At 73.1% G+C, this 56,070-nt stretch carries 58 protein-coding genes and 1 pseudogene (2 of these 59 cut by a window edge); 26 read left to right on the plus strand and 33 right to left on the minus strand.

Annotated elements, in window-relative coordinates:
* Positions 1-846 carry the final stretch of an arabinofuranosyltransferase gene (locus tag EV378_RS16145; protein ID WP_132426037.1) on the plus strand. 1,086 nt of this gene lie to the left of the window's left edge, so only the last 846 of its 1,932 coding nucleotides appear in the window; its start codon lies beyond the left edge, outside the window; it ends in the stop codon at positions 844-846.
* A 3-nt stretch (positions 847-849) separates the two neighbouring features.
* On the opposite strand, the gene EV378_RS16150 is transcribed toward EV378_RS16145, so the two are convergent.
* Entirely contained in the window at positions 850-1,248 is a 399-nt protein-coding gene (locus tag EV378_RS16150) for a VOC family protein (RefSeq protein ID WP_132426040.1), read from the minus strand.
* Between the two features lie 29 nt (positions 1,249-1,277).
* Positions 1,278-2,159 carry a glycosyltransferase family 2 protein gene (locus EV378_RS16155; RefSeq protein ID WP_243653490.1) on the minus strand — a complete coding sequence of 294 codons (882 nt, stop codon included), beginning with the start codon at positions 2,157-2,159 and terminating at the stop codon, positions 1,278-1,280.
* Between the two features lie 72 nt (positions 2,160-2,231).
* Here EV378_RS16155 and EV378_RS16160 point away from each other — a divergent pair, with 72 nt between their 5' ends.
* Positions 2,232-3,302, plus strand: a complete 1,071-nt coding sequence (locus EV378_RS16160; RefSeq protein WP_132426043.1) for a hypothetical protein — start codon at positions 2,232-2,234, stop codon at positions 3,300-3,302.
* Positions 3,303-3,974: 672 nt separating this feature from the next.
* On the opposite strand, the gene EV378_RS16165 is transcribed toward EV378_RS16160, so the two are convergent.
* The 3 genes from EV378_RS16165 to pseB are packed head-to-tail and all read right to left on the minus strand — an operon-like array spanning position 3,975 to position 7,544.
* The gene (locus EV378_RS16165) at positions 3,975-5,399 is read right to left on the minus strand and encodes a lipopolysaccharide biosynthesis protein (protein ID WP_165922306.1); all 1,425 of its coding nucleotides are present in this window, start codon (positions 5,397-5,399) and stop codon (positions 3,975-3,977) included.
* A gap of 34 nt (positions 5,400-5,433) precedes the next feature.
* Positions 5,434-6,564 (minus strand): DegT/DnrJ/EryC1/StrS family aminotransferase, encoded by a 1,131-nt coding sequence (locus EV378_RS16170; protein ID WP_132426048.1) that lies wholly within the window; start codon positions 6,562-6,564, stop codon positions 5,434-5,436.
* Positions 6,564-7,544, minus strand: a complete 981-nt coding sequence (pseB, locus tag EV378_RS16175) for a UDP-N-acetylglucosamine 4,6-dehydratase (inverting) (RefSeq protein ID WP_132426051.1) — start codon at positions 7,542-7,544, stop codon at positions 6,564-6,566. Before pseB ends, EV378_RS16170 begins: the two co-directional genes overlap by 1 nt.
* 39 nt (positions 7,545-7,583) lie before the next feature.
* Between pseB and EV378_RS16180 the strand changes: the two genes are divergently transcribed.
* Both EV378_RS16180 and EV378_RS36350 read left to right on the plus strand, forming a co-directional pair.
* On the plus strand, positions 7,584-8,342 hold the full coding sequence (locus EV378_RS16180) for a cytidylyltransferase domain-containing protein (RefSeq protein ID WP_207908786.1): 759 nt from the start codon (positions 7,584-7,586) through the stop codon (positions 8,340-8,342).
* Positions 8,342-9,904, plus strand: coding sequence for a bifunctional UDP-2,4-diacetamido-2,4,6-trideoxy-beta-L-altropyranose hydrolase/GNAT family N-acetyltransferase (locus EV378_RS36350; RefSeq protein ID WP_165922307.1), 1,563 nt, complete (start codon positions 8,342-8,344; stop codon positions 9,902-9,904). The genes EV378_RS16180 and EV378_RS36350 overlap by 1 nt, the downstream gene beginning before the upstream one ends.
* Positions 9,905-9,908: 4 nt before the next feature.
* On the opposite strand, the gene EV378_RS16190 is transcribed toward EV378_RS36350, so the two are convergent.
* Positions 9,909-10,331 carry an SRPBCC family protein gene (locus EV378_RS16190; protein ID WP_132426057.1) on the minus strand — a complete coding sequence of 141 codons (423 nt, stop codon included), beginning with the start codon at positions 10,329-10,331 and terminating at the stop codon, positions 9,909-9,911.
* A gap of 46 nt (positions 10,332-10,377) precedes the next feature.
* Between EV378_RS16190 and EV378_RS16195 the strand changes: the two genes are divergently transcribed.
* From EV378_RS16195 to EV378_RS16220, 6 genes are read left to right on the plus strand one after another with little or no spacing between them, the layout of a single operon-like run.
* Positions 10,378-10,974 carry a TetR/AcrR family transcriptional regulator gene (locus EV378_RS16195; RefSeq protein WP_132426060.1) on the plus strand — a complete coding sequence of 199 codons (597 nt, stop codon included), beginning with the start codon at positions 10,378-10,380 and terminating at the stop codon, positions 10,972-10,974.
* Positions 10,975-10,983: 9 nt separating this feature from the next.
* Positions 10,984-11,547, plus strand: a complete 564-nt coding sequence (locus EV378_RS16200; RefSeq protein WP_132426063.1) for a biotin transporter BioY — start codon at positions 10,984-10,986, stop codon at positions 11,545-11,547.
* Entirely contained in the window at positions 11,544-13,079 is a 1,536-nt protein-coding gene (locus EV378_RS16205; protein WP_243653491.1) for a class I adenylate-forming enzyme family protein, read from the plus strand. The genes EV378_RS16200 and EV378_RS16205 overlap by 4 nt, the downstream gene beginning before the upstream one ends.
* Positions 13,076-14,188, plus strand: coding sequence for a thiolase family protein (locus EV378_RS16210; protein WP_132426066.1), 1,113 nt, complete (start codon positions 13,076-13,078; stop codon positions 14,186-14,188). Before EV378_RS16205 ends, EV378_RS16210 begins: the two co-directional genes overlap by 4 nt.
* Positions 14,185-14,859: an energy-coupling factor ABC transporter ATP-binding protein gene (locus EV378_RS16215; RefSeq protein WP_132426069.1), complete on the plus strand. Its 675-nt coding sequence runs from the start codon at positions 14,185-14,187 to the stop codon at positions 14,857-14,859. The genes EV378_RS16210 and EV378_RS16215 overlap by 4 nt, the downstream gene beginning before the upstream one ends.
* Positions 14,856-15,473 (plus strand): energy-coupling factor transporter transmembrane component T family protein, encoded by a 618-nt coding sequence (locus tag EV378_RS16220; protein ID WP_132426072.1) that lies wholly within the window; start codon positions 14,856-14,858, stop codon positions 15,471-15,473. Before EV378_RS16215 ends, EV378_RS16220 begins: the two co-directional genes overlap by 4 nt.
* A gap of 7 nt (positions 15,474-15,480) precedes the next feature.
* On the opposite strand, the gene EV378_RS16225 is transcribed toward EV378_RS16220, so the two are convergent.
* Genes EV378_RS16225 through EV378_RS16240 form a run of 4 tightly spaced genes read right to left on the minus strand, consistent with a single transcriptional unit; the run spans position 15,481 to position 19,620 of the window.
* Positions 15,481-16,056 carry a dihydrofolate reductase family protein gene (locus EV378_RS16225; protein WP_132426075.1) on the minus strand — a complete coding sequence of 192 codons (576 nt, stop codon included), beginning with the start codon at positions 16,054-16,056 and terminating at the stop codon, positions 15,481-15,483.
* Between the two features lie 55 nt (positions 16,057-16,111).
* Complete coding sequence (locus EV378_RS16230) at positions 16,112-17,512, minus strand: hypothetical protein (protein ID WP_132426078.1); 1,401 nt, start codon at positions 17,510-17,512, stop codon at positions 16,112-16,114.
* A gap of 44 nt (positions 17,513-17,556) precedes the next feature.
* On the minus strand, positions 17,557-18,615 hold the full coding sequence (gene pseI / locus EV378_RS16235; RefSeq protein ID WP_132426081.1) for a pseudaminic acid synthase: 1,059 nt from the start codon (positions 18,613-18,615) through the stop codon (positions 17,557-17,559).
* A 9-nt stretch (positions 18,616-18,624) separates the two neighbouring features.
* Positions 18,625-19,620: a putative sugar O-methyltransferase gene (locus EV378_RS16240; RefSeq protein WP_243653627.1), complete on the minus strand. Its 996-nt coding sequence runs from the start codon at positions 19,618-19,620 to the stop codon at positions 18,625-18,627.
* Positions 19,621-19,714: 94 nt separating this feature from the next.
* Between EV378_RS16240 and EV378_RS16245 the strand changes: the two genes are divergently transcribed.
* The 6 genes from EV378_RS16245 (at position 19,715) to EV378_RS16270 (ending at position 27,229) form a co-directional block, all read left to right on the plus strand.
* Positions 19,715-20,398, plus strand: a complete 684-nt coding sequence (locus tag EV378_RS16245; protein ID WP_243653492.1) for a glycosyltransferase family 2 protein — start codon at positions 19,715-19,717, stop codon at positions 20,396-20,398.
* Positions 20,395-20,913, plus strand: coding sequence for a DUF2304 domain-containing protein (locus EV378_RS16250; RefSeq protein WP_243653493.1), 519 nt, complete (start codon positions 20,395-20,397; stop codon positions 20,911-20,913). Before EV378_RS16245 ends, EV378_RS16250 begins: the two co-directional genes overlap by 4 nt.
* 250 nt (positions 20,914-21,163) lie before the next feature.
* Positions 21,164-23,191, plus strand: coding sequence for a DUF6541 family protein (locus tag EV378_RS16255; RefSeq protein WP_132426090.1), 2,028 nt, complete (start codon positions 21,164-21,166; stop codon positions 23,189-23,191).
* Between the two features lie 39 nt (positions 23,192-23,230).
* Positions 23,231-24,229, plus strand: coding sequence for an NAD-dependent epimerase/dehydratase family protein (locus EV378_RS16260; protein WP_132426093.1), 999 nt, complete (start codon positions 23,231-23,233; stop codon positions 24,227-24,229).
* An 85-nt stretch (positions 24,230-24,314) separates the two neighbouring features.
* Positions 24,315-25,127 carry an SAM-dependent methyltransferase gene (locus tag EV378_RS16265; protein WP_132426096.1) on the plus strand — a complete coding sequence of 271 codons (813 nt, stop codon included), beginning with the start codon at positions 24,315-24,317 and terminating at the stop codon, positions 25,125-25,127.
* Positions 25,124-27,229 carry a putative bifunctional diguanylate cyclase/phosphodiesterase gene (locus EV378_RS16270; protein ID WP_132426099.1) on the plus strand — a complete coding sequence of 702 codons (2,106 nt, stop codon included), beginning with the start codon at positions 25,124-25,126 and terminating at the stop codon, positions 27,227-27,229. Before EV378_RS16265 ends, EV378_RS16270 begins: the two co-directional genes overlap by 4 nt.
* A 21-nt stretch (positions 27,230-27,250) precedes the next feature.
* Here the strand turns inward: EV378_RS16270 and EV378_RS16275 are convergent, their stop codons facing one another.
* From EV378_RS16275 to EV378_RS16290, 4 genes are all read right to left on the minus strand, one after another.
* Positions 27,251-28,582, minus strand: a complete 1,332-nt coding sequence (locus tag EV378_RS16275) for an aspartate aminotransferase family protein (protein ID WP_132426102.1) — start codon at positions 28,580-28,582, stop codon at positions 27,251-27,253.
* Complete coding sequence (locus tag EV378_RS16280; protein WP_132426105.1) at positions 28,546-29,610, minus strand: decaprenyl-phosphate phosphoribosyltransferase; 1,065 nt, start codon at positions 29,608-29,610, stop codon at positions 28,546-28,548. Before EV378_RS16280 ends, EV378_RS16275 begins: the two co-directional genes overlap by 37 nt.
* Positions 29,607-30,236, minus strand: a complete 630-nt coding sequence (locus EV378_RS16285; RefSeq protein WP_207908686.1) for a phosphatase PAP2 family protein — start codon at positions 30,234-30,236, stop codon at positions 29,607-29,609. The genes EV378_RS16280 and EV378_RS16285 overlap by 4 nt, the downstream gene beginning before the upstream one ends.
* 148 nt (positions 30,237-30,384) lie before the next feature.
* Positions 30,385-31,239: an HAD family hydrolase gene (locus EV378_RS16290; RefSeq protein WP_243653494.1), complete on the minus strand. Its 855-nt coding sequence runs from the start codon at positions 31,237-31,239 to the stop codon at positions 30,385-30,387.
* Between the two features lie 53 nt (positions 31,240-31,292).
* On the opposite strand from EV378_RS16290, the gene EV378_RS16295 reads away from it, so the two are divergent.
* Positions 31,293-32,408: a nucleotide disphospho-sugar-binding domain-containing protein gene (locus EV378_RS16295; protein ID WP_132426108.1), complete on the plus strand. Its 1,116-nt coding sequence runs from the start codon at positions 31,293-31,295 to the stop codon at positions 32,406-32,408.
* Between the two features lie 73 nt (positions 32,409-32,481).
* Here the strand turns inward: EV378_RS16295 and EV378_RS35375 are convergent, their stop codons facing one another.
* From EV378_RS35375 to EV378_RS16320, 6 genes are all read right to left on the minus strand, one after another.
* Positions 32,482-32,640 carry a hypothetical protein gene (locus tag EV378_RS35375; RefSeq protein ID WP_165922308.1) on the minus strand — a complete coding sequence of 53 codons (159 nt, stop codon included), beginning with the start codon at positions 32,638-32,640 and terminating at the stop codon, positions 32,482-32,484.
* 21 nt (positions 32,641-32,661) lie between these two features.
* Positions 32,662-33,318 carry a hypothetical protein gene (locus EV378_RS16300; RefSeq protein WP_132426111.1) on the minus strand — a complete coding sequence of 219 codons (657 nt, stop codon included), beginning with the start codon at positions 33,316-33,318 and terminating at the stop codon, positions 32,662-32,664.
* Between the two features lie 50 nt (positions 33,319-33,368).
* A complete protein-coding gene (locus EV378_RS16305; RefSeq protein ID WP_132426114.1) occupies positions 33,369-34,202 on the minus strand; it encodes a response regulator transcription factor in 834 nt (277 codons plus the stop codon).
* Between the two features lie 79 nt (positions 34,203-34,281).
* Entirely contained in the window at positions 34,282-34,737 is a 456-nt protein-coding gene (locus EV378_RS16310) for a DUF350 domain-containing protein (RefSeq protein WP_132426116.1), read from the minus strand.
* Between the two features lie 86 nt (positions 34,738-34,823).
* Entirely contained in the window at positions 34,824-35,987 is a 1,164-nt protein-coding gene (locus tag EV378_RS16315) for a glutathionylspermidine synthase family protein (RefSeq protein ID WP_132426119.1), read from the minus strand.
* 10 nt (positions 35,988-35,997) lie between these two features.
* Positions 35,998-36,846: a hypothetical protein gene (locus EV378_RS16320; RefSeq protein WP_132426122.1), complete on the minus strand. Its 849-nt coding sequence runs from the start codon at positions 36,844-36,846 to the stop codon at positions 35,998-36,000.
* A 285-nt stretch (positions 36,847-37,131) separates the two neighbouring features.
* Here EV378_RS16320 and EV378_RS16325 point away from each other — a divergent pair, with 285 nt between their 5' ends.
* Both EV378_RS16325 and EV378_RS16330 read left to right on the plus strand, forming a co-directional pair.
* A complete protein-coding gene (locus EV378_RS16325; protein ID WP_165922309.1) occupies positions 37,132-38,424 on the plus strand; it encodes a septum formation family protein in 1,293 nt (430 codons plus the stop codon).
* Between the two features lie 20 nt (positions 38,425-38,444).
* A complete protein-coding gene (locus EV378_RS16330; RefSeq protein ID WP_424511243.1) occupies positions 38,445-38,783 on the plus strand; it encodes a metallopeptidase family protein in 339 nt (112 codons plus the stop codon).
* A 9-nt stretch (positions 38,784-38,792) separates the two neighbouring features.
* On the opposite strand, the gene EV378_RS16335 is transcribed toward EV378_RS16330, so the two are convergent.
* Genes EV378_RS16335 through EV378_RS16345 form a run of 3 tightly spaced genes read right to left on the minus strand, consistent with a single transcriptional unit; the run spans position 38,793 to position 41,380 of the window.
* The gene (locus tag EV378_RS16335; RefSeq protein ID WP_132428003.1) at positions 38,793-39,494 is read right to left on the minus strand and encodes a histidine phosphatase family protein; all 702 of its coding nucleotides are present in this window, start codon (positions 39,492-39,494) and stop codon (positions 38,793-38,795) included.
* Between the two features lie 16 nt (positions 39,495-39,510).
* Complete coding sequence (gene pheA, locus EV378_RS16340) at positions 39,511-40,467, minus strand: prephenate dehydratase (protein WP_132426128.1); 957 nt, start codon at positions 40,465-40,467, stop codon at positions 39,511-39,513.
* A 4-nt stretch (positions 40,468-40,471) separates the two neighbouring features.
* Positions 40,472-41,380, minus strand: a complete 909-nt coding sequence (locus EV378_RS16345) for a hypothetical protein (protein ID WP_132428005.1) — start codon at positions 41,378-41,380, stop codon at positions 40,472-40,474.
* 130 nt (positions 41,381-41,510) lie between these two features.
* On the opposite strand from EV378_RS16345, the gene EV378_RS16350 reads away from it, so the two are divergent.
* A complete protein-coding gene (locus tag EV378_RS16350; protein WP_132426131.1) occupies positions 41,511-42,305 on the plus strand; it encodes a DUF2470 domain-containing protein in 795 nt (264 codons plus the stop codon).
* 40 nt (positions 42,306-42,345) lie between these two features.
* Here EV378_RS16350 and EV378_RS16355 read toward each other — a convergent pair whose 3' ends face one another.
* Positions 42,346-42,666 (minus strand): DUF3817 domain-containing protein, encoded by a 321-nt coding sequence (locus EV378_RS16355; protein WP_132426134.1) that lies wholly within the window; start codon positions 42,664-42,666, stop codon positions 42,346-42,348.
* 2 nt (positions 42,667-42,668) lie between these two features.
* Positions 42,669-43,103, minus strand: a complete 435-nt coding sequence (locus tag EV378_RS16360) for a hypothetical protein (protein WP_132426137.1) — start codon at positions 43,101-43,103, stop codon at positions 42,669-42,671.
* Positions 43,104-43,140: 37 nt separating this feature from the next.
* Here EV378_RS16360 and EV378_RS16365 point away from each other — a divergent pair, with 37 nt between their 5' ends.
* Complete coding sequence (locus EV378_RS16365; protein ID WP_243653495.1) at positions 43,141-43,935, plus strand: CPBP family intramembrane glutamic endopeptidase; 795 nt, start codon at positions 43,141-43,143, stop codon at positions 43,933-43,935.
* A gap of 102 nt (positions 43,936-44,037) precedes the next feature.
* Here the strand turns inward: EV378_RS16365 and EV378_RS16370 are convergent, their stop codons facing one another.
* Positions 44,038-44,955: an SDR family NAD(P)-dependent oxidoreductase gene (locus tag EV378_RS16370; RefSeq protein ID WP_132426143.1), complete on the minus strand. Its 918-nt coding sequence runs from the start codon at positions 44,953-44,955 to the stop codon at positions 44,038-44,040.
* A gap of 55 nt (positions 44,956-45,010) precedes the next feature.
* Here EV378_RS16370 and EV378_RS16375 point away from each other — a divergent pair, with 55 nt between their 5' ends.
* The gene (locus tag EV378_RS16375) at positions 45,011-45,565 is read left to right on the plus strand and encodes a ferritin (protein ID WP_481404374.1); all 555 of its coding nucleotides are present in this window, start codon (positions 45,011-45,013) and stop codon (positions 45,563-45,565) included.
* On the opposite strand, the gene EV378_RS16380 is transcribed toward EV378_RS16375, so the two are convergent.
* Entirely contained in the window at positions 45,552-46,490 is a 939-nt protein-coding gene (locus EV378_RS16380) for a DUF5926 family protein (RefSeq protein ID WP_132426146.1), read from the minus strand. The genes EV378_RS16375 and EV378_RS16380 overlap by 14 nt on opposite strands.
* A 21-nt stretch (positions 46,491-46,511) precedes the next feature.
* Here EV378_RS16380 and EV378_RS16385 point away from each other — a divergent pair, with 21 nt between their 5' ends.
* The 4 genes from EV378_RS16385 to EV378_RS16400 all read left to right on the plus strand — a co-directional run bounded on the left by EV378_RS16385 (position 46,512) and on the right by EV378_RS16400 (position 50,036).
* Positions 46,512-47,681 (plus strand): cytochrome P450, encoded by a 1,170-nt coding sequence (locus tag EV378_RS16385; protein WP_243653496.1) that lies wholly within the window; start codon positions 46,512-46,514, stop codon positions 47,679-47,681.
* 181 nt (positions 47,682-47,862) lie between these two features.
* Complete coding sequence (locus EV378_RS16390) at positions 47,863-48,483, plus strand: hypothetical protein (protein WP_132426149.1); 621 nt, start codon at positions 47,863-47,865, stop codon at positions 48,481-48,483.
* A 116-nt stretch (positions 48,484-48,599) separates the two neighbouring features.
* Complete coding sequence (locus EV378_RS16395) at positions 48,600-49,028, plus strand: hypothetical protein (RefSeq protein WP_132426152.1); 429 nt, start codon at positions 48,600-48,602, stop codon at positions 49,026-49,028.
* 57 nt (positions 49,029-49,085) lie between these two features.
* Positions 49,086-50,036 carry a hypothetical protein gene (locus tag EV378_RS16400; RefSeq protein WP_132426155.1) on the plus strand — a complete coding sequence of 317 codons (951 nt, stop codon included), beginning with the start codon at positions 49,086-49,088 and terminating at the stop codon, positions 50,034-50,036.
* A gap of 364 nt (positions 50,037-50,400) precedes the next feature.
* On the opposite strand, the gene EV378_RS16405 is transcribed toward EV378_RS16400, so the two are convergent.
* The 6 genes and pseudogenes from EV378_RS16405 to EV378_RS16430 form a co-directional block, all read right to left on the minus strand.
* On the minus strand, positions 50,401-51,387 hold the full coding sequence (locus EV378_RS16405) for a DUF4328 domain-containing protein (RefSeq protein WP_165922310.1): 987 nt from the start codon (positions 51,385-51,387) through the stop codon (positions 50,401-50,403).
* 18 nt (positions 51,388-51,405) lie between these two features.
* Entirely contained in the window at positions 51,406-51,732 is a 327-nt protein-coding gene (locus tag EV378_RS16410) for a rhodanese-like domain-containing protein (RefSeq protein ID WP_132426160.1), read from the minus strand.
* Positions 51,733-52,219: 487 nt separating this feature from the next.
* Positions 52,220-53,812, minus strand: a pseudogene (locus EV378_RS16415) (solute symporter family protein); the annotation flags it as partial.
* Positions 53,809-54,144 (minus strand): DUF485 domain-containing protein, encoded by a 336-nt coding sequence (locus EV378_RS16420; RefSeq protein WP_132426166.1) that lies wholly within the window; start codon positions 54,142-54,144, stop codon positions 53,809-53,811. The pseudogene EV378_RS16415 and the gene EV378_RS16420, both read right to left, overlap by 4 nt.
* A 155-nt stretch (positions 54,145-54,299) precedes the next feature.
* Positions 54,300-56,048: a sodium/solute symporter gene (locus EV378_RS16425; protein ID WP_207908687.1), complete on the minus strand. Its 1,749-nt coding sequence runs from the start codon at positions 56,046-56,048 to the stop codon at positions 54,300-54,302.
* Positions 56,049-56,064: 16 nt separating this feature from the next.
* On the minus strand, positions 56,065-56,070 hold the end of the coding sequence (locus EV378_RS16430; protein ID WP_132426169.1) for a hypothetical protein. The gene runs 1,329 nt beyond the window's last position; the window shows 6 of its 1,335 coding nt (coding positions 1,330-1,335); its start codon lies beyond the right edge, outside the window — the gene reads right to left on this strand; the stop codon is at positions 56,065-56,067.

The following is a 56,070-nucleotide window of genomic DNA, read 5'->3' on the forward strand; positions in this document are numbered from 1 at the left end:
GCCGGGACGGTCTGGATCGTGCTGCGGTGGCGTACCGACCCGGTCGCCCGCGGGCTCGGGATCACGGCGGCCTGCGGCTACGCCTGGTACCTGCTCTCCACGCTGGCTCTGGTCGCGGACACGACGCTGCTGTCGTTCCGTCTCGAGCCGATCGTCACGGCGGCGCTGGCGTGCGGCTCGGTGGGTGCGGCCGCGGACGTGGTCCGGCTGGTCCGCGACCGCCTGCCGGTCGCCCCGGGGCTCGCGCCGCAGCTGCCGGTGCTGGCCGTCGTGCTCGCCGTCGCCGTCGTCGTCGGGCAGGTGCAGGCGACGCCGAAGGACTACGACTGGAGCCGCTCCGCGCAGGCGTCGGACCGCTACCCGGACGGCACCTCGCCCACCGGTGCCGCACCGACGCCCGGCTCGGTGGCCGAGCTGGCGGGCGCGATCGACGGCATGACCGGTCGGCCGCGCGACCAGGTCGTCGTGCTCAGCAGCACCTACTCGCTGCTCACCTACGAGCCGTACCGCACGTACCTGACGACGATCGCGCAGTACTCGAACCCGATCGCCGACTTCGCCGGGCGCCGCGACCGCGTGCTGGCCTGGTCCGCGTCGCGCACGCCCGCCGAGCTGCTGGCCGCGCTGGACGCGGCGCCGGAGCGGCCGCCGTCGGTGTTCGTGCTGCAGCGTGGCGACGACGGCCTGCTCCGGATGGGACTGACCTACGACCCGTTCCCGGCGCAGTCCCAGCGCTCGGTCACGGCGACGTTCGACCCGCGGGTGTTCGACGACCCTGCGTTCGTCCGCCGCGACGTCGGCCCGTACGCCGTCATCGTCCGGACGGACGCGCCGCCGGTCGGGTAGCCGTCAGACCTGGACGACCGTGACGACGTTGCCGTCCGGGTCCCGCACGAAGAACAGCGTCGGCGCGCCCGGCGTGTCCTCCTCCGGCAGCGCGTCCAGGTCGAGGCCGCCGATCGCGGACAGCCGCGCGTGCTCGGCGCGCACGTCCGGCGTCTCGACGCCGATCGCGCCGCCACCGGGGTGAGAGAACATCGGCGGGTTCAGCGCGAGCCTGGCCGTCGACCCGGGCGGAGCGACCTCCAGCCACCGGGACTCGCCGTTCTCACCGAAGCGCTGGTCGCCGCGGACCTCCCAGCCGAGCGTGTCGATGTAGAACGCCAGCGCGGCGTCCTGGTCGGAGACGGTGAACATGGCGACGCCGATGTTGGTCACGGTGGTCGAGGTCTGCGTGTCGTTGCCCATGCACCCCAGACTCCCCATGTCCGCGGAACTCATCGGGACACGAGGTGCCTGCCCAGGACCCGCGCCACGCCGGTGTCCCGCCGGGCGACGGCGCCGGGGAGCTGGACGGCCGCGTTCAGCCGCGACGTGAGGTGCCCACGGGCCGCCGCGGCGGCCTTCGGCCAGCCGCGGGCGTCCATTCGTTCGGCCGCGGCGGCGAAGAACCGCTTCTCCTCCGGGAACCGGTTCCCGGCCGTCGCGCCGGAGCCGGAGTCGCTGGTGCGGTGACGGCGGTAGCGGAAGCACACCTCGTCGTCGACGAGGAGCGTGCCGCCTGCCGCGATCACGCCCAGCGGGAGCGCGAGGTCGAACACGTCGGCGGACTCCGGGATCGTCCCGAGCGCCGCGGTGCGCCAGCACAACGACGGGTTGTACAGCCAGTTCCCGCGCAGCAGGCTCGCCGCGAGCGCCTCGCCGCCGACCTCGCGCGGCCCGGAGCCGCGCGGCGCGAGCCAGCCCTTCACGACGTCCGCGAGCGGGCGGACCGGGCGGTCGGAGTCGTCGATCACCTGGACGCCGGGCTGCACGACGGCCGTGTCCGGGAACCGGGTGTGCAGCGCCCGGACGGTGTCCAGGTAGTGCGGCAGCATCAGGTCGTCCGCGCCCATCATCACGAACAGCTCGGCGTCGACGAGCTCGAGGCAGTACCGGTTGTTCGGCTGCGCCCCGAGGTTCACGGCGTTGCGGCGGTAGCGGACGCGCTCGTCGCCCAGCCCGGCGAACCATGGCTCGATCGTCTCGTCCGGATAGCCGTCGTCGACGACGGTCAGCCGCCAGTCCGGGTCGCGCTGCTCCAGGACGCTGCGCACGGCCCGTCGGAGCAGTCCGGGATCGCCGTAGAACGGCAGCATGATGTCGACGGGCCCGGTCACGCACCGACGGTAGCGATCGGGCCGCTCGCTACGATCGACCGGCCCGTCCGTCGACCCGATCTGCGAGTTCGCGTGGACATCCAGAACCACTACTACGGCCACTCGGCCGTGCTGGCCGCCTACGCGGGGCTGTCCCGTCCCCGGCACGTCGCCGGTTTGCTGCAGCACGGGTGGACGGCGACGTCTCCGGTGGCGGCGCACTTCGCGGACTTCCCTTCGGTGGGCTCGTCCCCGCGACGGAGGCTGCTGGTCTGGTCGCACCGGTCGCGGGCCTGGTCGCCGGGCAACTCCGGCGACGGCCGTCCGACGACCGCCGTCGGCGCCCCGATCCTGTACCTGGAGCGGCTCCTGCACGCGCAGGGGTGGACCCGGTCGGACTCGCTCGGCCCGGTGTTCGTCCCGTTCCACGGCACCCGTCTGGTCCGGGTCACCGGCGCGCACGCCGACCTCGCCCGCCAGGTCGCGAAGGTCGACGGCCCGTCCACGGTCTGCCTGCACCACGAGGACATGACCGACCCGGAGATCACGTCGGCGTGGGCGGACGCCGGGCATCGGCTCGTCACGGCCGGTCGCCGGGACGACCCGCACTTCCTGCTGCGGATCATGCACCTGGCCGGGAACGCGAGCAGGCTGTCGTCGAACCGGCTGTCGACGGCCGTCGTCTACGCGGCCGCGCTGGGCACCCCCGCCGCCGTGTGGGGCGACCCGCTGACGTTCGGCAACCAGGGCGACGACGCGCTGGCGATGCTGCGCTCGACGTGGCCGGAGTTCCACACCGCGGATCCCGACGACGGCACGCGCCCCTCGTCCGGCGCCGCAGCCCAGGACGCGGCCGCGACGATGCTGGCCCGCGCCGAGCTGGGAGCCGATGCGCTCCTGGAGCCGGGTCCGCTGCGCGCGGCGCTCGGGTGGTCGCACCGCACGCCAGGACCGCTCGTGCAGTACTACGCCGCGTCGCCGCTGGCCAAGGCCGCGATGGTGCTGGGGCTGACGAAGCGCTCGGAGGCGAGCACGGCGGCGATGTCGGCAGGGGGCTTCAGCCCATGGCTGTGGCTGCGCCACCCCCTGGCCGCGCTCCCCCGGCCGCTTCCTCCCGGCCTGGACACCCCGGTCACGACCCTGGAACCGCCCTCGGCCGCCTGACCGGCGATCGTCCCGGAGCACGCTTTGCTCTGCTTACCCGGGCGCACCACCGGGTGGACCAGCGCGGACACGATCGGCCGCACGCCGTCGTGCGCGCGGTAGAGCAGAGCAGGCGGCGGCTTGAGCCGAGGCCGGGCGAACGCGCACTGGTCCGGCGAATGCGCGCCTGGCCGGTGGATGCGCGCGCCCGGACGCGTGCGTTTACCGGCCAGGCGCGCGTTCTCGGTGAGGGTGCGAGTACGCGAATCCGCCCGGTGATCCGCCGTGGGTGCGTGTCCTCGAGCGGCCGGTCCTGCGGGTGGTCCGCTCTCCACGCACGCTGATCCGAAGTACGCACGCTGATCCGTCGGACGCCCGCGACCGGGCGGGTGCGTTCTCCGCCGGGGCACGCGTTCTTCGCGGGACTGCGCGTCCCGGATCCGCCCGGTGATCCACAGGGCAGTCGCTGCGGGGGCGCGTCCTCGCGCGACCGGGCCACCTGGACGGTTCGCTCCGTTCGCGCGCTGATCCACCGAACGCGTGCCGATCCGGCGGACGCCCGCGACAGGACGCGCGCGTTCTCCGCCGGAGCGCGCGGACCGGGGATCACCGCCGTTCGCGCGGGCGCACGGCCCGGTGGCGGCGCGCCACGTCCGATGATCGACTCAGCGCCGACCGGCGATCACAGCCGGCTCAGCGCGTGAAGATCCGCCGCACGAGGAGCAGGAACAGCACGCCGAGCGCGACGGCCAGCGCCAGCCGGACGGTGATCCAGAGTGCACCGGTGAACGGCAGCACCGTCCCGATCGCACAGATCACGATCCCCCCGGCCAGCGGGAGCGCGAGGACGGACTCGCGCCAGCTCGTCGGGGACACCCGGCGGCGCAGGATCGACGTGCCGATCGCCAGCGCCAGGTACGTCACCGGGAAACCGACGGCGACGGCAGTCAGGCCGCCGAGCTGCGCGAGCGCGACGGCGGCCAGCACACCGACGACGAGGCTCACCGGGCTGGCGACCGCGAGCCCGCCGCTGCGCGAGGACGCGAACACCAGGTGCACGTTGCCGAGGTAGGCCACGCTGATCACGGACCCGACGGCGGCGATCCCGACCGAGGCCACCAGCTCGCCCGGCGCGAACGACGCGGGCGCCAGGATCTGCAGCGCCCACGGCGAGAGCAGCGCCACGCCGCCCGCCAGCACCGTGGTGATCGCTCCGACGTCGCGCGCCGTCCGCTCCAGCGCCGCACCCCGCTGCTCCGGCGCCGTCCGGTAGACGACGGGCGCCCACGCGTTGTTCAGCGCCGCGACGATCATGGCCGGGGAGGCGCCGACGAGCAGCGCGATCTGCAGGCGGCCGCCGTCGGCCTGGGACAGGTTCTGGGTGGCGACGATGATCAGCGCGTTCTGCGCCAGGAACAGCGCCACCAGGTGCGGGACGGCCGGGAGCCCGACCTTCAACGCATGCCGGAAGTCGCCCGGTTCGCCGCGCGGGCGACCGTCGCGCAGCGCGAGCCCGATCCCCGCCAGCCCGGAGAGCAGGTAGCCGAGCATCAGGCCGAACAGGTAGTCGTCGGCGTCGGTGCCGCGGACCGTCACCAGGACCAGCCCGATCAGCGGGCCGCCCAGCGTGGCCAGTGCGGACAGCGCGATGAACGGGACCGGACGGTCCAGGACCCGCAGGAACGACTGGGCGTTGAGCATCGTGCCGAACCCGGCGGCGCCGATCACGGCGAAGGCCAGGCCCGCCCGCCACGGCGTGCCGAGCACCGGTTCGCCCCAGAACGGACCGAGCGCCATCGCGACCAGGATCAGCGCGGTCGAGGCCGCGCTGCCGCGCAGCACCAGCGACCGTGCGCCCGCCGGGCCGGAGCGCTCCATGATCCCGTGCCGGGTGATCGCGGCGGCCATGCCCAGCCCGCCGATCATGGCCCCCACCTGGACGACGGTCAGCGCGATCGCCACGACGCCGTACTCGGTCGCGCCGAGCAGACGGGTCACGAACGGCGTGACCACGACGGCGGCCAGGATCGGGGCGGCCGTGGCGATCGTGTAGAGCGAGCCGCGGCCCAGCACGTCCTTGCTGGCACCCGCGGCGGCGTCGCCGTCCGGAACGACCATGACCGGCTCCGAAGGGTCGGACGGGCGCGTCATTTCAGCTCCCGTACCCGAAGTACGCGCGGACCACGGACGCGACGCGGTCGACGTCGGCGTCGGTGAGGTCGGGGAACAGCGGCAGGGAGATCTCCTGCCGGTAGTACTCCTCGGCGACCGGGCACATCCCGCGCCGGTAGCCCAGGTCCTCGAACACCGGGTGCCAGTAGGCGGGCACGTAGTTCACCTGCACCCCGACCCCGGACGCCCGCAGGTGCTCGAACAGCTCGCGCCTGCGACCGTCGAGCACGCGCAGCGGGTAGAGGTGCCAGGCCGGGTCCGCGCCGTCGCGGCGCGACGGAGTCCGGACCTCGGGGACGTCCGCGAGCGCGGCGTCGTAGCGGGCGTGGATCTCCGCGCGGCGGGCGACGAACGCGTCCAGCCTCGTGAGCTGCGACGAGCCGAGCGCGGCCAGCAGGTCCGGCAGCCGGTAGTTCAGGCCGAACGCGTGCACCTCCTGGTGCCACGGCCCCTCGTCCGGGAAACGCTGCGCGTCGCGGTCGCGCACCAGGCCGTGGTTCCGGAAGCCCCTGGCCCCGGCGATCAGCGACGGCGACGGGGACACGACCGCGCCGCCCTCGGCCGTCGTGAGGTTCTTCGTCGGGAAGAACGACAACGTCGTCAGGTCGGCCAGCTCACCGACCCGGTGCCCGTGCCAGCGCCCGCCCACCGAGTGCGCCGCGTCCTCGAGCAGCAGCGCACCCGCGTCGTGCGCGATGTCCGAGAGCACCGACGCGTCGATCGGGTGGCCGGCGTAGTCGACGCCCGCGATGACGGAGGTGGAGGCCGTCACCGCCGCCTTCGCCGCATCCGGGTCCAGGTTGCCGGTGTCATCGCAGACGTCGGCGAAGATCACGTTCGCGCCGAGCAGTGCCGCCGTCGCCGCCGTCGCGACGAACGTCAGCGGCGCGACCACCACGTCCTGTCCCGGCCCCACCCCGGCCGCCGCGTACGCCACGTGCAGCGCGGCGGTGCCGCTGGTGACCGCGACGGCCGCGTTCCCGGTGACGGCGGCGAGGTCCTCCTCGAACCGCGTCACCGCCGGGCCGGTGGTGAGCCAGTCCGTGCCGAGCACAGCGGTGACGGCCGCGACGTCCTCGTCGGAGATCGACTGCCGGCCGTAGGGGAGCACTAGTCGAGCGCCTCCACCATCTCGCGCAGCTGCTCCGGCGAGAGCCACAGGTCGTTGGTGTCGCTGCGGTAGGCCTGACCGTCGGGCATCGGCTCCCCGTCCGGCGAGGTGTAACCCCACCCGGCGATGTAGGGCTCGACGACGTAGCGGTCGTCCAGGCGCAGCGTCCGCCGCGAGTCGTCCGCGGCGATCATCTCCTCGTGCAGCTTCTCCCCCGGCCGGATCCCGATGTCGTGGGTCGACGCACCCGGCGCGATCGCCTCGGCCAGATCCGTCATCCGCATCGACGGGATCCGCGGCACGTACAGCTCGCCGCCCTGCATCCGGTCGAACGAGTCGATCACGAACTGCACCGCCTGCGGCAGCGTGATCCAGAACCGGGTCATCCGCTTGTCCGTGATCGGCAGCGACTGCCCCTCCGCCGCGAGCCGCTTGAACAGCGGCACCACACTTCCCCGCGACCCGAGGACGTTGCCATAACGGACCACGGCGAACCGGGTCTCGTAGGCGGCCGCGTAGTGGTTCGCCGAGACGAACAGCCGGTCCGCGCACAGCTTCGTCGCACCGTAGAGGTTGATCGGCGACGACGCCTTGTCCGTGGACAGCGCCACGACCTTGCGCACGCCCGAGTCGATCGCCGCCTCGACGACGTTCTGCGAGCCCTCGACGTTGGTCCGGATGAACTCGAACGGGTTGTACTCGGCCGTGTCCACCTGCTTCAACGCGGCGGCGTGCACGACGTAGTCCACCCCGTGCATCGCGCGACGCAGGCGGGCCTGGTCGCGCACGTCACCGAGGAACCAGCGCAGCCGCGGGTCGTCGCCGAACAGCGACCGGCACTCGTACTGCTTGAGCTCGTCGCGGGACAGGATGACCAGCCGACGCGGGGAGTAGCGGTCCAGCAGGGCACGGACGAATGCCTTGCCGAAGGATCCCGTCCCGCCCGTGACCAGGACCGACGAGCCTTCGAGAACCGACATCACGCCTCCGTATCCACCCGATCCGAACCTCCCGGCATGATGGCACGCGATACACCGGGGGAAGGGACGCAGGTGCGGGTACACGCGGTCATCCAGGCGCGGACGGGGTCCACCCGGCTTCCCGGCAAGGTGCTGCGCCCGCTCGGCGGGCGACCGGTGCTCGAGCGCGTGGTGGCCGCCGCGCAGAAGGCCCCCGGCGTCGACGAGGTGCTGGTCGCGACGTCGACGGAGCCAGGGGACGACCCGGTCGCCGATCTCGCGGCGCGGCTCGGCACGCGCGTCGTGCGCGGACCGGAGGACGACGTGCTGGCCCGGTTCGTGCTCGCCGCCGACGAGCACCCGTGCGACGCCGTGGTGCGACTCACGGCGGACTGCCCGATGCTCGACCCGGAACTCGTCGGGCTCGTCGTCGCCGCATGGGGCCAGGCCCCCGAGCACGACTACGTCGCCACCACGCTCGTCCGCACCCTGCCCCGCGGCCTGGACGTCGAGCTCGCCCGCACCGACGCCCTGCGCTCCCTGGCCGCCACCGCGACCGGCTACGACCGCGTACACGTCACCTCCGGTCTCTACGGCGACCCGCAGCGCTTCCGCTGCCTCGGCCTGGTCGTCTCCCCACCCGCCGACGACCTGCGGGTCACGCTCGACACGACCGAGGACGCCGACCTGCTCGACGGGCTGGTGTCCGAGCTCGGAGACCGCACCGGCTGGCGCGATCTGGTCGCCGTGCTGCGCGACCGCCCGGACCTGGTCGCCCGCAACGCGGGGGTGCGGCAGAAGCCGCTGGACGCGGGCTGATGCGGCTGCTGCTGCGCTGCGACGCCGGTCCGGCCACCGGGGTCGGGCACGCCGTCCGCTGCGCCGCCCTGGCCGAGGCCGCGATCGAGGCCGGGCACGACGTGTTCTGGTCCGGACGGCTCGACGGGCTCGACTGGCTGTGGACCGGACTGTCCCGCACCGACCGGGACACCGGCACGCCGCCGCACCCGGGAGCCGGGGAGGCGGACCGGCCCGGCACCCTGCTCCCGCCCGCCGACTCCGCGGACGAGCTGGTCGCCCTGTGCCGCGAGCACCGGATCGACGCCGCGCACGTCGACCACTACCTGCTCGGCCCGGAACTGCGGGACGCGCTCAACCCGCACGGCGTCGTCCTGTCCACCGTGGAGGACTTCCACACCGGACGGCGGCCGGCCGACGTCGTGGTGGACCCGAACCTGGGCGCGGATGCCGTGCCCCGCCCCGACGACGGGTCGCCCGTGCTGCTGCGCGGCCCCCGCTTCGCGCCGCTGCGCCGGTCCGTGCGGCGGGCCCGGACCACGCGGGAGGACCGGCTCAGTGGCCGGCGCGACTCGGGGACCGCGTCGACCGGCCCTGGCTCGGCAGGCGCCGCCGGCCCGACCGACCCGCCGCGCGTGCTCGTCGTCATGGGCGGCACCGACGCGGCCGGGCTGCTCGGCCGGGTCGTCTCCGCGCTCGCCGCGACCGGCGTCCCGGCCGACGTCGACGTCGTCGTGCCGCCCGGGCGCGAGCTCGCCGTCCCCGACGGCTTCCGGACCGTCCCGCCACTGCCCGACCTGCCCGGCGCCGCGGCCGACGTCGACCTCGTCGTCAGCGCCGCGGGCACGACGGTCTGGGAGCTGTGCTGCGTCGGCGTCGCGATGGCGCTGGTGCGGGTCGCGGACAACCAGACCGAGGGCTACCGCGCCGTCACCGCCTCCGGAGTCGCCGCAGGCCTCGGATCCGCCGACGACCTGTCCCACCCGGACACGACGGCCACGCTGCGCCACCTGCTCACCGATCCCGACGCCCGCGCCGCCCTCGCCGCCCGTGCCCGCGACGTCGTCGACGGGCGCGGGGCCGACCGGATCCTGGACGCGCTGCGCACCGCGACCGGCGACCGGTCACTGTCCACACGTCCGGCCACATCCGACGATGCGGAGCTGCTGCTCGCCTGGCGCAACGACCCCGAGACCCGCCGGTGGTCGCGCACCCCGAGCCCGGTCACCGCCGTCGAACACCGGGCGTGGCTGGAACGCTCGCTGGCCGACGGCGACCGGATGCTGCTCGTCGTCTCCGACGCCGACGGCCCGGTCGGGACCGTGCGCTGGGACCACGACCCGGACGGCTGGGAGGTCTCGATCACCGTCGCACCGCAGCGTCGCGGTTCCGGGCTCGCCGGCCCGCTCCTGGCCGCCGGCGAGCGCGCGCTGCGGGCCTCGACCGGCGCCGGAACGCCGGTGACGGCCGTCGTGCACCGGGACAACACGGCGTCGGCGCGCCTGTTCGCCCGCGCCGGCTACGCGCCTTCCGACGCCCCGGACGCCGACGGCTTCGGCACCCACCGCCGCACGCTGGACTGACGCGTCATCGGCGCGCGAACTCGGCGGCCGCCTTCAGCCCGTCGGCCTCCATCGTCACGTAGCGACGGAACCGCTTGCCCATCAGCAGGTTCAGCACGGGTGCGAGCAGCCCACGCATGTCGAGACCGAGCTCGATGCGGCTACGACCGCCGTCGCGCTTCCGCACGAGGTGCGAGCCGACCGTCGTGACGCCACCGGACGTCGTCGCCCAGACGAACGACTCGCCCGGCACGAGCTCCGTCACCGTCCACAGTGACGGCGGCAGTCCTGGTTGGACGACGCGGGCCCGCGCCCCGACCTCCAGCCGCCCGTCGAGCAGCTGCACCGACGTCATCGACGCCGTCCACTCCGGCCACGACGCCGGGTCCGCGACCACGGCCCACAGCTGCTCGGCGTCCGCGTCGACGTGCCGCTCCACCGTGATCATCGAAGCCTCCCTGTACCAAGTGGTACACGACCGTACCATCTGGTACATGCGCGAGGAACTCCTGAACGCCGTGATCGAGCACGCCGCCGACCACGGCATCGCCGACCGGAGCCTGCGCACGATCGCCGACGCGATCGGGACCAGCCACCGGATGCTGATCTATCACTTCGGGAGCCGGGAGGGCCTGCTCGCCGCCGTGGTCGCGGCTGTGGAGGCCGGACAGCGCGAGGTGCTCGCCGAGCTGGACCGCAGCGGGCACGACGACCCGCACGAGGTCGGTATGCACTTCTGGTCGCTCGTGACCGGGCCTGCGATGCGCTACGGGCCGCTGTTCTTCGAGCTCGCGACGCACGCGATGCAGCGCAGGCCGCACGCCGAGTCGATGCGCGCGGAGATGGTCGAACCGTGGCTCGAGCCGCTCACCCGGCTGATGGTCCGCGGCGGCGACGACCCACGGCGGGCCCGCATCCACGCACGGCTGGCGCTGGCGACGTCGCGCGGCCTGCTGCACGACGCGCTCGTCACCGGCGACCTGGACGCGGCGAACGAGGCGATGGCCGAGTTCACGGACGCGATGCTGGCGTCCGTCCGGACGGATGAGTCCCGCGCCACGTCGCGCCCTGCAACGCCGTCCGGTGACTAGCCTCATCGCGTGGCCCGATCAGCACTGCCCGCCGCGGACCTCGCGCGCGTCGTCGTCTTCGCCGCGTTCATCGCCGTGCTCGGGCTGTTCCCCGGTGTCCCGGTCGGTGGGCTCGTCCCGATCGTCGTGCAGAACATCGGCCCGCTGCTGGCCGGCGCGATCCTCGGGTGGAAGCGCGGCACGGCGGCCGTGGCGCTGTTCCTCGCGATCACGGCGATCGGGCTGCCGCTGCTGTCCGGTGGTCGCGGCGGGATCGCACCGTTCGTCGGGCCGAGCGCGGGGTTCCTGTTCGGCTGGCTGCTCTCCGCGCTGGTCACCGGGCTGGTCGTGGAACGGGCGGTTCGTCGACGCCTGCCGGTGCTGCTGCTGGCGACGTTCCTCGGCGTCGTGGCCGACTACGTGATCGGCATCCCGGTGTACGGGGCCTTCCTCGGCAGCCTCGGCGCGGGCGTCGTCCAGTCGCTGGTGTTCGTGCCCGGTGACCTGGTCAAGCTCGTCCTGGCGGCAGTGATCGCCGGCCTCGTCCACCGCGCGCTGCCCGACCTGTTGCCCCGGCGCGCGTCCGTCTCGTGACAGCGGCGCACCCGCCGGTGCTCCGGGACGCGCCGGCGCTCCCCGACGGGCTGCTGTCCCGGATCCACGGTGCCGCCGCGGCGCTACGTGAGCGGGGCGCCGGGCCGGGGAGCCGCGTCGCGATCGGACCGTGCATCCCCGACGACACCGTCGCCTGGCTGCTCGGGGCCGACGTCCTGGGCGCGGCGGCGCTGGTCGTCGCACCGTCGTGGACGTCACGGGAGCGGGACGCGGTGCTCTCCGACGCCGAGCCGGACGTGTGCGTGGACGGCGCGCCGCACCCGTCGTCCACGTCGATCGACCCGCATCCCGGCGACGACGTGCTGTTCTACCTGGCCACGACGTCCGGCAGCAGCGGTCGCCCGAAGGTGCTGGCCCGCACCCGGCGGTCCTGGCGGATCGGGTTCGACGCGCTCGGCCCGCTCCCGGGGCCGGTGCTGCTGCCCGGGTCGCCTGCGTCGTCGCTGTTCCTGTTCGGGGCCCTGCACGCGCTGTACCACGGCGCGGACGTGCGGTGGCGGCCGTCGCTGGACGCCGCCGACCTGGCCGGCGTCGGCACCGTGCATCTCGTCCCGGCCCAGCTGTCCGCACTGCTCGCGGCGCCGCTCGTCGGACCTCGGGTGATCGTCAGCGGTGGGGCCGCCGTCGGTGCCGGGCTGCGCGCACGACGTGCCCGGCTCCTGCCGGACACCGAGCTCGTCGAGTACTACGGCGCGGCCGAGACCTCGCTGATGGCACTGCGCCGCGACGACGGCCCGCTCCGTGCACTGCCGGGCGTCGACATCCGGGTCCGCGACGACGAGCTGGAGATCCGCACCCCGCAGGCGTTCGCCGGCCACCTCCGGTCGGGTCGCCTGGAACCGGCGGGCGACGGTTTCCTACGCCTCGGTGACCGCGGCTCCCTGACCGACTCCGGCGATCTCGTCGTGCACGGGCGCGGGAGCGCGACGATCTCCCAGGGCGGCATGCTCATCGCCGCCGAGGAGGTGGAGGACGTGCTGCGCGACGTGCCAGGGGTCTCCGACGTCGTCGTGTCCGGTACGCCGCACCCCCGTCTCGGCGAGCTGGTCACGGCCGTGGTCGAGGCTCCGTCCGACCCGCCGGCGCTGAGCCTGCTCCGCACTGCGGCGCGGGACGGACTCGCCGCAGCAAAGCGTCCGCGACGATGGCTGGTCACGACGGCTCTCCCCCGCCTGACCTCGGGAAAGGTCGCCCGGTCACGCGTCGCCACCGGCCTGGCCGACGGGACCCTGGACGCCGCCCCGTTGCCCTCCGAGGCACCGGCCGGAACCGCCGCCGAGCCCGGGACGACAGGCGAGAGCGTGCCCAACCCGATGATCGACGGTTCGGCACGCATCGACGCCGCAGGTGACACCGATCCGCGCAGGACGGCTGATCATGGAGTCAGGTCGCCCGCTGAGAGCGACACCACCGACGTCGCCACCCTGAAGATCGACGGTTCGGTACGCATGGGTGCCACAGATGGCACCGATCCACGCCCGACCGCCGATCATGGTCGGGGCGGCGCATGACGGCGGACGACCGGATGCCCGTCGTCGTCGCGGCGCGGCGGACGCCGATCGGAACCGCGGGCGGCGCCCTGCGCGCGTACACCGTCGACGAGCTGGCCGCGCCCGTACTGCGCGCGCTGCTGGAGGACCTCGATCCGGGTGTGGCGATCGAGGACGTGTTGCTGGGCAACGTGTTCGGTCCCGGCGGGAATCCGGCGCGGGTCGCGGCGCTGCGGGCCGGGCTCGGTGAGGGCCTGCCCGGCATGACCGTCGACCGGCAGTGCGCCAGCGGGCTGTCCGCCATCGTGAGTGCCGCGACGGCGATCCGCTCCGGCGAGGGCGAGGCCTACCTGGCGGGCGGCGTCGAGAGCGCCTCCACCGCACCGACCCGGACCTGGCCGGGCGGCACCACGTACACGAAGGCCCCGTTCGCCCCCGCCGAGCTCGGGGACCCGGAGATGGGTCCGGCCGCGGACCGGGTCGCCGCCGAGGCCGGGATCAGCCGGGAGCGTCAGGACGAGTTCGCCGCACGTAGCCACGCACGGGCCGTCCGCGCTCAGCGGGACGGCACGTTCGACGCCGAGATCGTCCGGCTGGGGGACGTCCGCACCGACCAACGTCCCCGCGATCGGTTCGACGCCGCCCGCCTCGCCCGCTTCCGGCCGGCGTTCACCGAAGGCGGCACCGCGACGGCGGCGAACTCCTGCGGCGTCAACGACGGCGCCGCGGCAGTGCTGATCGTCAGCGAACGGGTCCGACGCTCCCTCGGCGTGCCCGGTCTGGCCCTGCGCGCGTCCGCGACGCGGGGATGCGCCCCGGCGCTGCTCGGCCTCGGTGCCATTCCCGCGATCCGGGCCGTCGACCACCCCCACCCCTGCGCCGTCGAGTTCACCGAGGCGTTCGCGGGGCAGGTCCTCGCCTGCCTCGACGCGGTCGGGCTGGACGAGCAGCGGGTGAGCCCGGACGGAGGCGCGATCGCGCTCGGGCACCCGTGGGGCGCGTCCGGGGCGGTGCTGGTGGTCCGCCTGTTCCACCGTCTGGTCCGATGTGGACACGGCACGACCGGTCTGGCCGCGCTGTCCTCCGGCGGGGGGCTCGGGGTCGCGGCGCTGTGGGAGGTCCGACGATGATCGAGTTCGACGGCGTCGGGCACGCCTATGGCGAGCGGACCGTGCTGCACCAGGTCGACCTGCGGCTGTCCGAGCAGCGGGTCGCGTTCGTCGGCGCGAACGGGTCCGGCAAGTCGACGCTGGCGCGGATGGTGAACGGCCTGGTCACGCCGACCTCGGGGTCGGTGACCGTGGACGGCGTCGACCCGGCGAAGCGCGGAGGCGCCGTCCGGCGGCGGGTCGGGTTCGTGTTCACCGATCCGGACTCGCAGATCGTCATGCCGACCGCGGGCGAGGACGTCGCGTTCTCGCTCCGACGGACCGGCGTGCCCCGCGGCGAACGCGCCGCCCGCGCGGCGGCCGCGCTGGCCGACATCGGCCTCGAAGGCTACTCCGAGCACCCCGCGCACCAGCTCTCCGGCGGGCAGAAGCAGTTGCTGGCGCTCTGCGCGGTGCTGGTCACCGATCCCGACGTGCTGGTCTGCGACGAGCCGACGACGCTGCTCGACCTGCGCAACAAGCGCCGGTTCGTCGAACGCCTGGCCGGACTGCGCCAGCAGGTCCTGCTCGTCACCCACGACCTCGACCTGCTCGACGGGTTCGACCGCGTCGTCGTGATCGACGAGGGCCGGGTCGCCGCGGACGACGCCCCCGGCCCGGCGATCGTCCATTACCGGAAGCTCTGCGCGTGACCGGCGCGCTCGCCCTCTACCAACCGGGCACGAGTGTCCTGCACCGGGCGCCCGCCGGGCCGTCGTTCGTCGTCGTGTTGCTGTTCGCGGCCGGGACGGTCGCACTCGACGACCCGTGGTGGCTGGGCGGGGCGGTCGCGCTCGTCGTGCTCGGGTACGTCGTCGCCCGGATCCGGCCGCGCCGGGTACGGGGCCTGATCCGCACGCTCGCGCTGCTCGCCGGCCTGATCCTGGTGATCCAGTGGTGGCTGATCGGGCCGCGCGAGGCGGCCGTGGCGTGCCTGCGGATCGTTGCGGCGGTCGGGGCGGCGAACCTGTTCACGCTCGTCACGAAGGTCGACGACCTGGTCGGCGCCATCGAGCGCGCGCTCGGCCCGCTCCGCCGGTTCGGCGTGGACCCGGAACGCGTCGGCGTCGTCGTCGGGCTGACCGTGCAGGCCGTCGGCACGCTCGCCGGCATCGCCGGTCAGGTGCGGGAGGCCGCCAGGGCACGCGGGGCGGAACGGTCGCTGACCGCGTTCGCGCTCCCGTTCGTGGTCCGCACGCTGCGCTACGCCGACGAGCTCGGTGAGGCGCTGGCCGCCCGCGGGTGGGGCGACCGCCGGGAACCCTGATCGCGCCTCAGCGCCGCACGCGGTAGCGCAGGTGCAGCACCCGGTCGCCGCGGATCACCACGTCCGGGTCCTCGAGCAGGTACTCGGAGTCGATGGACCCGAAGTAGCGCTTGCCCGACCCGAACACGACCGGCACGACGTCCATCGCCACCTCGTCCACCAGCCCGGACGCGAGCGCCTGCCCGCCGACCTCGCCGGCGGCCACCGCGACGGTCCGCTCGCCGGCCAGCTCCTTCGCCAGCGCGACGGCGGCGACCACGTCGTCGACGAAGTGGTACGACGCCTCCGGGTGCCATCCCTCCGGCTTCGGCCGGTGCGACACCACCACGACGTGCTCACCGGCCGGCGGCCGTCCCTCCCAGCCGTTCGTCAGGTCGAACAGGTGGCGGCCGATCACCATCGAGCCGATGCCGTCCCAGACCGGCCCGACGTACGCGGCCGACGCGGCGGACACCCGCGCGCCGAACCGGCCCGCCTCGACGTCGCCGTTGCCGTACCACGCGAACAGCGGGCCGATGTCGTCGTCGGAATCCGCGATGTAGCCGTCCACCGACACCACGTTGTTCATCACGACCGTGCTCATCTCACGCTCCTTCGTCGAGGTTGGTACCTCCTACGACCGGAGCGGCGTACTCAACTCATCGGTTGAACACGGGCGAGACCGTCACCTGCCGCTGAAGGCGCGTGAACAGCGACGTCAGCTCCCCGCCCGGCGGCGGGACGAGCTTCGTGTCGATCCGGTAGCCGGCCGGGATCGGCGCGGGCCGGTCGAAGCGCGCGTAGTTCCACTCCAGCAGGCGGCGCTCCACCGGGCCGGACCCGGCGAGGCGCTTGTCCAGCAGCGGCGTGAAGCGGCCGCGGTCGGCGAACTGGTCGACGACGCGGCAGTCGCAGTACCAGGCCAGCGTCCCGATCTCGCCGGGTGAGATCACGACGGATCCGCGCGGCAGGCGCTCCGCCAGTGCCCGGTACTGCGCGGGCGTGGCCCAGTTGAACGAGACCGGGGCGAACCCGTCGCGGGGGATGCCGTCGTTGGCGTCGGTCACGCCGGTGACCACGACGTAGCCGGCGGCGAGCGCGACGACGAGCGCCGAGGTCGTCGACCTGCGGGTCGCGACACGCGCGACGGCCGCGCACCCCAGCAACCCGAGCCCGCACAGCCAGAACGTGCTGTGCCAGAAGAAGGGCCCAGGATGCAGCAGCGACATCGTCACGTAGTGCGCGGCGGCCATCCCGGCCCAGACCCACGCCAGGCGCTCCCGCCACCACCACAGCAGGGCCACCGCTCCGGCGACGGCAGGCACCACCGACAGCAGCGTCGGTCCGGGCAGGACCGACGCGTAGTGCGGGACCGAGTTCCAGAACGACGTCCCGTTCCACGACTCCGCACCCTTGATCACGACCGTGTCCGGGACGGCGGACCCGAGGAACGACCAGGAGAACGCGAACCACGGGACCGTCGTGGCCACGGCCGCGCCGAGCGCCCGCCGCCGGCCGGCCGGTAGGCACACCAGCCCGAGCAGCGCGGCCGGTCCGAGGTCCGGGCGGGTCAGCACGAGCAGCCCGGCGACCACTCCGGCGACCATCGGCCGTCGCGTCACGACCGCCCACCCGGCGCCGGTCAACAACGTCACCGCGAGCTGGCTCTCCAGCCCCATGGAAGACATGAGCAGCGGGTTCACCGCGAGCACGGTCAGCGCGAGCACCGGGAACAGCACGGGCCCGAGCCCGAGCCGCTCGGCGATCCCGTACAGCCACCACCCGGCGACCGCGAACGAGACGACCAGCAGCACCCCGACGGCGACGAGGGCGTCGCGGACGACGGCCGTGATGCCGCCGAGTAGCAACACGGACAGGGGGCTGGTCGCGGTGTTCGACGGCAGCCCGTCGACCATTCCCCAGTTGCCGTGCACTCCGAGCTGGCGGGCGTAGTCCATGGCGATGAACGCGTCGTCGACAGGAACCCGGTGCATCAGCCCGAACACGGCCGCACCGAGCACCGCGCCGACCAGGACGACGGCGAACCGGGCGCGCGACACGACGTCGAGCGCCCTCGGCCGGTACGACCGTTCGGCGAGAGCGGTCAGATCAGGTCCCAGCCCAACGGCGTGCCGCGGGCGACGTCGCGGGTGAACTGCCTGCCCAGGACCGTCGAGATCGTGTCCGTGTGCAGGCCACCGGCCGGGCGGATCGAGCGGACGTTCTCGCTCGTCACCTTCTCCCCGGCCGTCACGTCCGCCACCACCCACAGCGAGCGGCGCAGCGCGAGCGTGTCCCGTTCGGACTCGCGTGGACCGAACCGGGCCGGCCCGACCGCCCTGCGGGCGACGTCGGTCTCCCGGCACAGCGCGGCCAGCTCGGCGGGCTCGAGGGAGAAGTCCGAGTCGACTCCGCCGTCGTCGCGCCGCAGCGTCACGTGCTTCTCGATCGCGCAGGCACCGAGCGCGACGGCCGCGACCGGGACCCCGATCCCGTAGGTGTGGTCCGACAGCCCCACCGGCACCCCGAACGCCTCACGCAGAGCCGGGATCGTCTGCAGGTTCGCGTCCGACGGGTCGGCCGGGTAGGACGCCGTGCACGCGAGCAGGACCAGCTCGGAGCAGCCCGCGGAGCGCGCCGCGGTGACGGCGTCGTCGATCTCGGCGAGCGTCGCCATCCCGGTCGAGATCACCAGCGGACGCCCGGTCGCGGCCATCCGCCGGATCAGCGGAAGATCCACCAGCTCGGCCGACGCGACCTTGTAGGCGGGCGCGTCCAGCGACTCCAGCAGCTCGACGGCGGTCGGGTCGAACGGGCTGGAGAACGGCACCAGCCCGTGCTCGCGAGCCCGGGCGAACAGCGGCTCGTGCCACTCCCACGGCGTGTGCGCCTGCTCGTAGAGCTGGTAGAGGTTCCGGCCGCCCCACAGCCCGTGGTCGTCGCGGATCCGGAACGCCGGGCCGTCGGCGTCGATCGTGATCGTGTCCGCGCGGTAGGTCTGCAGCTTCACCGCCTGCGCGCCGGACCCGGCGATCGCGTCCACGATCTCCAGCGCCCGGTCCAGCGACCCGTTGTGGTTGCCGGACATCTCGGCGATCACGAACGGGCGCTCGCCCGGCCCGACCCGGTGGCCGCCGATCGTGATCGATTCCGCTGCGCGCATGCGCCCAGATTACTTGCGAACGAAGACCATGACCTCGGAGACGGTGCCCTCGGAGTCCTGGCCGTAGAGCCCGGCGTCGGAGAGCACGAGCTCGTAGTCGGAGAAGAACTCGAGGTAGTGGCTGCGCAGCATGGGCTCGCGCACGTTCGGCTTGCCGGTCGGCGAGTTGCGCAGCAGCAGGTAGCGGGCGCCGAGGCCGGAGACCAGGTTCGCGTAGTTCTCGACGACCTCGGGCTCCATCTCCTGGAACGAGATGAAGTTGACGAACAGGTCGACCTGACCGATCAGCTTCGGCATCTGCCACGAGCACAGGACGGCCGCACGCTGCTCGATCGCGTCGATCTCGATCTTGTCGAGGTCGCGGGTCCGGCCGTAGTCGAGCACCTGGTCGGCACCGAGCACGTGCTGCAGGTAGTGCGTGGCGACGGCCGCGACCGGCGGGATGTCCACGTCGACGTAGGTGATGCCGGGGTTCTGCTGCACCAGGATCTCGCCGAGCGTGCCGAAGCCGCCGCCGATCTCCAGCACGGTGTCGATCTGCAGGTCCGGCACGGCGCGCTTGAGCGCGACCAGACCGCGCAGGTAGTTCAGCGACGACCGGCTGTACCGGCGGCCGTCGAACTCCAGCTGCTCGGTCGGGGCCCCGGCGCGGGACTCGTCGGCGTCGGCGATCCGTGGGTGCGCATCGACCGGGTCCAGCGCACGCACGGTGGCGTGGTGGCCGCGGGCGACCGGTACCTGGTCGATCCGGTCGGCGAGCAGCTTCCCGTTCGCGCCCGCCCGCGCCAGCAGCGACGACGCGGTCGCCAGCGGACGGGAGACCGGTGCGTAGCGCGGCGCGTAGAAGAACGTCGCGCTCGGGTGGCGGCGGAACTCGTCGAACCCGCGCTCGCGCAGGTCCTCGACGACCTTCTCCAGACCCGTCTGCCAGAAGTTCGTCGGCCGGTACAGATCGGCCGCGCCGTCCAGGTCCGACAGCATGGTCTCGAGCAGGTCGCGCGCCATCACCTGAACAGACTACGGACGCGCCAGGGTCCTCCCGACGGGGGCCCGGACCGCCCCGATAGCCTGAGGGGTGCCGAGGCGTTGACCGAAAGGGATGAGGGTGCCGAACGCGGACACGTGGGTGGTGGTCCCCGTCTACAACGAGGGGACCGTCGTCGCCGACGTGATCGACGAGATCGTCGTGCGCTTCCCGAACGTCGTCTGCGTCGACGACGGCAGCCGGGACGACTCGGCGGAGCGGATCGCGGGCACCTCGGCCCACCTCGTGCGCCACCCGATCAACCTCGGCCAGGGCGCGTCGTTGCAGACCGGGATCGACTACGCGCTCCGCCGCGGCGCCGCGTACCTCGTGACGTTCGACGCGGACGGCCAGCACTCCGTCGCCGACGCGGAGCGCATGGTCGAGATCGCCAGGGGCGGCGACGTCGACGTCGTGCTCGGCTCCCGTTTCCTGGAGTCCGACGAGGACATCCCGGCCCTGAAGAAGCTCGTGCTGCGCACGGTCGCGGCGCTGTCCCCGTCGAGCCGGAAGCTGAAGCTGACCGACGCGCACAACGGTCTGCGCGTGCTCACCCGTCGCACCGCGGAGGACCTGCGGATCAGCATGAACGGGATGGCGCACGCGTCGGAGATCGTGGCGTCGCTGGCGCGCGGGAGCCTGCGCGTGCGCGAGGTGCCGGTGACGATCCGCTACACCGACTACTCGCGGGCCAAGGGCCAGTCCCTGTTCAACGGGGTCAACATCCTCTTCGACCTGTCCGTGCGGGGCCAGAAATGATGGTCCGGGAGGGCGCCACCGTGATGCTGCAGATCGTCCTGGTGCTGGCGGCGCTGGGCGCGTTGTTCTACTTCGTCCGCAGCGGGCAGAACGTCGGCGTGCGGGCCAGCAAGCGCCTCGCGTTCGCCGGCTTCGTGCTGCTCAACATCTACGCCGTGCTCCGGCCGAACGACGTCACGTGGGTGGCCCGCCAGCTCGGCATCGGCCGCGGCACCGACCTCGTCGTCTACCTGCTGGTCGTCGCGTTCGTGTTCGGGATGCTGAACACCTACCTGCGCGACCGGGAGATCAGTCAGCACCTGACGAACCTGGCCCGCCAGCTGGCCATCCGGGACGCCGAGCTCGCCCGCCGCGAGGACGAGCTGGCCGAGCGGCTCCGCGCGGTCTCCGGCGTCGAGACGAACGGGACGCACCCGACACCTTCCCGGCCCGCCGACAACGGTGCCGACAACGGTGCGACCGGCCGGGTGGACCGTGCGACCGACACCGACGACGTATCGGCCGACGCGCGCTGACCTGCGCACGGAGACGGACGATCCGCTCGGCGGGCGGCGACCGGACGAGCGTTAGGACCAACCTCCGCTCGTCCGAACAGACGAACCGGTCACCGTCGCCGGCGCCTGCGGAGCGATGGCAACCGCGGCGGTCCGGCGCTGCGGCGCTACCGTGTCGCTTCCGTGGGTACGGCACCGGAGCCGGAGGAGGTCGGATGCAGCGCGACCTCCTGAGCCGTGCACACGGCCGTTCTGCAGGACGGCGTCGCCCGTGACGTGGGCCGCCGCCGTTCCGGCTGCGCTGGTCGCGGCCGCGTGGTGCGTCCTGCCGGGCGCGCTGGTCGCCCGCGCGTGCGGGTGGCGCGGGATCGCGTGCTGGGGCTCCGCACCGTTGGTCTCGATCGCCCTGATCGCGACGACCGCCGTCGTCGCCGGGCGCATCGGCGTCGGATGGGGTGCGTGGCCGGCCGTGGCAGCGGCCGTGCTGTGCGCGGTCGTCGCGCTCGCCGTCCGGACCGGTCTGCGACGGGTGCGTCGCACCTCCCCGTCGACCGATCGGCCCCGGTGGTCGTTCCGCCTCCGCGGCGGCCCCGACGGTGATCTCGCCGGAGCGGCGCTCGCCGCCGGGATGGTCGTCACGGTCGCGATCTGCTGGCTGACCGCCGTCCTCGGCTTCGGCCGGATCGACGCGATCTCGGCGACCTACGACGCCGTCCACCACTACAGCGCTGTCGCGCGGATCATGGCGACCGGCGACGCGTCGTCACTCACCCTCGGCGAGCTGACCAGTCCCGGGCACCCGGTCGCCTACCCGGCGGCGTGGCACGACGTGGTCGCGCTGGTCGGGCTCACGTCGGGGGCCTCGATCCCGGTCGCGTCCAACGTCGTCGCGCTCGTGGTGGCGGCCGTCGTCTGGCCGTTGTCGTGTGTGCTGCTGGTCCGCCAGACCGCCGGACGCCGGGCCGGCGCGTTCCTGGTCGCGCCCGTCCTGGCCACGGCGTTCACGGCGATGCCGTGGATGGTGATGACCTGGGGCGTGCTGTGGCCGAACCTGCTCGGCGTGGCCCTGCTGCCCGCCGGGCTGGCCGCCGTCGTCGGGGTTCTCGGGCTCGCACGCGACAGCGCGCTCGGCCGCGGGTCGGCGCTCCTGCTCGGCGCGATCGCCGTTGCGGGGCTCGGGCTCGCCCAGCCCAACGCGCTCGTCGGGCTGCTGGTCCTGGGACTCTCACCGCTGGTCGTGGCCGCCGTGCTGACCGCCGTCCGTCGGGCCCGCACCCGACGATGGGTGACGGCGGTCGCGGCGCCCGTCGGTGCGCTCGCCGTGGTGCTGGGCGTGGTGTGGCTGCTGGCGTGGTCGCCGTTCCTCGCGGCCGTCCGCTCCTTCGACTGGCCGGCGACGATGGGCCGGCTCGAGGCCGTGCGCGGCGTGCTGCTGAACGGCATGAACCAGCGGCCCGACCTGTGGGCCGTATCGGTGCTCGTCGTGATCGGTGCGGTGTTCGCGCTGCGCAGCCCGCGCACCGCGTGGCTCGTGCCGGCGCACGCGACGTCGGCGTTCCTGTACGTGCTGGCCGCCTCGCGCGAGGACGCGCTGACCGCGGCGCTGACCGGTGCCTGGTACAACGACTCGTACCGTCTGGCCGCGATGGTGCCGGTCACCGGCGTGGCGCTGGCGTCGCTCGGCGTGGTCGAGACGGTCCGGCTGCTCCTGCGGGCCGCGAACGCGCTGCCCGGCGTGGACCTTCCGCCAGAACGCCGCCGGTTGCTCGCGCTGCCCGCCGTCGCCGTCGCGGCCGTCGCGCTCGTGCTGGCCTCGGACGGCTTCCGGGTCGGGGTGCACGCGATCGCGGTGGCCGGCACGTACCAGCGGGACGAGTCGACGATGCTCTCGCCGGGGCAGCGGGAGTTCCTCGACGAGGTCGGCCGCGAGGTACCCGTGGACGACGTGGTCGCGGAGAACCCGTGGACCGGCAACGCCCTGCTCTACCCGCTCACCGGTCGTCAGGTGACGTTCCCGCACCTGTCCGGCAGCTGGACACCTGACCAGGAGGTGGTCCGCCAACGGCTGCGCGACGCGGCCACCGATCCGACCGTGTGCCCGGCCGTCCGCGCCGCGGGCGTCACGTACGCGATCGACGCGCCGGTGACGTTCTGGCCGTGGGACGAGCGGTCCGGGACGTACCCCGGGCTGACCGGCCTCGACCGCGCACCGGGCTTCGAGCCGGTCGTCTCCGGTGGCGGAAGCACGCTGTACCGGATCACTGCCTGCGGCGAGGACGGCGGCAGTGCGGCCGGCTGATCACCCCGGCCGATAACCTGTCCGCATATGGGAGAACGCATGCGGACACTCGTGACCGGCGGTGCCGGGTTCATCGGTTCGACGCTGGTGGACGCGCTGCTCGACCGTGGTGACGAGATCCTGGTCGTCGACGACCTGTCCGCCGGCCGTCGGGAGAACCTGCCCGCCGGGGTCGAGCTCGCGGAGTGTGACATCCGGGACGCCGCGCGGACGCGGACGCTGGTCCGGGACTTCGCGCCGGACGCCGTGCACCACCTCGCGGCGCAGATCGACGTCCGCACCTCGATGGCCGACCCGGCGCACGACGCGTCGGTGAACGTGCTGGGGACGCTGTCCGTGCTCGAGGCCGCGCGGGAGGCGTCCGTCGGCGCCGTCGTCGTCTGTTCGACGGGTGGGGCGATCTACGGCGAGGACGCGCCGCTGCCGACGGGCGAGGCGCAGCCCCCGGCCCCGGAGTCGCCGTATGGCCTGTCCAAGCTCGCCGCGGAGCGCTACACGGCGTTCTACGTCCGCGCGCACGGGCTCCCGGCCGTCGTGCTGCGGTTCGCCAACGTGTACGGGCCGCGCCAGCACCCGTCCGGCGGCGCGGGTGTCGTGTCCCTGTTCTGTGACGCGGCCCGGTCCGGTGCCCGCCCGACGGTCTTCGGTGACGGCGGGCAGACCCGGGACTTCCTCTACGTCGGCGACGTCGCCCGCGCCGCCCGGCGGGCCGCCGACGGGCTGCGCTCCCGGGAGGTGGCGCCCGGCGAGGTGCTGAACATCGGCACCGGCACCGAGGTCACGATCACCGAGCTGGCCGCGACGGTCGGCCGGGTCGCCGGGCTGGACGCGGACGCGTTCGCACCGCACCACGAGCCGGCCCGGCCGGGCGAGCTGCGCCGCAGCTGCCTGGACCCGTCCCGCGCCACGTCCGTGCTCGGTCTCCCCGCGCCGACGCCGCTCGCCGACGGCCTGGCCGCCACCTGGGCCTGGCACACCGGTCCCGGCCCGGCTCACGACGGAGACCGGGTGTCGACGATTCGCACACACGGTGGCTGACTCGCCACGCCGCGTGAGATGATCGCATTCGCCGTAAACGATTCCTCCTGACGGAGGCCGGGCGGACGTAGTCGGGGTGGGCGTGATGACGGATCGACCGAGCTGGGCACCCGAGCAGATCGACATGGAACGGCCGAGCGTCGCCCGTGTGTACGACTACTACCTGGGTGGTTCGCACAACTTCGATTCCGACCGCGAGTTCGCCGCCGAGGTCCTCCGTGTCCTGCCGGAGATGAGCCGCGTGGCCCAGGACAATCGTGCCTTCCTGCGCCGCGCCGTCCGGTTCGCGTGCCACTCGGGTGTCGACCAGTTCATCGACCTGGGCTCCGGGATCCCGACGGTGGGGAACGTGCACGAGGTGGCGGGCTCGATCCTGCCGCGCGCCACGGTGGTCTACGTCGACCACGACCCGGTCGCGGTCGCGCACAGCCGCGAGATCCTCCAGGACGAACCGGACGCCGTCGCGCTGTCCGGCGACCTGACCGCCCCCGGCGAGGTGCTCGACGACCCGGTCCTGCGGTCCCGCATCGACTTCTCCCGTCCGGTCTGCATCCTGTTCGTGTCGGTCCTGCACTTCGTCGGCGACGAGTGGGACCCGGCCGGTGTCGTGGCCGGGTTCGCCGGACCGACGGTGCCCGGCAGCCTCGTCGCGCTCAGCCATGCGAGCACGGACGGTGGCCGGGCCGCCGTCGACGCGCAGGCCGTCTACAACCGGGACCGCTCACCCAACCCGATGCGGATGCGGACCCGCGCCGAGATCGAGGCGCTGTTCGGGACGTTGGAGCTCGTCGAGCCGGGCGTCGTGCGGATCCCGCTCTGGCGCCCGGACACCGATGCGGCCAGCACCGACGACGTCGACCGGTATCCGGGATACGCCGGGGTGGCCCGTCGCCGATGACCCACGACTCCGCGTCACCCGCCGCAGGCGAGCCGGTCGCCACGGCCCGGATGCCGGCCGACGGGCCGCTGGTCGACGACTGGACCGCCGCCCTGCACGCCACCAGCTTCGTCTCGATGACCGGCATGCATCGGGGCGAGTACCTGAGCCGGCTGGTCCACCGGGTGCACCGGCTGATGACCGACACCGCGTTCGACCGCGCCGGGGCGCTGCGGATCGGTGGGGACCTCGTCGCCGCGCACTACACCGACCCGACGTCGCTCGACCGCAGCCTGCGCGTGCTCACCACGCATCTCACCCCGGCGACGTCGAGCCCGGCGCAGGTCCAGCGGATGGGCGCGCTGCTCGCCGGGATCGCGGCCGGCTACGCCCAGGCCCTGCAGGACCGGACCCGCGCCGAACAGGAGCGGATCAGCCGGTCCACGTTCGCCGCACGCGCCGCGGCCGAGGAGGCCCGCTGGGCCAGCGAGGCCCGTTTCGGCGCGGTCTTCGCGAACACGCTCACCGGGATCGGCATCGCCGACGTCGAGGGCCGGATCGTCGAGGTCAACGGCGCGCTGTGCGACATCTTCGGGTTCCAGGCCGAGGACTTCGTCGGCCAGTCGGTGTTCGCCTTCATCCACGACGACGACGAGCCCGGCACCTGGGACCAGGTCAAGGCGATGGCGAACGGGGAGCTCGACCATCTGCGCATGCGGAAGTCCTACGCCGGCAAGGACGGGCAGCAGATCTGGACCGACCTCGTGCTGTCGCTCGTCCGCGACCAGCAGGACGAACCCCGGTTCCTCGTGGCCATGGTCGCCGACATCAGCGAGGAGCACCAGCTCCAGACCCGGCTGCGGTACCAGGCCGAGCACGACGCCCTCACCGGGCTGCCCAACCGGAGCCGGTTCCTCCGCGAGCTCGGGCAGTCGCTCGGCACGCCCGGCGGCCCGCGGATCGGCGTGTGCTACCTCGACATCGACGGGTTCAAGGCGGTCAACGACACGTTCGGCCACCACGCGGGCGACGAGCTCCTCCGCGTGGTCGCCGGCCGCCTGAGCGCGCTGCTCGACCCGGAGCGTGACCTCGTCGCGCGCCTGTCCGGCGACGAGTTCGCCGTGCTGGTGCGGGCCGACCCGGCCCGGGTACGCGACGTCGCGCAGGCCGCCGTCGAGGCCGTCCGTCGTCCGGTCGTCATCCTCGGACACGAGATCCGGGTCTCGGTCAGCATCGGCGTGGTCGACCGCGTCGGAGGTGACTTCGATCCGGTCGCGCTGCTCAAGGCGGCCGACTCGACGCTGTACTGGGCCAAGAACGAGGGCCGCGACCGGTACGTCCTGCACGACCCGGTCCGCTACCGGTCCGACCTGCAACGCTCGGACGTCGCCGCACAGCTGCCGGCCGCGGTCGACAGGGGCGAGTTGGTCGTCGACTTCCAACCCCTGGTCCGGCTCCACGACCACGCTCTCGTCGGCGCCGAGGCTCTCGTGCGGTGGAACCGGCCCGACGGCCGGCGTCTCGGCCCCGACCACTTCATCGCCCTCGCCGAACGGACCGGCTCCATCGTCGCCCTCGGCGCCGAGGTCCTCCGGCAGTCGTGCGTCCAGGCCCGCGTCTGGGCCGACGCCCATCCCGGCAGCCCGTTCCTGCTCAGCGTCAACATCGCCGCCCGCCAGCTCGCCGAGCCCGGCATCGTCGACACGATCTCCGGAATCCTCGAGCAGACACGCTGGCCGGCCGAGCGCCTCCAGCTCGAGCTCACCGAACGCGACGTCATGGTCCCCGACGGCGGCGCGTCCGCGATGCTCCGCCGGCTCGCGGCCATGGGTGTCACCATCGTCATCGACGACTTCGGGACCGGATACTCGAACCTCGCCTACCTGCACCGGCTGCCGGTGCACGGCCTCAAGCTGGCCGGGCCGTTCGTCACCGACGCCCCCGCCGACAACGCCGCACTGCTCGGCGCCGTCGTCACCCTCGCTCACTCGCTGCACCTGACCGTCACGGCGGAGTCGGTCGAGACCGCCGGTCAGGCCGCCCAACTGGGCGAGCTCGGCTGTGACGTCGCCCAGGGCTGGTACTTCGGGATGCCAGGGCGCATCGACCTGATCCAGCCGTGAGGTCGGGGCCGCCGGCGCGGGTCAGCCGGGGACGACCTCGTCCTGCACCGCCTGCAGGGCCGCGCGGAGTGCGACGAGGCCCTCCGCGGCCTCGTCGGCGGTGAGCGTCATCGGCGGCGCGAGCCGCAGCACGTTGCCGTAGAGGCCGCCCTTGCCGACCAGAACGCCGTTCTCGCGGGCCAGCTCCAACGCCCGCGCCGCGGCCGCCGCGTCCGGCTCCCCGCCCGGCCCGACCAGCTCGACGCCGATCATCAGGCCCTTGCCGCGCACGTCGCCGACGACCGGCAGGTCCAGCGCCCGGAGACCGTCCAGCAGCTCCGCACCGCGCGCCGCGCAGTTCGCCTGCAGATCGTGGTCGGACAGGTACTGCAGGGTCGCCAGCGCACCGGACGTCGAGACCGGGTTGCCACCGAACGTCGAGATCGAGTTCGCCTGCAGGCAGTCCATCAGCTCGGCGCGCGCGACGACACCGCCGATCGTCAGCCCGTTGCCGAGACCCTTGGCGAACGTCATCGCGTCCGGCGTGACGCCGTGCGCCTGGATGCCCCAGAAGTGCTCGCCGGTGCGGCCCCAGCCGGTCTGCACCTCGTCGGAGATCAGCAGGATCCCGCGCGAGCTGAGCTCCTTCTGGAACGCGGCGAACAGCCCGTCCGGCGGCACGTTGAAGCCGCCGACGCCCTGGATCGGCTCGGCGATCAGGCACGCGACGTCACCGGACGTGCCGGTGTCCAGCACGTCGACGAGGTCCTCGACGCAGGCCTGGACGTAGTCGGCGTCGGACAGGTTCCGGAACGGTCCGCGGTAGCGGTAGCCGCCGTGCACGTAGTGCACCTGAACCGGGGACAGCGCGCTGGCCGACCAGCTGCGGTTGCCGGTGATGCCCATCGTGGCGAACGCGCGGCCGTGGTAGCTGTTGCGCAGCGCCAGCACCTGCGAGCTGCGCCGGTACTCGGTGGCCAGCAGCAGCGCGGCCTCGTTCGCCTCGGTGCCCGAGCACGTGAAGAACACCTTCGCGTCCGGGATGCCGGACAGCGACGCGATCCGCTCGGCCAGCTCGACCTGCTTGCGGATCAGGTACAGCGTGGAGCTGTGCAGCACGCCGGTGTCCAGCTGGGCGCGGATCGCGTCGGAGATCTCCGGGATGTCGTAGCCGACGCCGTTCGTCAGGATCCCGGCGAACAGGTCCAGGTAGGTGCGTCCGTCGGACGCCGTGACCCGGCGCCCGGACGCCGACACGAACTCGAGCGGCTCGTCGTAGTAGAGCGCGAGCCAGGACGGGAGGACGGCGCGATGACGATCGAGGAGACCCACAACTCCTAGGCGTACACGGCGAGCGTCAGCATGGCCACCCATGCGACGGCCAGAACCTGCAGCACGCGGTCGCCGAGCGCGATCTCCTCGGGCTCGCCCCCGGAGCCACGGTCCACGTCCACCGAGTAGCGCAGGACGGCGATCACGAACGGCACGATCGAGATGACCGACCACACCGAGTTGTGGTGCGTCTCGCGGATCTCGAACGCCCACAGGCTGTAGGTCATGATCATGACCGTGGCGGACAGCGACCAGATGTAGCGCAGGTAGCTGGCCGAGTAGCTCTCCAGCGACTTGCGGATCTTCGCGCCGGTCCGCTCGGCCAGCATCATCTCGGCGTAGCGCTTGCCGGCCACCATGAACAGCGAGCCGAAACCGGCCACCAGCAGGAACCACTGGGACAGCGCGATACCGGTCGCGACACCACCGGCGATCGCGCGCAGCAGGAAGCCGGACGCGACGATGCAGATGTCGATCACCGGCTGGTGCTTGAGCCACAGGCAGTACGCCAGCTGCACGGCCACGTACACGGCGAGGACGACGAGCAGGCGCCAGTCGGCGAGCAGCCCGAGCGCGATCGCGCCGGCGAACAGCACCGCGGCCACCACGTAGGCGAGCGTCACCGGGACGATCCCGGCCGCGATCGGGCGGCGGCACTTCGTCGGGTGCGCGCGGTCCGCCTCGACGTCGAGCGCGTCGTTGACCAGGTACACACCGGACGCGGCGAGCGAGAACGCGGCGAACGCGATCAGGCAGTCCAGCCACACGCCGCCGCTGAAGATCCCGCCACCGACGAACGGAGCGGCGAACACCAGGACGTTCTTCACCCACTGCTTCGGGCGCATCGTCTTCAGCACGCCGCGCGCGGTCCGGGCCGGCGTCCTCCTCGGCGGCGACGCGTCGGCGGCGGCCGCGTCGTCGACCGTCTCCGCCTGGTCGGTGCCCGCCTGGTCGGCGAGACCCGCCGTCTCCACACCCTCCGTCTCGGGCGACTCCGCGGTCGGGGCCGCCTCCGTGGTCTCGGGCTTCGAGGTGTCCCCGACGCGCGAGGTCGAGTCGGTGCTGGTCATGCGGTCGCCTTCCGGACGGAGAGGGGACGGTTCGTGGCCCGGCGTCGCAGCACGCGTCGGGCGACGGCGCCGACGGCGGCGCCCAGCGCGGTCCCGGTCGCGACGTCGCTCGGGTAGTGGACGCCGAGGACGAGCCGGGACAGTGCCATGAGCCCGACGACCGCGAGCGGCGTGCGCCGGCGGCCGAGCAGGCCCCCGTAGAGGACGGCAGCGGCCGTCGTGGACGTGGCGTGCGAGGACGGGAAGCTCAGCCGGCTGGGGGTGCCGACCAGGACGCGCACCGACGGGTGTTCCGGACGACGGCGCCGGACGACGCGCTTCACGCCGATCGACGCGCCGTGCGCGAACGCGACCGCGGCGGCCGACCCGAGCCACTCCCGGCGGCGCGGGCGGTCCAGCGCGGCGCCGGCCAGCCCGATCACCAGCCATCCCGCCGCGTGCTCGCCGAACAGCGACATCCCGCGCGCGGTGGCCACCACGGCGTCGCCGGACCACCCGTCCCTCGCGACGGCGTCCTGCACGGCGGCGAGCAGCGCGACCTCGCCGGAGGCCGGGCCTGCGCCGGGGTCCGCCGGCGACAGGTCGCCGGTCGGGGACGGACCGGAGCGGTCCAGGGTGTCGGCCACGTCGTGGGGTCCTCCGCTCGGGCGACCCCCGAGGGGCTCCCGGCTCGATGTTCCGCCCCGCCGATCCGTTCCGGGCGCAGGCGATGCCGACGCGTCATGCTACGCGCGGGTGACCTCCGGCCCCGGATCGGGGCCGCGCGTCACGCCACTAGAACCAGCGTTCGAGGACCTCCGCGACGCCGTCCGACGAGTTCGGCGCGGTCACCTCGTCGGCCAGCGCCAGCAGGTCCGGGTGCGCGTTGCCCATCGCCACCCCCCGGCCCGCCCAGCCCAGCATCTCCCGGTCGTTGGGCATGTCCCCGAACGCCACGACGTCGGAGCGCGCGATGCCCAGCCGGTCGGCCAGCCCGGACAGCCCGGTGGCCTTCGTGACGCCCGGCGCGGACGCCTCGATCAGGCCGTTCGGGTGCGAGAACGTCAGGTCGGCGAGATCTCCGACGCGCGGCGCGAGCGCCCGCATCATCTGCTCGCTGGACAGCTCCGGCGAGCGGATCAGGAGCTTCGTGACCGGCCTGGCGAGCAGCTCGTCGCGGGTGGCCGGGCCGGCGTCCGACTCGCCCCACGCGTGCACGTAGCCGGGCTCGGCCAGGAACTCGTCGAACGTGCCGGTCGCGGCCGAGCCGACCCGCTCGATCCCCAGGCCGCAGCCGGGGAACAGCTCGGTGGCCGTCGCCGCGACCGTGTGCACGGCCTCCGGGGCGAGCGTGCGCGCGTCGAGCACCTCGTCGGCCACCGCGTCGTAGAGCACGGCGCCGTTCGCGCAGACGCACCAGTGCACGAGCCCGTCCGGCAGTTTCGCCGCGATCGGCGGGATCCAGCGCGGCGGTCGTCCGGTGACGAGCGCGAACGCCGTGCCGCCCGCCACCAGGCGCTCGATCACGGCCGCCGTGCGGGCGGAGATCTCGCTGTCGTCGCCGAGCAGCGTGCCGTCGACGTCGGTCGCGACGAGCCGGGGCGCGCCGACGGGACGCGCATCGGCGACGGACTCCTCGGGCGAGATCACGAATCCCACCCTACGGGCGTGGCGAGGGCCCGCTTCGGAGTTACGCTCACCAGGTGCGCGTCCTGGTGGTGTCCGCTCCCCTGCCGGGCCATCTGCTGCCGATGCTGCCGCTGGCCGACGCGCTGTGGAACTCCGGGCACGAGGTGCTCGTCGCCAGCGGCGGCGAGGCGCTCGCGGCGGGAACCGGGAACCTCCCCGCCATCGACGTGGCGCGCAACGTGCGGTTCGGCCGGATCGCGGCCACCGCGATGGTGGCGCACCCGGTCACCGCGCGGGCCGAGCTGGCGGGCCGTGGCGGCGACCGCGGGGTCCGCTCGGTGTTCGGGCCGGTGAACGAGGAGCTGGCGGACGCGCTGGTGACGGTCGTCGCGCAGTGGCGGCCCGACGTCGTCGTGCACGAGCCGTTGGCCGCGTCCGGCGCGCTCGCCGCCGCCCGGCACGACGTGCCCGTCGTCCTGCTGGAGAACAACCTGTTCCCCGGACGCGAGCTCGTCGACGCGACGCTCGGCGCCCGGACGATGCAGCGGGCGCTGTGGCGGCACGGCATGACCGAGCTCCCGGACCCGGCCGTGACGCTGACGATCGCCCCGTCCAGCCTCGTCGGGCAGCGCGCCGGCCTGCCGATGCGGCCGGGCGCACCGGACCGGGAGCCGGACCCGGACGCGATCCCCGGCTGGCTGCGGGTGCCGTCCGAGCGTCCACGCGTGCTGGTCACCCGGACGACGGTGGCCGGCCCGGGGCGCGGTGACCCGATGGCCGCCGCCGTGAAGGCGGCGGAGGGGCTGGACTGCGAGCTCGTGCTGGTCCGCCCGACGGCACGGATGATCCGGCGCATGCCAGCCGGTGTGCGCGGGGTGGGCTGGGTACCGCTGCCGGACGTGCTGCCCGGCTGCGCCGCCGTCGTGCACCACGGAGGCGCTGGCACGGTCCTGACCGCGCTGGGCGCCGGCATCCCGCAGCTCGCCGTACCCGGTGCGGGCGACCGGCGGCACAACGCCGAGCTGGTCGCCGCACGCGGCGCCGGCATCGCCGGACCGGTCACGCCGGAGGCACTGCACCGACTCGTGCACGACGGCGAGCTGGCCGCCACCGCACGCGCGGTCCGCTCCGAGATCGAGGCGATGCCACCACCGCAGGCGCGTGTGGACGCGATCGCCGCGCTCGCCTGACCGGCGACGACCGTCACTGGTGGTGATAACCGTAGCCGCCCGGCGGCAGGTGCCCCACCGGCCTGGCCGCGTCCTAGGCCGCCGACCGGATCCCGCCCATGACCAGCGCCGACAGGATCGCTCCGACAACGATCGCGGGAACGATCCCGATATGGCGCTCGACGAAGTGGTCGATCGTCTTCAGTACCCCGACGACCACGATCACGATGCCGATTGCGAGCAGCAGGAACACCGCGTGTCCTCGTCCGCCGGCTCAGGCGGTCCAGGTGTAGGTCACGCGATCGCCCCCGCGGACGCCCTCGATGCCACCGATGGCGAACGCGTCCGTCCAGACGTCCAGGAAGCCGGTCGGTCGGCGGAAGGTGAACTGTTGTCCGTTGCCGAGCTGGTCGGCGTAGAGGCCGTTCTCCGCCTGCGTGCCAGGCCTCGCCTGCACGGTCCACTCACCCCCGGTCCCGTCGCGCAGACGGAACTCGCGGGAGTCCGCCACCTCGTCGCGCAGTCGGAACGCCGCGACGCCGGCCGGGATCGCCCCGCGCTCGATCGACCACGCCACGCGGTCACCGTGGTCGCTGACGAATGTTCCCGTGTCCCGGGAGGCCCAGTCCGACGGGATGTCCTGGACGTACCGGGTCTGCGGCACGACAACCGCACCGCCCAGCGGGAATGCGGGCTGGGTCAGGAACACCCCGTCGCCCTTGTCGGCGTCGCTGATCAGAGCAGCTTCCCAGGTGGCGTGGAGCACCAGCGCGGCGACGACGATGCCGACGACCAGGTTGGACAGGCCGGCCGCCGACAGGAGGACCTTGACGGCCGTCGCGTCCCCCGATTTCAACGCACCGAGCAACTTCTGGGTCTCGGGCTCGTCGAGCTCGATCTTGAGGGTGCCGCCGTCCCACGTCACTTTCATCGTTCCTCCTCCGCCGGGGCGCCGACGTCGTGAACGATCTCGGGGGACTGTCACGTCGGCCGGACGACGGTAGGCAGGTCGATTCCGGCGGTTCGATACCCAGATGTAGGTAGTGCCACGACGATGAGGCCGATCCGCTGCGCCTCGAGTACGGCCGACAGCCGATCGGAGACCCCCAGCGTGGCGTACGCCTTCTGGAGATGCTTGTGGACCGTGCCTTCGGCGATACCCAGCCGGCGCCCGGTGGCAGCGGCGGTGAGCCCCTCGGCCGCGAGGCACAGCACCGCCAGCTGGCGACCGGTCAGCGTCACGTCGCCCCGCGATCCTCCATCCGCGGACGTCACCGCCGGTCGGGCGGCCCGCAGGGCCGACGCCTGGCGCTCCAGCCCGACCAGCAGCCGCCGGACACGGGCGGCCCGCGTCATCTCCCCGTCGTCGAATGCGTCCGAGCGACCGATCACGAAGGCCGCCTGGGTGCCCGGTTCCACGCTCAGCGGCAGGGACAGATGGTGATCCACGCTCATCGACCGGTAGTAGGAGTCCATCCCCCGGGCCCGCCACGCCTCGTGGAAGCAGCTCGGCACGTCCGCGATCTGCACCGCGTCCGCCTCACCACGGGCGTCGAGGTACTGGACGATCGGGTGGATCCAGGTCGACTCGCGGGCCGCGACGCCCGCGTTGTCGTAGTCGGCCGGCCCGCCCCAGAACTCCGGCGGCCACATGGTCATGCCGTCGCCGAACGATGTGTACGAGCAACCCACTCCGTCGAACGCCGCGATGAGCTGCCGGGCGATCTGCTCGTGCGGCAGTGCTGTCAGCGGCTGTTCGAGCAGATGGGCACCGAAGTCCAGCCACTCGGCATCGAGGCGACGGGCGCGGGTCATGGAAAGCACTCGGGCCGGGAGAGTCGCTCGTTAGCGGTGTCCCCGTCGTCTCGGCCGGTCGACGTACCGGAACGGGGTCTCAGACGACGGCGACCGCGACGATCAGGCCGAGCGCCAGGTGCGCTGCCGCGACGACGGTGGCCGCGGCCCGGCGCTCCTCGGCCTGGATCACCTCGCCGATGTCGATCCCGGTCACCCACTCCAGGATCCGCACGGCCGCGACCTGGGCGATGATCCCGACCAGGCCGAAGATCAGCGACGAGATGATGCCCTCGAGCAGCGAGCCGGACGAGTTGTAGATCGCGACGACGATGATGAACGCCATCGAGAGCATCCCGGCGGCGGTGATCGTCACCGCGTTCGGCAGGCCCGCCCTGACCATCGCGGGCAGCTTGCCCGGTGTCGTCAGGTCGATGGCCCAGAACCCGAGCAGCATCAGCAGCACGCCGATCACGGCGTACAGCAGGATCGCGCCGACACCGCGGCCGACGAAGCCCCAGTAGGTCGAGTCGATGGCCTGTGCGAGGACGGTCACTGCGGGCCTCCAGGGGAGCGGTAAGCCGGAAAGGTCCGGTTTCGTCGGGGTGTGCGGGGGTGTCGGAGCGGGGTGGTCGGGAGCGCCTAGTCCGGGATGCGGTGCGGGACGAACGCGGCGCCGTCGTCGGTGATCAGCCCGGCGGTCTCGCGGATGCCGAGGCCTGCCGACGTGTCGCCGACGATCCACGCGCCGAGGGCCGGCCGGTAGCCGTCGAACTCGGGCAGCGGGTCGAACGCCTGGTAGACGAAGCCCTCCTCGCCGTAGACGCCTCCGGTCGAGGTCTCGTAGCCGGGCGCCACGATCTGGATGTTCGCGCCTTCCCGCCCGAGCAGCGGCTTGCGCACGTACTCGGTGAGGAACCCGGGGTCACCCAGCGACGCGGGGAGCAGGTTGGGGTGCCCGGGGTACATCTCCCAGAGCACCGCGAGCAGCGCCTTGTTGGACAGCAGCGTCTTCCACAGCGGCTCCAGCCACAGCGTCTCCGGCAGGCTGCGCCCGACGTGCCTGCCGAAGTCGTCGCCGAGGATCCACTCCCACGGATAGAGCTTGAAGACACCGGCCATCGGGGCGTTCTCGAGGTCCACGAACCGGTCCAGCGCGGAGTCCCAGCCGATGTCCTCGATCGCCAGGCCGATCGTGTCCAGCCCCGCTTCGGCCGCCGTCTCCTGCAGGTAGCCGACCGTGATGTGGTCCTCGCCGGAGGAGTCCGCGCTCGACCACGTGAAGTGCACCTCGGCACTCGGCAGCGACGCCTTGATCTCGCCCCAGCGCTCGACGAGCTTCTCGTGCAGGGAGTTCCACTGGTCGTCGTCGCCGTGGGCGTCCTGCAGCCAGTTCCACTGCAGGATCGACGCCTCGAGCAGCGACGTCGGGGTGTCCGCGTTGTACTCCATCAGCTTCGCCGGGCCGGACCCGTCGTAGCGCAGGTCGAAGCGGCCGTAGATGTGCGGGTCGTGGCGTTTCCAGGAGGCGGCGACGGCCTCCCAGCACCACTCCGGCAGCGCGAAGTCGCGGAACCGCTCGGTGGTCACGACGTGGTCGACGGCGTCCAGGCACATCGAGTGCAGGAGCTCGACGTCCGCCTCGAGCGCCAGTACCTCGTCCATGTCGAACACGTAGTGGACGGACTCGTCCCAGTACGGGCGCTCGCCGCCGCTGCCGTCGCGTCCGGGCGTGCCGAACACCAGCCCCTGCTCGGCGACGGATCGTTGCCACCCCTGGCGCGGGGTGCCCTGCTCGCGGCGCACGGCCCTCTCCTCAGCTCCCGCTCGACGAACCGCTGCTGCCGCTGCTGCCCGACGACGACCCGCTGCTGCCGCCCTTCGAGCCGCCGCTGGAGACCCCGAGCCCGCCGCGCGAGATCGTGCCGCCGCTGGAGACCTTGCCGCTGCTGCCGGACGTGCCGCTCCGCACGGACGTGCCGTCCCGCGGCACCGTCGTCGTCCCGCCGGTCGCGACCTGACCGAGACCGCCGCTGCCGCCGTAGTTGTAGTGGTACTGCCGCCCGCCCCCGCCCAGGAAGATCGGGAAGAAGCCGACCCCGCCGCCGTAGTTGTTGTTCTGGGCGACCGGCTGCTGGCAGTTGTCGTCGGAGACGACGACGCCGGTCTGGTCGTCCACGCAGCGCGCCTCGACCTCGTCGTCGTCCGACGAGGCGGCGTAGATCGCCGCGATCAGCGCGACGACACCGACGGTCGCCCCGGTGCCGATCAGGATCCGCTTGTTCTTCTTCGAGCGGGCTTCCTTGACCCGGACGGCCTCACGGTCCGCCTCGATCTTCTGCCGGTCCGACTCGATCTTCTTCTCGCGCGCCCTGCGCTCGGCCAGCGTGGGCTCGCGCGGTGCGGTGTTCTCGTCCTGCTGCCGGATCCGGCCACGCGTCGGCGTCGTCGGTGTCGACTCGGCGGCCGACGTCGGGATCGGGCCCGTCGTCGGCTCGTCCGGTCCTGCGGCGCTCTGCGCCCGCGTCGGCTGCTCGCTCGCGCCCGCCCCCGCGGCACCGGCGTGCTCGACGCGCCCGGTCGGCTCCTCGGACCCGTGCGAGGACGCCGCCCCGCTGTTCTGCGGGTCGTCCTGGTCCCCCGAGTGTCGGCCGTCGTCGGTCATGGCTCACCCCCGAGTTGAACCGTACCGGGTCGCGCCCGGCCGACCAGCACCTGAGGTGGGACGAACGGTCTCCGTTTCGCAACGGACGAGGCCGGTGCGGACGCTCGCAGCACGGTGACGACCGACCGTCGCGACGCGACACGCCCGGGCTGGGTGAACGCCGAGCGGGACGGCATCATGGACACCGTCATGGATCCTGTCTCCCCCGCGGGGTCCGATCGCGCCGGCTCCCCCCGTCGCCGGTACGCGGACGGACCCGACGCCCCCTCCTCAGCGACCGCCGTCGTGGACACCGGATCCGGCGGCGCCTACGACGGCTACGACGGCCGGTACTCGCGCGCCCGGATCCCGAGCCAGGACGGCTCCCCGGATCCGACGACGACCCACCTGCCGTCCGGCCGCTCCGGTCCGGACCGACGCACGCCCGTCCGTCCCGGACGCCGGGGCGGCGCGACGCGGACGGTCGCCGCGGCGTCCGGGACCGGGTCGAAGTTGCTGCCGACGAGCCCGACGGCCCGCCGGATCGGCGTCGGCGTGCTGGTCGGCGCGTTCCTGATGCTCGTCGTGGCGACCGTCGACTCGTTCGCCGGGACCGGGATGCCGGTGCTCGGCTCGAACGTGACCGGGGGCGGCAAGGCGGAGGCCGCCGCTCCCCCGGCTCCTCCACCGCCGGACACCGCCGGGACCTGCCTGAACTGGACGCGCGACGACGCGGCCGACACCGCTACCGTCGACTGCGCGCGGCCACACCTGTTCGAGCAGGCCGGCAGCGTGAAGCTGGCCGACCAGCCGGCGTTCCCGAACGACGCCGCCTGGCAGAAGCTCGTCTCCGACCGGTGCACGCCGGCCGTCACGAACTACCTGAAGGGCAAGTTCGACCCGGACGGCAAGTTCCGGGTCGGCGCGCTCAAGCCGTCCCAGCAGCGGTGGGACGGCGGCGACAAGGCCATGCGCTGCGGCCTGCAGACGGCGTCGCGGTCCGGTGAGATGCTGCCGATCACCGGCACGGTCGCGTCCCAGGACCAGTCCGCGATCGTCGCCCCCGGCACGTGCCTCGGCATCAACGGCCGCACCGTCGGGGACCCGACCGACTGCGCGCAGCCGCACGCCGTGGAGGCGGTCGGCGTGATCGACCTCGGCCAGCAGTTCAAGGACCCGACGAAGCCGCCGTCGGTCGACGACCAGGACGGGTTCCTGCAGCCCGCCTGCCAGAAGGCGGCCAACGACTTCGCCGGCAACCCGCAGGTGATCGGCCAGAAGAAGCTGACCGTCTACTGGGACAACCTGTCGGAGGCGTCCTGGAACGCCGGCAGCCGCAAGGTCAACTGCAACCTGGCGACGCTGCTGCCGGACGGCAGCGGGTTCGCGGCGATCACCGGTTCGATCAAGGGCAACCTGACCGTCGCGGACCAGCCCGCGGCTCCCGCGGCCCCCGGCACCCCGGCGGCGCCGTCCGGCCCGCCGACCGGCGCGCCCGGACAGGGCGCGGCACCCGGCAGCCCGACGTCCAACCCCGCCTCGTCCTCGGCCGCACCGCTGCCGAACATCCCGCCCGGCCTGCCGGGCCTGGCCCCGTGATCGACGGCGTGGCGGTCGAGATGTCCGCGCGCCGGTTCGACGAGCTCGTCTCGGACGCGCTGGACACGATCCCGGCCGAGCTGACGGCGCGGATGGACAACGTCGTCGTGCTCGTCGAGAAACGCCACCCCGAGGAGCCGGAGCTGCTCGGGCTCTACGAGGGGGTCGCGCTGACCGAGCGCACGCACGAGTACGGCGGGCATCTGCCGGACCGGATCACGGTCTACCGGGACGCCGTGCTGGAGTTCTGCTCCGACTCCGACGAGGTCGTCGACGAGGTGGCGATCACCGTGGTGCACGAGATCGCGCACCACTTCGGGATCGATGAGGAGCGCCTGCACGAGCTCGGCTGGGGCTGACCGATCCGGCTAAGCCGGCATCGGGTCGTGGCTCTCCAGCGTCCAGCCGTCCGGGTCGGCGCGAAGCACGATCCGACCGGTGTTCGGGATCAGGTTGTCCCGCGCCCACGTCTCGCCGTCGCGTCCGGCGAGCAGCGCCGACATCGTGAGCCGGATCGCCGCCCCGTGACTGACGATCACGACGGCGCCGTCGGTCACCCCGTCCAGCGCGCGGTCCACGTCCGGCAGGAAGCGGGCGCGCAGGTCGTCGGCGGAGTCACCGCCCGGCTGCGGACGGGCGGTGTCCCCGTCCCACCAGGACGTGAACACGTCGTCGAAGATCTTCTTGGCCTCGTCGTCCGAGCGGCCGTTCAGGTCGCCGACCGAGATCTCGTGCACTCCGTCCAGGATGGACACCGCGATGCCGAGCCGGGCCGCGATCGGTGCGGCCGTCTCACGGGCGCGGGCGGCGACCGACGCGTAGACGGCGCGCACCGGCCAGTCCGCGAGCAGGCCGGCGACCTCGTCCGCCTGCGCGGCGCCGACCTCGTCCAGGGACGGCCCCGGCAGCACGGTGTCGAGCGTGTGCGCCAGGTTCGACGGCGTCCGGCCGTGCCGGACGAGCACGAGCCGCACCCGCCCGTCGTCCGGCGGGACACCCGGTTCCCGACGACCGGTGGTCGCCGCCGTGAACGCAGCGCTGCCCGGATCGGCCCTGTCGGCACTGTCCATGGTCACGACCGCGACCTTACGTGGAGCTCCCGTCGCGGATCCGCGCCAGCCACTCGTCGGCGGCGGTGAACTCGTCGGTCGTCGCCGACGAGAGCGGCACGACCGGGCTCCCGACCCCGCCGGACGCGTCGGCGGGCTCCGCCGTACCGGCCGCGCGGGGGAACGAGCCGAGGAAGCGGACGCGGTCGCAGCGCCGGTGCAGCGCGGCGAGCGCCTCACCCATCGCCGGCTCGGCGACGTGCCCGGAGCAGTCCAGGTGGAACCAGTACTCGGCGTGCCGGGTCTTCTGCGGGCGGGACTCGATCCGGGTCAGGTCGATCCCGCGTACGGCGAGCTCGGTCAGCAGCCCCAGGAGCGTGCCCGGCCGGTTCCGGGTGGTGGCGGCCAGCGTGGTGCGGTCCCGGCCGGTCGGCGCCGGCGGCGGGCCCGGCCGGGAGAGCAGCACGAACCGGGTGACCGCACCCGGGTTGTCGGCGATGTCGTCGGCGAGCACCTCGAGGCCGTGCTGCTCGGCGGCCAGCGGCGAGGACACGGCCGCATCCACCTCCCCGCGGGCGACCTGCGCCGCGGCCTCCGCCGTCGACGTGCTCACCCGCACCTCGGCGTCCGGCAGGTGGGCGGCGACCCACCCGCGGGTCTGCGCCAGCCCGTGCGAGTGGGACGCGACCGTCGTGACCGCGTCGATCGTGGTGCCGGGCCTGCCGAGCAGCGTGAACCGGACGGCGACAAGGGCCTCGCGGACGATCACCAGCGGCGGGTCCTCGACGAGCCCGTCCAGGACCGGGGGCACGGCCCCCTCGACGCTGTTCTCCAGCGGCACGCAACCGGCGTCCACCGAGCCGTCGCGGACGGCGGCCAGCACGGCCGGCGATCCGGGCAGCGGCACGAGCTCGGCGCCCTCGGACTCCCGGAGCGACCGGACGGCCTGCTCGGTGAACGTGGCGTGCGGGCCGAGGAAGCCGATGCGCGTCACGGGGTCAGTCCAGCAGGCCGAGCGCGACGAGATCCGCGACCGGGACCGGCTCCGGATCCACCCCGCAGCGCGGCAGCACCGCCCGCACCCGCTCGACGGCGGGCGAGGGCAACTCGTCCAGCTCGCGGGCGAGCGACTCACGGTCGGTCGAGTGCAGCGCGTCCTTCGCCGGGGCGGGCGACGCGCTGACACCCGTCATCCGCGCCACCGCGACGATCAGGTTGACCAGCCCGTGGCGGCCGCGGTCGGAGTCGGTCTCCTCGCTGTCCCTGACGATCCGGTCCAGACCCTGGGCGCTCAGACCGCCCTTGCCGTGTTCCAGGCTGGTCTCCAGGAAGCTGTGCACCTCGTCGACGGTCGGGACGTCCGACGCGCGCGGACCGCCCATCCGGATCTTCGGCGTGCAGCCGTGCTCGGCGACCTTCCGCACGGCCTCCAGCCAGGCCGCCGTGCCCTCCGGCTCACCGTCCAGCGGTCGGCGGGGTTCGACGACGGCCGTGACCTCGTCCGGCACGAACTCCGAGACGCGCTCCAGCCAGACGCCGTCGACGTCCGGGGGCGCGGCGCACTCGACCGTGCTCGGCGTGAGCAGGCTGGACCGGGAGAACACGGTGGACAGCGCCTTCGGGACCGCGCCCAGCCCGGTGTCCACGACGAGCGCCAGGTCCGCGGGCCGTGACGGCGCGGAGCGGGCCAGCTCGGTCACCACGGCAGGCAGCTGCGAGGCGGGGCAGACGAGTCGGCCGACCAGTCCGCCGTAGTGGCCGTCGCGGGCGGCCAGGTACCGCGACACCACGGCGTCGACACCCGGGGCGGTCGCCTTCGGCTGCAGCAGGCTGGTGTCGTCCACCAGCGCGGCGAGCAACGGGCGGATCGGCCACGGGTCGGCGGTGGAACCCGAGGGCACGGTCATCACGGCTGAGCACGCTAACGGTCGGGTCACGGCCCGTTGACAAAGGGGGGCCTTGACAGCGTGTTCCACACCTCTGGACACCCGCCTCCACAGTTGATTAAGTAAGGGTTACCTAAATGGAGGTGAGGGAGTGGGAAGAACCCGCACGCCGCGGCCGCAGGCCCCGTCGATCACGGAGCGAGCCCGGAGCCTGGCCGCCCGCGGCGGCGTCGCCGCGCTCGTCGGTACCGGCGAGCCGGACCCGGTCACGCCGCTGATGCACCACGTGCACCCGGACGGCACGACCGACCTGCTCCTGCAGGACGACGAGCCGCTACTGGCCCGCCTGCGCAGGTCACCGGGCGGCGATCTCGCCGTGATGTTGGAGGTGACCGACAACGCCCCGGTCCCGGTCGCCGACCCGGTGCGTGAGCTGCTGTGGATCGTCGGCTGGGTGCACCAGCCGAACGAGCACGTCTCCAGGCACATGGCGCTCCGGCTCGCCGACCTGCGGCCGCACCCGCGCCTGCTCGACGTCGGTCACGGGGCGACGATCGTCCGCCTGCGTCCGGGTTCGGTCGTGTACTCCGACGCGGAGGGCAGCGCGGCCGCGACGCCCGTGGAGCTCGCCACCGCCCGGCCGGACCCGTTCTGCCTGGTGGAGCACCAGTGGCTGCGCCACCTCGACGAGGCACACCCGGAGGTGTTCGCGGCGCTGACCCGGCACCTGCCCGCGTCGGTGCCGTTGGACGCCGGCGCGCGCATCCGCCCGCTCGGCGTGGACCGCTGGGGCCTGCGGGTGCGGGTGCAGACGCCGGCGGGTGGCCACGACGTGCGGCTCGCGTTCTCCAGCGAGGCGACCACCGTCGAGGAGCTGCGGGCGCGGTTCGGGGAGCTGGTCGGCTGCCCGTTCCGCACCTCACCGGCCCCCACCGAACAGACCTGACGAACCATCCGGCGGGAACCCTGGCCGTCGCCGGCGACCTCTAACCGGCGGCGGTCAGGTGCTCGGCGTGGACCTTGCGTGTGACCTTGCGCTCGGCGACGAACGACGCGACCGGGATCGTCCCGGCGAGCAGGATCAGCACCGCGAACGCCGGCTTCCAGCGCGTCCGCTCGGCCAGGATCAGCGTGCAGACGATGTAGATCATGTACAGGAAGCCGTGGATCATCCCGATCAGGGCGACCGGTCGCGGGTCGCCGAAGAAGTACTTGGCCGGCATGGCGTAGAACGTCAGCAGCAGCAGGCCGATGCCGGTGACCCAGGCCGAGACCCGGTAGATCCGGAGCGCGGTCGCGATCGCCACGGTCACTTCTCCTGGTCCCTGGCCGCGAGCTCGGCCAGTGCGTCGTTGTAGGCCCGGATCTGCGGGTCGGACAGCCGGGACGGCTCGACCCCCGCCGGACGGGGCGTGAAGGGCGACGGCCGGTCGTCGACGACGACGGGTGCGGGCTCCGGTTCCGAGGCCGGTTCCGGCTCGGGGCGCTGGACGGGGACCTCCGGCGTCGACGCCTCCGCAGCCCGCAGCTCCCGGACCTCCATGCGGAGGAAGTGCCACCACATGAACCCGAAGAACAGCGCGAAGAACGGCCACTGGACCCCGTAGCCGACGTTCAGCGCCGACCCCATGGCCTCACCGGCCCGATGCCACTGCCACGCGGACAGGAACCCGCAGGACACCATGGCACCGAGCGTCAGCACGTGCCAGGTGATCCACTTCGGGGACACCAGGAGCCGCAGCACGCGGCCCAGGATACGCGGCCGGGTAGCGTCGCCCGCCGTGGCAGTTCGGGACTGGCTGGTACCCGCGCCGTCCGCGGTCGAGGTCGTCACCGACCCCCGCGAGCGTCGTCTGATCGGCCTGGAGATCGCGGTCGTGCTGACCGTGACGCTGGGGTTGTCGGCCCTGCGCAGCGGGTTGTCGCTGCTGGACGCGCTGCTCGCGCCGGCACCGCTGTCGTCGCAACAGGTCACACTGAACGCCCCGGCGTCGACGGACGCGCTGGTCGACCTCGCCTACCAGCTCGTCCGCGTGCTGCAGCTGGTCGGCTGGGGCGCGCTCGGCGCCTACCTGCTGCTGCGGGCCGGGCTGTCGCTGCGCCGGGTCGGCCTGGACCGCACCCGGCCGGGCCGGGACACGCTCGGATCGCTCGGCCTGGCCGCCCTGATCGGCATCCCCGGCCTCGGCCTCTACCTGGCCGCCCGCGCGCTCGGCATCGCCCCGGACGTCGCGCCGAGCACGCTGACCGACGTCTGGTGGCGGACCCCCGTGCTGGTCGCGTCCGCGCTCGCGAACTCCTGGGCCGAGGAGGTGGTGATGATCGGGTACCTGCTCACCCGGTTGCGCCAGCTCGGCTGGTCGGAGAACCGGTCGGTGCTCGCCGCGGCCGTGCTGCGCGGGGCGTACCACCTCTACCAGGGCGTCGGCGCGTTCGTCGGGAACGCGATCATGGGACTGATCTTCGGACGCGTGTGGCAGCGGCACGACCGGCTCTGGCCACTGATCGGCGCGCACGCGCTGATCGACGTCGTGGCCTTCGTGGGCTACGCCCTGCTGCCGGGCATCCGCTTCTGACCCCGCCCTCGCACAGGTTCGTGTGCCCTCGCACGAGCCCGGGCACGTGCGAGGGCACCACTTCCTGTGCGACGACGGGTCATCCGCCCGCCGCGATCCGGATCAGTGCTCGTCCAGGATCTGGTAGCGCATGCGCGCCATCATGTTCTCGGGGCCTGCCTGGATGCCCGACGAGCCGAACAGCTCGTCGATCCGGCCGGCCAGCACGCTCGGGTCCCAGCGCTTCCCGTCGCCCTTGACCTCGGCCACCGACGTCCACGGCTGGAAGATCTCGACGCTGTCGCCCTGCACGCCGAACACCTTGCCGCTGATGTGCGACGACTCGTCCGAGCACAGGTAGCTGACCAGCGGCGCGACGTTCTCCGGCGCGAAGAAGTCGAACTCGCCACGGGCGAGCGCCGCGTCCCGCTGGTCGCGGAACTCCTGCGGCATGAGGTCCAGCGTCATCCGGGTGAGCGCCGTCGGGGCGATCGCGTTGGACGTGATCCCGGCCCGGGCGCCCTCCATCGCAACGATCGTGGAGAACGCGGCGATGCCGGCCTTGGCGGCGCCGTAGTTGGACTGGCCGAAGTTGCCGAGCAGGCCGGACGTCGACGCCGTGTGCACCAGGTGGCCCGGCGTGCCGGCCTCGCGCCAGTGGCGCAGCGCGGCCCTGGTGGGCAGGAAGTGCCCGCGAAGGTGCACCCGGATCACGGCGTCCCACTCGTCGTCGGAGAGCTTCGCGGTGGTCCGGTCGCGCAGGATCCCGGCGTTGTTCACGACGGCGTCGAGGCGCCCGAAGTGCTCCACCGCCGTCGTGACGAGGGAGTCGGCGACGTAGGCCTCGGCGACGTCCCCACCGACGGCGACGGCCCGCCCGCCGTTCCCGGTGATCTCGGCCACGACGGCGTCGCCCGCCGCCGGGTCGAACTCGGCGACCACGACCGCCGCGCCCTGTTCCGCGCACTCCAGCGCCTCACCACGGCCGATGCCACGGCCCGCGCCGGTGACGACGACGACCTTCCCGTCCAGAAGTCCCATGTGAGGGATACTAAGGATCCCCTGTGTGGAGCCGGTCGCTGGATACCATCGGGCGGTGTCCGACGAGACGAAGTTCCACGCCATGCTGCGGGACCAGATCCGCAACGAGTTCACCGCCAGCCAGCAGTACACGGCCGTCGCGGTCTACCTGGACGACGAGGATCTCCCCCAGCTCGCCGCGCACTTCTACGCGCAGGCCCTCGAGGAGCGCAACCACGCGATGAGCATGATCCAGTATCTGCTCGACTCCGATCACCGCGCGCACATCCCGGGCATCGACGAGGTGCGCAACGAGTTCACCGGCGTCGAGGACGTCGTGCAGCTCGCGCTGGCCCAGGAGAAGCAGGTGACCGAGCAGATCACCGCGCTCGCCCGCACCGCCCGCGACGAGGGCGACTACCTCGGCGAGCAGTTCCTGCAGTGGTTCCTCAAGGAGCAGGTCGAGGAGGTGGCCTCGATGTCCACATTGCTCACGGTCGTGCGCCGGGCGGGCGACAACCTGTTCCACATCGAGGACTTCGTCGCCCGCGAGCTGGCCAAGGGCGAGCCCGCGGACAACACCGCACCGCCGGTCGCCGGCGGTCGGACCGGGACGACTACCGCAGCGTGATCTGCTTGCCCGCGAGCACGTCGCGGGCGCGGTGCTCGGCGACGGTGAGCGGCTCGTCGTCGATCCCGGAGAGTGCCTCGTCGAGCCGCGCGGCGAACGTCGCCGCCGGCTCGGCCCACTCCGAGGAGTGCATCTCCCGGTCCAGATCCCACACCGGCACCAGCAGGCCGTGCGCGCGGAACGACCCGGCGTACTTGCTGTCCTCGGACAGCTCGAGCTGCCCGCGCTCGGACAGCCGCGCGAGCGCCGCCATCAACCGGTCCTCCGGCTCCGGACGCACCCAGCGCAGGTGCGCCTTCGTGCCGGTGTCCACCCAGTAGGCGGCCCGCACGCCCGGCGCATCGACGCGGTCGGTCGGCAGGATCACCGAGTTCGCGCGCTCCAGCGCGGCGCTCTCCTCGGCGTCCGGCTCACCGGTCAGCCACCACGAGAAGTCCCTGTGCAGCGTGACCTCGAGCGGGATCTCCGGGTCGAGCAGGTCCTGGAGACGCTCCGACGTGCGCGTCGACGGTCCGACGACCGGCAGCGACGAACCGGCCTCCGCCGTGCGCGCCCAGCTCAGGGCGCCAGCGAGGTCGGCGGACAGGTCACCGGACCGGGTCTGCACCTGCATGCCGAGCAGCTGCTCGCCGGTGTCGCGCACGAGCGCGGCGGACGCGCCGGGCAGCACGGACGCGAGCGTCACCGGATCGCCGTCGGAACCCCGCAACGGCAGCTCCGCCGTCGCCGACGGCAGGAACTCCCGCATCGCGATCAGGTCCGGCTCGGCGGCCAGTCCCTCGAACGGGCGGATGACGATCACGTCGTCGCCCGCGCCGTGGCAGTTCTTGTACCGCTTGCCGGACCCGCACGGGCACGGACGGCGGGGGTTCTCGCCCGCGTCCGCGACGGCGGTGGCTGCTCGAGTGCGCTGCTTCCTACCCATCGTGGTGCAAGGTAGCGGGTGGTGACCCCCTTCGATCCGGCCGACCCGGCGTTCCTGGCCGACCCGTACCCGTCGTACGCCCGGATGCGGGCCGTCGGCGGCGTGCACCCGCACGCCGGACTGGGGTTCCCGGTCGCCGTCTCGCACGCGGCGTGCTCGGCCGTGCTGCGCGACCGCGCGCTCGGGCGCGTGCGGACCGACGCGGGGCTGCCGATGTTCGACCTGCTGCACCGCAACTCGCTGCTCGAGCGGGAGGGCGAACCGCACACCCGTCTGCGACGCCTGGTGGCCGCCGCGTTCGATCGTGGCCACACGGCGCGTCTCGCGCCCGCCGTGCAGCGACGGGCGGACGAGCTGGTCGGTGCGCTGGCCGGCCGGATCGACGACGGCGCGCCCGCCGACCTGGTCTCCCTCGTGGCCGAGCCGCTCCCGGTGGCGGTGATCGCCGACCTGCTCGGCGTCCCGGAGTCCGAACGCGCTCCGCTGCACGGCTGGTCGGACGCGATCGTGCGGATGTACGAGCCCGACCCCGGCGACGACGTGCGCGCCGCGGCCGAGCGCGCGTCCGCGGAGTTCGTGGCGCTGTTGCGTTCCCTGGTCGCGCGGGGCGGTGACGGCCTGATCGCGGACCTCGATGCCGTCCGGGACGCGGACGGGTCCCGGCTGTCGGCCGACGAGCTGGTCGGCACGGCCGTGCTGCTGCTGATGGCCGGCCACGAGGCGACCGTGAACGTGATCGGCAACGGCGTCCACGCGCTGCTGTCCCGCCCGGACACCTGGTCCGGAGTGGTCGCGGACCCCGGCCTGGTGACGTCCACTGTGGAGGAGCTGATCCGGTTCGACGCGCCGCTGCAGCTGTTCGAGCGGACCGCCCTGCGGGACACCGAGATCGACGGGTACCGGGTGCCCGCCGGCTCGCGGATCGGCGCGCTCCTCGGAGCGGCCGGGCGGGATCCCGCCGTGTTCTCCCGCCCGGACGCGCTCGACATCGGACGGTCGCCCAACCCGCACCTGGGCTTCGGCGCAGGGGTGCACTACTGCCTCGGCGCGCCGCTCGCGCGCACCGAGGTCGCGGCCGTGCTGCGCGCGCTGGCCGATCGCCTGCCCACCATGGGCCTCGCCGGGGTGCCGGTGCGGCGCCCGCGGTTCGTGATGAGGGGCTGGACCCAGCTGTACGTTCACCGAGCGTAGCTGGTTGATTACGCTGTCCGGCGCAAGCGATCTTCGTGCAAACGGAAATGCAATACCTCCTGCTGGACGCATTTTCGCGCGGTTCTCCGATCTGGCACGATTGCGCACTGGAGGAGACGTGGACCCGTTTTCCGCGGCGCTCCGGGACATCGCGACGATTCCGGGAGCGCGCTATTCGTGCGTGGCCGACGACGTCACCGGTGACGTCCTGGCCGAACACGGCCACCCCGGCCCGGACCCCGCCGCGGCCGTCCGGTGGGGCTCAGGCCTGCGCGCCGCGCTGCGCCCGGACGGCGAGCTCGACGACGTGATGATCACCACGGACGGCACCTACCACCTGCTCCGCCTGGTCCACACGGCGTCACGCACGGTGCTGGTGCACCTGTCCGTCGACCGGGCGCACGGGAATCTCGCGCTGGCCAGGCGGGCGCTCGGCGACCTGCGACTAGACGGTTCGGTTCCCGTTGTGCCACAACGGATCGATCCGGTTCCGGCCCGGCCGGTCGTGCGGACCCCCGCCGTCGTCCCGGAGCAGCGGGCCCCCGCGCCGTCGCCGCCCGTGCTGCCCGTTCGCACACCGCGCAAGCCCGAACCGCGGCCGGCCCAGGCCGTGCGCCGCCCCGGCGCGACGCTGTCCGCGGTGCCGCCGCCCCGCCGCCCGGTGGCTCCGGCGACCGCGCCCGCCCCGCCCGTCGTGGACGCCGCGCCGGAGCAACCGATCTCCGTTCCGATCGCGCGTGGATGGTCGGACGACCTCTACACGATGAGGCGCCTACTCGACGCTCTACGACGAATGCAGTGACGCACTCGAGAAGACTGTGATACATATCACATCTACGAGCTGAGCCCATTTTCCGGGTCTACCGTCCGTCTTCTCCCCGACCGCTTCCCCACACTTTCCGAGGATCTGATTCGTTCATGAACAACGTCGAGCACTCGCTGGACATGGCCGCCAACATCAAGGGTGCGTTCGCCGTCGCGATCGTGGACTACGACAGCGGCATGACGCTCGGCTCCCGTGGCGGCAGCCCCGAGTTCGACCTGGACGTTGCGGCCCCCGGCAACTCCGACGTCGTGAAGACCAAGCTCGACATCATGCAGAAGCTGGGTCTGCGAGAGACGATCGAGGACATCCTGATCACGCTGGACTCGCAGTACCACCTGATCCGGCTGATCCGCGGCTCCCACGACGAGAACCTGTTCTTCTACCTGGTGCTGAACCGGGCCCAGGCCAACCTCGCGATGGCCCGACGGGACCTGCGCGTCATCGAGCAGCAGTTCTCCATGGGTGTCCCGCAGGCCCGTCAGGCGGAGGGCCAGGGCTACTACCCGGCTCCGCAGCGCTGACCCGGCGACCGGGGGACGGCTGAGCTGACGGTGGGACGGCACCGGCACGCCGTGAACGTGCGCACCGACGGACTGGCCGCCGTGCTCGGTCCGCTGGCCAGCGATCCTCGCGTCCGCGCGGCCGCACTCGTCGACGTGGACAGTGGGATGGTGCTCGACGCCTGCGGGCGGGACACCGATGGCGGGCCGGGCACCGAGGCACGCGGCGCCGCGCACGCAGAGATCGTCCGTACCGCGTCGGCGATGGCGCCGGGTCCGGAGGACTGCGAGGTCATCGTGAACGCCGGCGACGGCGGACGGCACGTCCTGCGAACCGTCACCGACCCGCACGGCGGCCGCCTCGCGCTGGCCGTCGTGCTCGCGGACGGGGCGGGCTGGACGCTGTCCCGGCTGCGACGACGGCTGCGCGCCGTCTCCGCCGCCGCCCTGACCGCGGGCCCGTCGATGGCGTTGCGGCCCACGGCCGACGGCTGGGAACCGAACCGGCTGCTGACGCCCACCCCGCCGCCTCCCGCGTCACCCACCGGCCCGGACCGGCCCGCCGGCCAGGACGCGGCGACGCACTCGGACCGCGAACTGCTGTGGGTCCCGTCCGACCCCGGCACGACGCCCGACAGCGCGACGGCATCGACGGTCCCGGCGATCGTCGGCATCCCGGTGGAGCCCGCCGCCCTCGTGCCACGACGCCGTCCGGGCTCGGCGTGGACCGCCCCGCCCGCCCCGGCGACGCCCGTGGAGGTGGATCGCCACGACGCCGAGGACGAGCCGCAGGCCGCCGACCTCGTGCCCGATCAGCGCCGCCCCGCACCCCCGTCCGCCCTCCCCCCTGGCCTCGCCCGTCCCGCCTCGCCCTCCGTGCCGACCGCGCCACCGGTTCCGGCCGCGGCGTCGGTGACGGCCACACCGTCTGTTCCGGCTGCACCGTCGGCTCCGGCCGTGTCACCCACGTGGCCGGCGTCACCGGTTCCGGCCGAGGAGACCGTTCCGGGCGGCTCCACCTCCGCCTGACCGGTTGGACGAGAGCTCCTCCCGCACAACATGACCGGCTCTCGCGCAACCGGAACCGCCGCGCAGCGCTCGCCGCAGCGAACCCGAAGATCGGCGCAACCGGTCAGATCGCGCCACTGGTGGCGCGCCCCTGCCAGTCCTGCCGATCATGGACGGAGACGGCCCGGCGCTCCGGCTCGATGATCAGCGCAAATGGTCAGGACACGCCACCCGTGGCGCGCTGCTTCCACTCCCGCCGATCATGAACGGTGACGCGGCCATGTCCGTCCCGAAGGTCAGCGCAACCGGTCGGATCACGCCACTGGTGGCGCGCTCCCTCCAGTCCTGCCGATCATGGGCGACGGGAGCAGCACTCTCGCCGTGTTCACCCCGTCGGGGCGGCGGGACGGGACGTCACCAGCAACTCGCGGTGGCCGCCGGAGCTCGGCTCCAGGAGACGGGTGAGGCGCGCCACGACGCGTCGGGTGAGCAGGGCCGTCACGACGGCCAGGACGTCCAGCCACGCGTGGAGCACCACGCCGTCGGCGAGCGCCTGCGTCCCGGTGCGCAACGACCAGAGCGCCGTGACAAAGGCGAGCACGACCCCGGCGCCCCAGAGGGCCCACCAGACCAGCAGCTCCGTCGACGGGCGCGGGCGCCAGTCCGCGGGCAGCCCGAGCGCGGCGTGCTCGATCTCGGCCAGCACGGCGCCCGGTACGGCCAGGTTCAGGCCGGGGACGAGCCAGCCGGCCACCAGCATCCGCGACGACCGCGCCGGCGTCGTCCCGGACCGCTCGGCGGCCGCGCGTACGGCGTGGCGCGTCCAGCTGATCATCAGAACCCCGCAGGCCAGGACGCCGACGACCGACGTCCACCCGCCGACCAGGACGATCGAGTCCGACCACGCGACGGCCGTCGGGGACAACGCCTCGGTCCGGCTGAACAGCAGCAGCACGTACCGCCACACCTCACCGGCCGCGCCCACGGCCGTCACGACCGCGGTGACCAGCAACAGCGGCAACAGCTGGGAGGCGCTCGCACGCGCCTGCGCGAGCGCCGTCACCGGCGCGTCGTCCGCGGAGCCGGAACGCCACGGGCCGGGAGGCAGTCCCCAGCGCGGCACGTCGCGGTAGCGGGGAGGCCCCTCGTAGCGGGCACGTTCGAGCAGGCCGGAGCGCGGGCGCGCCGCCTCCGGGAGGCTCGACGGGTCGGGCGGCAGCGCCACCCACTCCAGCGCCGCGAGGTAGCGGCCGCAGTACGAGCAGAACGGTCCGCGGCCCGGTGGCGCTGCCCGGCCGCACCGCGGACACGACGGCGGCGGGACGACCGGGCGTCCGGACGGCGGCGTCACGACGTCCTGATCCGGGGACACCGCCGGGTCCATCGGATCTCAGATGATCCGCGGGGCGCTGCCGTCGTCGGTGACGACGGAGCGACCGGAGGCGGCCCAGTCCTGCATGCCGCCGTCGACGTTCACGGCGGGGTAACCCTGCTGGGCGAGGTAGGCGACGACGCGGGCGGACCGGCCACCGGAGCGGCACACCACGTAGAGCGGCTCGTCGGACGGGACCTCGGACATCCGGCCGGGCAGCTCGGACATCGGGACGTGGCGGGCCGACGGCGCGTGCCCGGCGCTCCACTCGTCGAGCTCCCGGACGTCGAGCAACGGCGCGTCGGCCGGCAGGTCGGACACCGCGACGGACTGCACCTGGGTCATGCCGCCATCCTGCCACGCACCCGCGTCATGCCCCGGTTAACGCCCGGTGAGACCAGCGCCGCATCGCTCGGAGGCCCGGTCGCCCGCAGGCGGTGCGAAGACGCCCGGTACGAGCTGCGGGCGGCGCCGTGCCTGCGAACGCCCGGATCCGCCGATTCCGGCTCCGACGTCGCGCGACACGACACTAGTTGCGCCGATAGTCCGGGTGCAGCGAGAAGTGCGGGACGGTGATCTCGTTCGGCCCGGGCGGAGGGACCTGCCCACCGCCATCCGCGTGTCGGCGCGGCGCGTCGACCGGTGGCTGGGGCGCCGTCAGTCCCTCCGCCGGGTCGGCGGCCGCTCCGGGTCGCGGCGGCCGGGCACCGTGCCTGCCGGTCCCCTCGGCGGCCCGTGCTGCGTCGTAGCGGTGCGCGTCCGGGCCGTACGTCGGGATCGCGCCGACCGAGGTGGCCGACACCTCCCGGGACGGCTCCTCCGTCTCCTGGGTGGAGCGGACGGCCCCGGCCCCGGTGAGCGATCGGACCTCCATCTCGGCGTAGCGGGCGGCGTTGAAGCGCTCCCGCGAACCGAGGAACGTGCCGATCACGCCGAGCAGGAACGACGCCGGGATCGAGACCAGGCCCGGGTTGGACAGCGGGAACCAGGCGAAGTCCGCGCTGCGGATCATCGACGTCGGCGTGCCGGACACCGCGGGCGAGAACACGATCAGCACGACGCACAGCAGCACACCGCCGTAGATGCTGAACAGCGCGCCCGTCGTGTTGAAGCGCTTCCAGAACAGCGAGAACAGGATCGTCGGCAGGTTGGCCGACGCGGCCACCGCGAACGCCAGCGCCACCAGGAACGCGACGTTCTGGCCGTTCGCCACGATGCCGCCGGCGATCGCGACCATCCCGATGCCGACCGCCGTCGAGCGGGCGACCCGCACCTCCTTCTCCGGGGTGGCGTTCCCGCGTCGCAGCACGTTCGCGTACACGTCGTGCGCGAACGACGCGGAGGCAGTGATCGTCAGCCCGGCGACGACGGCCAGGATCGTCGCGAACGCGACGGCCGAGATCAGCCCGAGCATCAGCTCGCCGCCGAGCGCGTACGCGAGCAGCGGGGCGGCGTCGTTCTGGTTCGCCGCGGTGATCGTCCCGGGCGGCAGCAGTGCCGTCGCGCCGTACCCGAGCACGAGCGTGAACAGATAGAAGATCCCGATCAGCCAGATCGCCCAGACGACCGAGCGACGCGCCTCCTTCGCGGACGGAACGGTGTAGAAGCGCATCAGGATGTGCGGCAGCGCCGCCGTGCCGAGTACCAGCGCGAGCCCGAGCGAGATGAAGTCGATCTTGTTCTTGTACTGCAGGCCGGGGTTCAGCAGCGCCTCGCCCTGCGGCGAGTTCAGCGTCGCCCGGGTCATGATCTCGGACAGGTTGAACCCGTAGCGGCCGAGCACCCACGCGGTCAGCATCGCGGCACCGACGAGCAGCAGACCGGCCTTGACGATCTGCACCCATGTGGTGCCCTTCATCCCGCCGACCAGCACGTAGAAGATCATGATCAGGCCGACGACGGCGACCACGATCCCCTGGGCGAACCGGTCGGTCTTCGGGATCTGCAGCAGCAGCGAGATCAGGCCGCCCGCGCCCGCCATCTGGGCGATCAGATAGAACAGCGACACGACCAGCGTCGACGTCGCGGCCGCCGCGCGCACCGGACGCTGGCGCATGCGGAAGGCCAGCACGTCGCCCATCGTGAAGCGCCCGGTGTTCCGGAGCAGCTCGGCGACCAGGAGCAGGGCCACCAGCCAGCCGACCAGGAAGCCGATGGAGTACAGGAACCCGTCGTAGCCGTACAGCGCGATCGCACCGGCGATGCCGAGGAACGACGCCGCGGACAGGAAGTCGCCCGCGATCGCGGTGCCGTTCTGCGGGCCGGTGAACGCGTGCCCGCCGGTGTAGTAGTCGGCCCGCGTCGAGTTCGACCGGCTGACCCGGAACACGATCACGAGCGTGACGGCGATGAACAGCCCGAAGATGCCGACGTTCGCCGCGACGCTGCCGACCGGACCACCGGCCTCCTGCGCGACGGCGCTCATCCGTGCGCCCTCTCGACCCGCGCCCGCAGGCGCTCGGCGTCCGGGTCGATCGACCGGGCCGCGAACCGCACGTACAGCGTGGTGATCAGGAACGTGCTGACGAACTGGCCCAGCCCGATCAGCAGGCCCACCGTGATCGTGCCGACCACCCGGGTCGACATGAACACCGGCGCGTAGCTCGCCAGCAGCACGTACGCCAGATACCAGGTCAGGAAGATGACCGTCATCGGGAAGACGTACCGGCGGATCCGTCCGCGGAACTCCCGGAACTCGTCGGAGGCCTGCACCTGCTGGTAGATGGTGCCGGCCGGGCCTTCCCGGACGCTGCTCATGGCCCGATCACCGCAACCCTTCGTCGTCGGCCCCCGCTCACGACCGAGGGTCCCCCACGTCAACGAGCACCCCGATACGGGGGTATTGGGCAGACGATTTCCTGAACAATGTCCGACCGTACGGCGTAGTCGCCGGTCACCACGGGTGACGAGCCTCAGACGCGGTCGTCCAGACGGTCACGGCTGAGCCCCAGACGCTCCGGCGCGTGGAGCCGCAGGAGTAACTGTCCGGCGTCGTCCTTGCGCCGCTTCCGCGTCGCCAGGCTGACCACGACCATCACCAGGAACGCCAGGGGGACACTGACGATCGCCGGGCGGTAGAGCAGGACGTCCACCGCGGAGTCACCGCTGATCGGGAGCGCGAGGCTCGTCAGCACCGCCAGCGCCGACGTCACGCCGCCGGCCAGCACCCCGCTGATCGCGCCCGCGTCGGTCAGGCCACGCCACCAGATACCGAGCACGAGGAGCGGGCAGAACGTGGACGCAGCGACCGCGAACACCAGTGCCACGGCCTCGGCGAAGTTCAGCCCGGTCGGGATCAGCGCGATCGTCACCGGGATCACCCCCGCGAGCACCGTGGCCAGCGGGAACCCCTGGAGACCGCCGACCCGCACCCGCCGCGGCATCATGTCGGTCACCACGACGCTGGCCAGGCTGACCAGCAGGCCGGACGATGTGGACAGGAACGCCGCCCACGCCCCGGCCGCGACGATGCCGCCGACGACCGCCCCGACCACCCCGGAACCGAGCACGGACGTCGGCAGCAGCAGCACCGCGGCGTCGTTGCGGCCGCTGACCAGCAGTTCCGGCGTGTAGAAGCGGGACAGCACACCGAGCAGCGTCACCAGCAGATAGAAGCCGCCGAGCATGGCCAGCACGACGACGGCGCTGCGGCGGGCGGCCCTGCCGTCGGAGTTCGTGTAGAAGCGGCCGAGCACGTGCGGCAGACCCATCGTGCCCAGGAACGTGGCGAGGATCAGCGAGTACGTGGACAGCAGCTGGTGCGGCTCGGAACCGCCGAACGGCTGCAGCCAGCCCGCGTCGTCGGTCGGGGCGCCCTTCGTGACCGGGACCGGCGCGCCCTGGCGGAAGTCGAGCTCGGTTCCCGTCGCGACGCTGTGCTGGCTTCCCGCGACCCACCGCTGCGGGCCGTCGACGGGTTGCCCGTCGACCGTGCCCCTGGCCTCGACGTCGACGGCGAGACGGACCTCGAGCACGACCGGCGTCTGCACCGTGACGGTCGTCTGGTCCCGGAACTGCGGGGGCTCGTCCCGCTCGAACGTGTGCTGGGTGCCGAACAGCGCGACCAGCCCGATGATCACCGGGATCGCCACGGCGGTCAGCTTGAGCCAGTACTGGAACGCCTGGACGAACGTCACCGACCGCATGCCGCCGAGCGCCACCGTCGCCACCACGATCACACCGGCCGCGGCCGAGCCGATCCACATCGGCAGGCCGGTCACGATGTGCACCGTCAGGCCGGCGCCCTGGAGCTGCGGGAGCAGGTAGAGCCAGCCGATGACCAGCACGAACCCGGTGCAGACCTTGCGCAGCACCGGTGAGTTCAGACGGGCGTCGGCGAAGTCCGGGACGGTGTAGGCACCGGAGCGGCGCAGCGGCGCGGCGACGAACAGCAGCAGCGCGAGGTACCCGGCCGTGTACCCGACCGGGTACCAGAGCGCGTCGACGCCGTCGACGAGGATCAGTCCGGCGATGCCGAGGAACGACGCGGCGGACAGGTACTCCCCGGAGATCGCCCCGGCGTTCAGCCGCGACGGCACCGAGCGGGACGCGACGAGGAAGTCCGAGGTCATGCGCGTGCGGTGACCGATGGAGCCGATCACCGCGGACGCGATGGCGACCAGGGCGATGGCCGTCAGCGACGCGATGGCCGTCGTACTCACGGGCGACCCGGTGCCGTCACCG

The sequence above is a fragment of the Pseudonocardia endophytica genome (assembly GCF_004339565.1).
Classification (GTDB): Bacteria; Actinomycetota; Actinomycetes; order Mycobacteriales; family Pseudonocardiaceae; genus Pseudonocardia; species Pseudonocardia endophytica.

What these genes read in the sequence shown, in the direction of transcription:
- EV378_RS16225 (WP_132426075.1), bottom strand. Translation starts at nt 16,056, where the DNA reads ATGAGCACGGTCGTGATGAACAACGTGGTGTCGGTGGACGGCTACATC.
- EV378_RS16420 (WP_132426166.1), bottom strand. Translation starts at nt 54,144, where the DNA reads ATGAGCAGCGTCCGGGAAGGCCCGGCCGGCACCATCTACCAGCAGGTG.
- EV378_RS16410 (WP_132426160.1), bottom strand. Translation starts at nt 51,732, where the DNA reads ATGACCCAGGTGCAGTCCGTCGCGGTGTCCGACCTGCCGGCCGACGCG.
- EV378_RS16320 (WP_132426122.1), bottom strand. Translation starts at nt 36,846, where the DNA reads ATGACCGACGACGGCCGACACTCGGGGGACCAGGACGACCCGCAGAAC.
- EV378_RS16345 (WP_132428005.1), bottom strand. Translation starts at nt 41,380, where the DNA reads ATGACCGTGCCCTCGGGTTCCACCGCCGACCCGTGGCCGATCCGCCCG.
- EV378_RS16250 (WP_243653493.1), top strand. Translation starts at nt 20,395, where the DNA reads ATGATGGTCCGGGAGGGCGCCACCGTGATGCTGCAGATCGTCCTGGTG.
- EV378_RS16245 (WP_243653492.1), top strand. Translation starts at nt 19,715, where the DNA reads ATGAGGGTGCCGAACGCGGACACGTGGGTGGTGGTCCCCGTCTACAAC.
- EV378_RS36350 (WP_165922307.1), top strand. Translation starts at nt 8,342, where the DNA reads ATGCGGCTGCTGCTGCGCTGCGACGCCGGTCCGGCCACCGGGGTCGGG.
- EV378_RS16165 (WP_165922306.1), bottom strand. Translation starts at nt 5,399, where the DNA reads ATGGTCGTTCCGGACGGCGACGCCGCCGCGGGTGCCAGCAAGGACGTG.
- EV378_RS16300 (WP_132426111.1), bottom strand. Translation starts at nt 33,318, where the DNA reads ATGAAAGTGACGTGGGACGGCGGCACCCTCAAGATCGAGCTCGACGAG.
- EV378_RS16395 (WP_132426152.1), top strand. Translation starts at nt 48,600, where the DNA reads ATGAACAACGTCGAGCACTCGCTGGACATGGCCGCCAACATCAAGGGT.
- EV378_RS16265 (WP_132426096.1), top strand. Translation starts at nt 24,315, where the DNA reads ATGACGGATCGACCGAGCTGGGCACCCGAGCAGATCGACATGGAACGG.
- EV378_RS16195 (WP_132426060.1), top strand. Translation starts at nt 10,378, where the DNA reads ATGCGCGAGGAACTCCTGAACGCCGTGATCGAGCACGCCGCCGACCAC.
- EV378_RS16380 (WP_132426146.1), bottom strand. Translation starts at nt 46,490, where the DNA reads ATGGGTAGGAAGCAGCGCACTCGAGCAGCCACCGCCGTCGCGGACGCG.
- EV378_RS16215 (WP_132426069.1), top strand. Translation starts at nt 14,185, where the DNA reads ATGATCGAGTTCGACGGCGTCGGGCACGCCTATGGCGAGCGGACCGTG.
- EV378_RS16180 (WP_207908786.1), top strand. Translation starts at nt 7,584, where the DNA reads ATGGCACGCGATACACCGGGGGAAGGGACGCAGGTGCGGGTACACGCG.
- EV378_RS16270 (WP_132426099.1), top strand. Translation starts at nt 25,124, where the DNA reads ATGACCCACGACTCCGCGTCACCCGCCGCAGGCGAGCCGGTCGCCACG.
- EV378_RS16330 (WP_424511243.1), top strand. Translation starts at nt 38,445, where the DNA reads ATGTCCGCGCGCCGGTTCGACGAGCTCGTCTCGGACGCGCTGGACACG.
- EV378_RS16370 (WP_132426143.1), bottom strand. Translation starts at nt 44,955, where the DNA reads ATGGGACTTCTGGACGGGAAGGTCGTCGTCGTCACCGGCGCGGGCCGT.
- EV378_RS16240 (WP_243653627.1), bottom strand. Translation starts at nt 19,620, where the DNA reads ATGGCGCGCGACCTGCTCGAGACCATGCTGTCGGACCTGGACGGCGCG.
- EV378_RS16260 (WP_132426093.1), top strand. Translation starts at nt 23,231, where the DNA reads ATGCGGACACTCGTGACCGGCGGTGCCGGGTTCATCGGTTCGACGCTG.
- EV378_RS16275 (WP_132426102.1), bottom strand. Translation starts at nt 28,582, where the DNA reads ATGGGTGGCCATGCTGACGCTCGCCGTGTACGCCTAGGAGTTGTGGGT.
- EV378_RS16305 (WP_132426114.1), bottom strand. Translation starts at nt 34,202, where the DNA reads ATGACCCGCGCCCGTCGCCTCGATGCCGAGTGGCTGGACTTCGGTGCC.
- EV378_RS16280 (WP_132426105.1), bottom strand. Translation starts at nt 29,610, where the DNA reads ATGACCAGCACCGACTCGACCTCGCGCGTCGGGGACACCTCGAAGCCC.
- EV378_RS16190 (WP_132426057.1), bottom strand. Translation starts at nt 10,331, where the DNA reads ATGATCACGGTGGAGCGGCACGTCGACGCGGACGCCGAGCAGCTGTGG.
- pseI (WP_132426081.1), bottom strand. Translation starts at nt 18,615, where the DNA reads ATGCGCGCAGCGGAATCGATCACGATCGGCGGCCACCGGGTCGGGCCG.
- EV378_RS16210 (WP_132426066.1), top strand. Translation starts at nt 13,076, where the DNA reads ATGACGGCGGACGACCGGATGCCCGTCGTCGTCGCGGCGCGGCGGACG.
- pseB (WP_132426051.1), bottom strand. Translation starts at nt 7,544, where the DNA reads ATGTCGGTTCTCGAAGGCTCGTCGGTCCTGGTCACGGGCGGGACGGGA.
- EV378_RS16335 (WP_132428003.1), bottom strand. Translation starts at nt 39,494, where the DNA reads ATGGACAGTGCCGACAGGGCCGATCCGGGCAGCGCTGCGTTCACGGCG.
- EV378_RS16150 (WP_132426040.1), bottom strand. Translation starts at nt 1,248, where the DNA reads ATGGGCAACGACACGCAGACCTCGACCACCGTGACCAACATCGGCGTC.